Consider the following 57671-nt stretch of genomic DNA (forward strand, 5'->3'; position numbering starts at 1 on the left):
GGCGGCGCGGACGGAGAGCCGCAACGCGGAGGAGCGCGATTCCCTCCTGCGGACTCTGGGCGTGGACGCCGGTGGGAAGATCCCGCCCAGTGCCCGTTCACAGATCAAGCGGCTCGAGGACGAACAGAAGCGGCGGAGCGTGCGGGCGCGCAACGACGAACTCGATTCGATCTTCATCGAGCTGCTCTCGCTCTACCGGGATGTGCTGGCCCACCAGCTGGGCTCGCGGACGGAGTTCATCAATGTCGAGGAGACGGAGCGCATCGCCCGCCTCGCCGCGGAGAGTGACGAGACGACCACGCTCATGAGGATCGACGTGCTCCGGAAGGCGCGGGAGCGGCTCGCCACCAACATGGCTCCGGCGCTCGTGGTCGAGGCGGCCTTCATCGGACTCTCCAACCCCTGGATCGTCTGAGCGGCACCCTGACCGCAGTGCGGGACCCGGCTGAGGGCGCCCCGCCTCAGACCGCGCGGGCCGGTGCCGTGCGGTCGGCGGGGGCCGGTGCTCTCATGGGCTCCAGGGGACGTTCCAGCAGCGAGGCGATGAGCCCGGCGACCAGCTCCACCCTCCTGGGTATCCATTCGACCAGGGCGTGCTCGTCGTCCGCGTGTGAGCCTCCGCCCACCGTGCCGAGGCCGTCGAGTGTGGGAGCGCCCACGCCGGCGGCGAAGTTCGCGTCCGAGCCTCCGCCCACGCGGATGCGCCGCAGCTCCGGGTGCCCCAGCGCTGCGGCGACCTCCCGCGCGCGAGCGTAGAGCCCCGCTGCGGCGGCCTCCTCGAGCGGGGGACGGTTGATCCCGCCGTGGAGCACCAGCTCCGCTCGCGGGTCCACCGCCCGCAGCGCGCGCAGTGCGGTGTCCACGCGTTCCTGCTCCGCGGTGGTCTCCGCCCGGGAGTCGATGGCGAGCGTGCCGCGTGCCGGCACCGTGTTGGTGGTGGTGCCGGAGTGCATGACGGCCGGGACCACCGTGGTGCCGCGTTCGGCGTCGCCCAGAGCGGATGCGGCGAGCACCTGATGGGCGAGCTCCACGGTCGCGTTCACGCCCTTCTCCGGCTCGACGCCGGCGTGGGCGGCGCGGCCGAGCGCCTCGAGTTCGTAGATCGCCACGCCCTTGCGCGCGATCTTGACCTCCCCGGAACCCCCGCCGGACTCGAACACGAGCACGGCCTCGGCCCCGGCGGAGAGCTCCTCGATGAGCGTCCGCGAGGTGAGGGAGCCCAGCTCCTCGTCGCCGGTGATGAGCACGGTGACCCCGTCCAGCAGATCCTCGCCCGCGGTGGCGAGGAGCGCGGCGACGGCGTGGAGGGCGATGAGGACGCCGCCCTTCATGTCGTCGGCACCGGGGCCGCGGATGATCCCGTCCTCCACGGAGAAGGGCATGCGTGCGAGTGTGCCGCGCGGCCAGACCGTGTCGTGGTGCCCGATGAGCAGGATGCGGCGGGGGCCGGTGCCCACGTCGAACAGGATGTGCGGGTAGCCCTCGAGGGTGCGGACGCGAGGACGGATGCCGGTGATCTCCTCGCCCACCTCCGCGATGAGCGCGGCGCTGGCTGCGAGGGCACGGGGATCCGAGGACGGCGACTCGCACTCGATGAGGCGGCGGAGCTGCGCGAGGAACGTCGCAAGACTCTCCTGGGAGAACCTGATCACGTGTTCCTCACTCCTCTTCCCTCCTGCGCGGTGGTGCGCTGCCGTCCGGACGCGTTGCGGGGCCTGCGTGACCCACTCGGAAGAGACTACGTGATCCGGGACGGGTCACCGGCCCGGAGGTGCGGAAGCGGACCGGGCGCGCGCCCACGATGAGGCGGAGTTCCCGGGCGGGTGCGGAGCGCAGGTCCGGGTGCGCACCTAGAACGCGAAGGCGAGTTTGGCCGCGATCATCACCATGACGGCCGCGACGCCCAGGTCGATGGCCTTCCATGCCCGTGGGCTGCGCAGAGCTGGAGCGAGCCGGTGCGCACCCCAGCCCAGAGCGCTGAACCAGACGAGCGAGGCGACGATCGCGCCGCCGGCGAACACCCACGGAGAGGTCTGCTGGTTGGCGACGGAGCCCAGCATGACGACGGTGTCGAGGTAGACGTGGGGGTTGAGCAGCGAGAGCGAAGCCGTCATCAGGCCCACGCGGAGGGCGGTGGGGGCACCGCGCACGGCTGTGGAGGTGTTGCCGGCAGCGGTGGCCGCGGCGGAGCCGGAGACGGCCGGCGACGCCGCGGCACCGCCGGAAGCAGATGTGGCACCCGGAGCACTCGTGTCCTGAGGCTCCGCGGCCTCGAGCGCGGAGCCGGAGAACGCGGAACGCACGCTGCCTGCCGCAAACCACAGCAGATAGGCGACGCCGCCCCAGCGCAGTGCCGTGATCAGCCACGGCGCGTGTTCGAGAACCGTGCCGATCCCCGCCGTGCCCAGGGAGATGAGCACGATGTCCACGAGGGAGCAGACCGCGACCACCACCCCCACGTGCTCGCGGCGGACGCCCTGCCGCAGGACGAAGGCGTTCTGTGCGCCGATCGCGACGATGAGACCGAGGCCGGTGAGGAAGCCGGTGAGCGCGAGGAGGAGGGAATCAGGCTGCATGGGTGAGACGGTAGGGCCGGAGCTCGCATGCAGTCCACTGACATGACCTGTATCCGGTTAAGGTGGGCTTCATGGAACCGAGCCTCGCGCAGCTGGCCGCACTCGTCGCCGTCGTGGACGAGGGCGCCTTCGACTCCGCCGCGACAGCGCTGGGTGTGACGACCTCGGCGGTCTCCCAGCGCGTGCGCGGTCTGGAGCGGTCGCTGGGCAGCGTGCTCCTCACCCGCTCCTCGCCTCCGCGGGTGACGGACGCGGGGGAGAGGATTCTCGGACACGCGCGCCAGATCGTCGCACTGGCCGGGGAGATCACCGCGGCCGAGGCCCCGGCCCGGTCCGCACTCGCGGTCGCAGTGGGTGCGGATGCGCTGGGGACCTGGCTGGAACCGGTCCTCGCGGACGCCGGACGGTGGGAGGACGTGGTGCTGCGCCTGCGGGTGGCGGATCAGGATGTGGCGCACGAGGCGCTGGCCCGCGGCGAGGTGATGGGCGCACTGAGCACGCGCACACAGGCCCAGACCGGCTGCACCGCGGTGCCGCTGGGCATCCTCCGGTACTGGCCGTGCGTCTCCGCGGAGCTGTGGGAACGGCACGGCGGCCTCGCGACCTGCCCCGTGCTCGTGTTCGACGGGGACGACGACCTGCAGCATCAGGTGCTGCGCCGGCAGGACGCAGGTGCCGGAGCACCCCTGCACGTGGTGGGTTCGATGGAGGGATTCGCAGCGGCGGTGCGCGCCGGGCTCGGATGGGGCTGCCTGCCGGAGCTGCAGCTGGCGCGGATGGACGACACCGGGGACATCATGCGGATCCCGGGCGAGGGGCCGGTGGACGTGCCGCTGCACTGGCACCGCTGGGCCACTCCGCTGCCCGCGCTCGACCGCTTCACGGACTCGCTGAGAGGTGCGGCGGCAGGGTCTCTGCGAGCGGTGTGACGGCGGTGGGCGAGACGTGTGCAGCATCACGTGCGGACCGTTGCCCTCTGCTTTGACCTCCGAGGTTCGCTGGCTATAGGCTAGTCCGCGTTGCCGCCTTAGCTCAGTCGGCAGAGCGTCTCACTCGTAATGAGAAGGTCGTGGGTTCGATTCCCACAGGCGGCTCGGCAACGGCCCTCCACCAGATGATCCATCCTGTGGAGGGCTTTCGCGTTCCCACGAGCGCGCACCCTCCCGATGAGGGGAGCCGGTGTCTGTGCAGGCACTGGGAGGCCGAACGTGAACGGACGTTTCGGGGAGCTGTCACCACGATGCCTGACGAGTACGCCATCGATGCGGCGCAGTTCGCGCGGACCCTGATCGAGCAGCGCCGGACGCAGATGAAGGGTGGGCTGTACCACCTGAATCAGGTGCAGATGGCTTTCAACACCAATCGTATCGAGGGCAGTGCGCTGGATGCCGAGCAGACGAGATACATCTACGAGACGCGCACCGTCGCAGGGGACAACGTCTCTGTGGATGACGTGGTGGAGACCGTCAACAGCTTCGAGCTGTTCGACGAGATGCTCGACAGGATGGCTGAGCCGATCACCGCAGCGACCATGAAGGACTACCACCGGATCCTCAAGCGGGGAACCGCTGACGCGCGCAGACCTGCCTTCGCCGTGGGGGACTGGAAGCGTCAGGCGAACGTGGTGGGCGGCGGCGGCACGACCCCTCCGGCTGAGGTTTCGGAGGCGATCGAAGACCTCCTCACGCGGACCCCGGAGCAGATGTCGTTCGAGGACATCGTCGATTTCCACCACGCGTTCGAGGCCATCCATCCGTTCCAGGACGGCAATGGCCGTGTGGGCAGGATGCTCATGTTCCAGCAGTGCCTGCAGAACGGCATCATGCCGTTCATCGTGCTGGACGCGCAGAAGGCCTTCTACTACCGCGGGCTCCACGAGTACTGGGAGACCCCAGGGTTCCTGCGTGAGACCTTCCGTGCGATGCAGGATGCCTACTACGCCTGCTTCGAGGCATTCGTGGAGATCGCCGACTGACCTCGCGGGCAATTCCGCGCCGACTTCACTACGATCGACGGTGAGAGGCCATGAGGCCGGACCCGCTGAGGAGGCGCTGTGGAGCTGACCGGAGACGTGTTCGTCGGCATTGACGGATCCATGCAGAGCGACGAGGCCGCGGCCTGGGCGCTGAAGGAACTCCGGGGGACCGGGCACGCACTGAGGCTGGTGCACGTGATCACCCCCGCGCATCTGGAGATCGACGACGAGACGGAGCTCCGGCAGGCGGGCGAGGAGCTGCTCACCTCCCTGTCCTCCCGCCTGAGTGAGCTCGACGCCGCCCACCCGGAGGGGGCCTCGGGCACGGAGATCCGCACGGAGGTGGTGGTGGGCGACGCCGGTGAGGTGCTGAGCGATCGCGCCTACGACGCCGGGCTCCTGGTCCTGGGCCACCACGGCGCGGGCCAGGTCAACAGCCGCCGGATCGGCACCGTGAGCTTCGGACTGCCCGGCCACGCGCTCAGCGCGGTGCTCGTCCACACGGCGGGAGCCGGCCGCGAGTTCGACGATCCGGCGGCCCACCCTGTGCACCCTGCGCCGGGCGGTGGGGTCGTGGTGGGACTGGACACCTCCGAGTACGCAGGCGTCGCCGCGCTCGACGCGGCCTCGTTCGCCGTCCGCAACGGCCTGCCGCTGCGACTGCTGGTGGGCATCGACGCGCTCTCCGAGCGCACGCTCGCGGAGCGGAAGGCGCAGGGGGACCTGGCCTGGCTGCGCGAGGAGTTCCCCGGGCTCGAGGCGGAGGTCGAGTTCCTGCCCGGTGAGCCGGCCGCGCTGCTGATCCAGGCCTCGGCGACGGCGGACCTCCTCGTCATGGGTAAGCGGGGCCTGGGGCAGTTCGAGGCGATGACCTCGCAGCTGGGGCGGACCAGCTCCGCGGTCCTCTCCGCCGCCCTCTCCAGCGTTCTGCTGGTGCCCTATCGCCGGGATCCGCGTCTGAGGAAGCGCGAGCCCCGGGACTGAGCGCCGCGACGTGGGTGGGCGCACCGGTGCCGGTTCGCGCATACGCGGCCGCACCGTCCTGGTGACGGGCGGCAGCGACGGTGTGGGGCGCGAGATCGTCCGCGGGCTGGTGGCCCTCGGCGCTCATGTGCTCATGCCGGTGCGCGATCGTGCGAAGGGACTGCGCGTGCGTGCGGACCTCCTGGGCTCTCTGCCTCCCGCGGCCCTCGAGCAGTCCCGGGCACGGCGCTCGGACGTCTCTGGGGTCTCCGGGCAGCAGCCCGGAGTGACGCTCATGGACCTCGATCTGGAGAGCCTGGCCTCGGTGCGCACGCTTGCGGTCGAGCTTCTCGGCGCGGACGCACCCCTCGACGCGTTCGTGCTCAACGCCGGGATCGTGCCGATGGGCGAAGGGCCCCGCCGGCTCACCGAGGACGGGATCGAGCGCACCCTCCAGACCAACTTCCTCGGCCACTTCGCTCTCACGACTGCACTGGTCCCGCTCCTGCGGCAGAGCCGGGGACAGGTCGTCGTGCAGTGCAGCGCCGCGACGGCGAGGGGGCGCATCGACCTCGCCGACCTGCAGTCAGCGCACGCGTACCGCCCGTTCGCCGCGTACCGGACGTCCAAGCAGGCCCTGGGCGTCTTCGCGGCAGAGCTGTCGCGCCGGAGCGCGGCCGGCGGGTGGGGTGTCCGGGTCCGGGCCTGCCACCCGGGCATGGTGCTCGGCACTGCCATCGCTCCGCGCGTACGTGCGCGCCTCCCGCAGCGTCTGATCCGCCTTGCGGAGCGGCTGGGCAACACGCCCGCCGAGGCCGCCTCCACCGCCCTGGCCGCGGTGGAATCCCCGCGCCGAGGGTTCCGGATGTTCGTGCCCGGCGGACCGCTGGAGCTGCGCGGCTCGCCGCGCGAGCGTGCACCGTGGCCGTCGCTCCTGGACGCCGCTCAGGGGTGCGAACTCTGGCGGGAAGCGGAGCTGCTTGGCTATTCTCGGATCACCCGATCGAGAGGCTTGCGATGAAGCTGACGACGATGCGGCGCCGTGCCGCGGCCTCTGCTGTCCTCCTGGCCCTGGCGGGAGTGAGCGGCTGTGCAGGTGGAGGCGGACCAGATGTCAGCGCTGAAGGACAGGTGGCATATGCCTGCGCGCTCGCGGCCAGGGCCGCGGCAGGCCTGCAGAGCCCTGACGACTGGGAGGCGCCGGAGATGATCGGCGAGAGCGCAGAGCCGGCTGCCGTCGAGCTGGCGGCGGCGGGCAGTCTGGCGGGCGGCATCGCCGCGTTCGATATCCCCGGTCACGGCGGGATCTCCGCTGCCGGGAAGGACCTGGTGGGCGGGGTGTCGCAGATGAATGCCGGGGCGCTGGAGGACGCACTGGGGCGTATGAACGCCGCGTGTGACCAGGAGGTGCCCGAGCGCCCTCCGGAGGAGCACACCTCCGCGGAAGGACGAGTCGTCTACGCGTGTGCACTCGCTGAGTTCGTGCGCGAGGAGCGTGGAGATGCCGGCACCTGGGGCGGCATAGGGGAGGAGCCGGCGTTGCACGAAGCCGGCAGCGTGGGTGCACTGTTGGGCGGACTCAACGGCCATGTGATGCCGGAGGCCCCGGCTGTCTCCACGGAGGGAGCCGCGGTGGTGCGCAGTGTGACGGTCCTCGACGCGGACGGAGTGGACGCGAGCCTCGATGCCGTGATCTCTGCGTGTCAGGCGCGGTGAACGAACAGTTCTCCAAGGCTCCTGTTGCCGATTCGCGGGGTCTCTGTTGCCGATTTGCCGGAGCCTCCGGTGCGGTTCTGCGGGCCTCACGCGCCCAGCGCTGCGCGGGCGGAGCGGCGGAGCTCGCGTGCCACGGTCTCCGTGGGAAGGCTGCGGCTCAGGTGGGGTGTGGAGTTCACCATCCCGAAGACGGAGTGCACGCGCACGGCGGCCTCGTCCTCGCTGAGCTCCGGGCGTGCGGCCCGGACCGCCTCGATCCAGGCATTCACGTACTGCCGCTGCAGCCTGCGCACCTGCCGGCGGGCGGCCTCGGGCAGGGAGTCGAGGTCACGGTCCTGGATGCGGATGAGCTCCGGCTCACGCATGGCGAAGTCCACGTGGAAGTCGATGAGGCGCGCGGGCGTACCTGACGCTGCGCCCTCCGCCTCGGCGATGATCCGGAGCCCTCCCGCATGGAGGTACTCGGAGATGCCCACGAGCAGCTCCTCGAGCACTGCCTCCTTCGAGGCGAAGTGGCGGTAGACCGCGGGCCCGGACACACCCGCCCCCTTGCCGATGTCGCCCAGCCGCACCGCCCGGAACCCGTACCTCGCGAAGAGCCGCTTGGCGGCGTCGAGCAGCTGCTCGCGGCGCTCGGCCTTCGCCGCCTCGCGTCCGCTCGCGGCGCTCCGCGCGCCTTCCTCTTCCTCTGCAGCCGTCATCCTCCGCCCCTCCCGGGTTCCTCCTGTGGGCCTTGTCACCCCGGCGACCGAGCCGCTACGATAGTCTCAGTTAATCAATGTTAACTGAACCTGTCCGCAGGCGACAGGCGACGTTCACAGGCAATCCGTCTACGGGCATCGCGGCCCTCGAGGAGAACGCATGCGCACCATCGGCTCGCCGGTCGATCCGCACACCTCACCCCACTCCCAGGCTCATGCCGAGCTGCTCGCGGAGCTCCGCGAGCGCATCGCGGCCACGGCGAGAGGCGGCTCCGAATCGTCCCGGCAGCGCCATCTGAGCCGCGGCAAGCTGCTGCCGCGCGACCGTGTGGAGCGTCTGCTGGATCCGGGCAGTCCGTTCCTCGAGTTCTCGCCGCTCGCCGCCAATGGCATGTACGACGACGCCTCGCCCGGTGCCGGCATCATCACCGGCATGGGGCTGGTCTCCGGCCGGCTCTGCGTCATCGTCGCCAACGACGCCACCGTCAAGGGCGGCACCTACTACCCCGTGACGGTGAAGAAGCACCTGCGCGCGCAGGAGATCGCAGCGGACAACCACCTGCCCTGCATCTACCTCGTGGACTCCGGCGGAGCCAATCTGCCCAACCAGGACGAGGTGTTCCCGGACCGCGAGCACTTCGGCCGCATCTTCTACAACCAGGCCACGCTGTCCGCCGCAGGTATCCCGCAGCTCGCCGCGGTGCTGGGCTCCTGCACCGCCGGCGGCGCCTACGTGCCCGCCATGGCGGACGAGTCCGTCATCGTCAATGAGCAGGGCACGATCTTCCTGGGCGGACCGCCGCTGGTGAAGGCCGCCACGGGTGAAGAGGTGACTGCGGAGGAGCTGGGCGGGGGAGCGCTCCACTCCCGCACCTCGGGCGTCACCGATCACCTCGCCGCGAACGACGATCACGCGCTGGAGATCCTCCGCGACATCGCCTCGACCTTCGGCCCCCAGCTGCCGCCGGCGTGGGAGCGCGCCGAACCGCGCGAGCCCGCCCACAGCCCGGACGAGCTCACCGCCGTGGTGCCGGTGGACTCCCGTGTGCCCTACGACGTGCGCGAGGTCATCGCCCGAATCGTCGACGCCAGTGAGTTCCACGAGTTCAAGGCCGAGTACGGCACGAGCCTCGTCACCGGCTTCGCGCGGATCGACGGGCACCCCGTGGGCATCGTCGCGAACAACGGCATCCTGTTCGGCGAATCCGCGATGAAGGGCGCGCACTTCATCGAGCTCTGCGACCAGCGCTCCACGCCGCTGGTGTTCCTCCAGAACATCTCCGGCTTCATGGTGGGCCGCGACTACGAGGCCGGCGGCATCGCCAAGCACGGCGCCAAGATGGTCAATGCCGTCGCCACCGCCCGCGTGCCCAAGTTCACCGTGGTGATCGGCGGCAGCTTCGGTGCGGGCAACTACTCGATGTGCGGCCGTGCCTACTCCCCGCGCTTCCTGTGGATGTGGCCCAATGCCCGGATCTCCGTGATGGGCGGTGAGCAGGCGGCTTCCGTCCTCGCCACCGTCAAGCGCGATCAGCTGGAGGGCCGCGGTGAGGAGTGGTCCGCAGAGGACGAGGAGCGCTTCAAGGACCCCGTCCGGCAGCAGTACGAGGCGCAGGGCAACCCCTACTACTCGACGGCCCGCCTCTGGGACGACGGCATCATCGACCCCGCGGACACCCGCCAGGTCCTCGCGCTCGCGCTCGAGGCCGCACGCCACACGCCGCTGAAGCGGCCCTACGGAGCGCCCGGCTACGGCGTCTTCAGGATGTGAGCGCCATGACAGGCATGCAGACACCCGCCCACTCGGACCGGCAGGAACCCGCAATGTTCTCCAGAATCCTCATCGCCAACCGCGGAGAGATCGCCCTCCGCGTCATCCGCACCTGCCGCCGGCTCGGCATCGAGACGGTGGCCGTCTACTCGGACGCGGACGCCGATGCCGCCCACACGCGCGCGGCGGACCTCGCCCACCGCCTCGGCCCGGCCTCGGCGGCGCAGTCCTACCTCGACATCGACCGTGTGGTCGAGGCCGTCCGCGCCACCGGTGCCCAGGCCGTGCACCCCGGCTACGGCTTCCTCTCCGAGAACGCGGCCTTCGCCCGCCGGCTCGAGGAGGAGGGCATCGTCTTCCTCGGGCCCACTGCGGCGGCCATCGAGACGATGGGCGACAAGATCTCCGCCAAGCAGGCCGTCGCCGCGCGCGGAGTGCCGCTGGTGCCGGGCGTCGCCGAGGCCGGGCTCACGGACGAGCAGCTCATCGCCCGCGCGGAGGAGGTGGGCTTCCCCGTCCTCGTGAAGCCCTCCGCGGGAGGCGGCGGCAAGGGGATGCGCGAGGTGCACGAGGCCTCCGAGCTGCCGGCCGCGCTGGCCTCGGCCCGTCGCGAGGCCGCCTCGAGCTTCGGCGACGACACCCTCTTCCTTGAGCGACTGGTGCTGCGGCCCCGGCACATCGAGGTCCAGGTGCTCGCGGACTCACACGGCACCGTGGTGCACCTGGGGGAGCGCGAGTGCTCCCTGCAGCGCCGCCACCAGAAGGTCATCGAGGAGGCGCCCAGCGCGCTGCTGGACGCGGGCACGCGCGAAGCCATCGGCCAGGCCGCCGTGGACACGGCCAAGGCCGTCGACTACCGCGGTGCGGGCACCGTGGAGTTCATCGTCTCCGCGGACCGGCCGGACGAGTTCTTCTTCATGGAGATGAACACGCGCCTCCAGGTGGAGCACCCCGTCACGGAGCAGGTCACAGGCGTGGACCTCGTGGAGCAGCAGCTGCGCGTGGGGGCCGGCGAGCGCCTGAGCCTCGTGCAGGAGGACATCCGGCTGACGGGGCACTCCATCGAGGCGCGCATCTACGCCGAGGACCCCGCCCGCGGCTTCCTGCCCACCGGCGGAGTCGCCCTGGACGTGGCGTTCCCGCCCAGCACCGGCGGACCCGGCACCGGGCTGCCCGTCACAGCGGGCCAGCGCGGGGCCCACAGCCTCGGCGTGGACAGGACCGGGGTGCGGGTGGACGCCGGACTGGAACCGGGTCAGCGGATCGTGAGCGACTACGACCCCATGATCGCCAAGCTCATCGTCACCGGCGCAGACCGGGCCGAGGCCGTCGCCCGCATGCGGCGCGCACTCGCGGCCTCCGCCGTGCCGGGGATCGTCACGAACATCGGCTTCCTGCAGACGCTCATGGGCCTGCCCGAGGTGGCGGCGGGCGAGCTCGACACCGGCCTCATCGACCGGATGACCGAGGACGAGCTGGACGAGACCCTCGATCCGCCGGCGCTCCAGTTCGCCGCTGCGCATGTGGTGGGTGCCGCCGGAGCCTCTGCATGGCAGCAGGGCTCCGGTTGGAGGAGCCTCGCTCCGGCGCGCACCGTCGTGCCGTTCGTGCACCGCGGTGAGCGGCACGAAGCCGAGTTCCTGCACCCGCCCCTCGTGCGCCTCGGCGGCGGGGCTGAGGGAGGCACCGGCGGCGGAGGTGCTGCTGGGAGCAGTGCCGGCGGATCGGCCGGAACGGGGTACGTACTCACGCTGGACGGCGAGCAGCATCACGGACGGGTGTGGGCATCCGCGGACGGGCGCACGCTCTGGGTGCGGACAGCGCGGGGGATCTTTCAGCTCACCCGGCCGCTCGCGGACGCCGCGATCGGTGCGGCGGCCGGAGGTGCGGAGGTGCTGGCGCCCATGCCCGGTGCCGTCATCGAGATCCGTGTGGCCGACGGCGCACAGGTGGCCGCCGGCGACCCGGTGCTCGTGGTGGAGGCGATGAAGATGGAGCACGTGCTCACCGCGCCCGCCGCGGGAACGGTCGAGGTGAGGACGGTGCAGGGCGCCCAGGTGGCACTCGACGAGGTGCTCGCAGTTGTCGTCCCGCAGGACAGTTCGCAGGGCGCCGGCGAGCAGACCACGGCCGAGCAGACCGCGGCTGAGGCGACCGCGGCAGGACAGACCGCCGGCGCGGCCGGCACGAACGAGACGGAAGGAGAGTGACATGACTACGGCATTCGTTCCCGGCATGCTGCCGGAGGAGTACGAATCGCTGCGCCGGACGGTGGCGGCATTCACGGACGAAGAGGTCGCGCCGGTGAGCGCGGAGCTCGACGCCAGGCACGAGTTCCCCTACGAACTCGTGGCGAAGATGGGGGACATGGGGCTCTTCGGACTGCCGTTCCCGGAGGAGTACGGCGGGATGGGCGGCGACTACTTCGCCCTGTGCCTGGCCTTGGAGGAGATCGCCCGGGAGAACCAGTCCCTGGCGATCACACTGGAGGCAGGGGTCTCGCTCGGCGCGATGCCCATCCACCTCTTCGGCACGGAGGAGCAGAAGCGGGAGCTGCTGCCCACCGTCATCGACGGCCGAGGCCTCGCCGCATTCGGCCTCACGGAGCCCGAGGCCGGCTCCGATGCCGGGGGCACGAAGACCCGGGCGCGGCTGGAGGACGGGGAGTGGGTGATCGACGGGGCCAAGGCGTTCATCACGAACTCGGGCACGGACATCACCCGGTTCGTCACCGCCACGGCCGTCACGGGCACCCGCACGGGGCGCGACGGCACGCAGAAGCCGGAGATCTCCACGATCATCGTCCCCAACGGCACCCCCGGGTTCACTCCGGAGCCCGCCTACGACAAGCTGGGCTGGAACTCCTCGGACACGCATCCCCTCACCTTCGACGGCGTGAGGGTGCCCGAGGCCAATCTGCTGGGCGAGCGCGGGCGCGGCTACGCGAACTTCCTGCGGATCCTCGATGAGGGCCGTGTGGCGATCGCCGCGCTCTCCGTGGGCGCAGCGCAGGGCTGTGTGGACGCCAGCGTGAAGTACGCGAAGGAACGGAAGGCGTTCGGCAAGCCGATCGGCGACTACCAGGGTGTGAGCTTCAAGATCGCGCGGATGGAGGCGCGGGTGGCCGCTGCCCGTGCGGCCTACTATGCGGCCGCGTCCAAGATGGTCGCGGGCGAGCCGTTCAAGAAGGAGGCCTCGATCGCCAAGCTCATCGCCTCCGACGCCGCGATGGACAACGCACGGGATGCCACGCAGGTGCACGGGGGCTACGGATTCATGAACGAATACCTCGTGGCCCGGCACTACCGCGATTCGAAGATCCTGGAGATCGGGGAGGGCACCTCCGAGGTGCAGCTCATGCTCATCGCCCGCGAACTGGGGCTGTGAGCACTCGGCGCCGAGTGAAAGGACTCTGGATGCGCTGCCCTGCGTGAGTCGGCAGCGCCTCGCTCACCGCGCACACGTGCAGCGTGAGTCACCAGGAATAGTCGGTGGGAAGGCAGCGGCGGCCTCAGTGTCATGGAGTTCAGTGGTATCAAGCGGTATCATCTGTGCTATGGCGATGACACTGAGGCTGTCCGCGCAGCAGACGGAGTCGCTCAGGATGGCGGCAGAACGTGAAGGCATTTCGATGCAGGCGGCTGCTCTGCGCGCTGTCGACGAGTACACCCAGAAGCGGGCGCGCGGCCGCTCTGAGCTGCTCGCACGCATCGTCGAGGAGAACCGGGAAGTCCTCGAGCGTCTTCGTGATTCATGACGGACGAGTACGACTACCTTGACCTGGATGATCTTCTCGCCGCCTCGGCTGCGGCCCTGGGCCACGCTCCGGAGGTCCGTGACTGGGGCCTTCTCGAATCTGCGCTCGCTCGGCCGCGTGCTTCTGTGTTCGGGGAAGACGTCTACCCCGATCTGCCGACGAAGGCGGCGGCGCTCCTTGACTCGGTCGTCAACAATCCCGCGCTTGTCGACGGCAACAAACGGACCGGCTTCGTGGCGACCGCACTTTTCCTTGGGCTGAATGGGATCATCATCGGAGGGCCCGATGATGCTCGCTATCAGCTGGTGATGGATATCGCTGAGGGGGCGCTCTCCGGAGTCCCTGCAATCGCAGAGCGGCTTCGTGAACTCGTCGTTCGGAGTCCTTAGGGCTGGGAGGTCAGTGATGTGTCTGTGAGTGTGAGTCCGCTCGCCCGGGATCCGCTTCCGCTGCGCGGCCGCGCGGTGCTCATCACCGGGGTGAGCCGCCGTGCGGGGATCGGTTACGCCACGGCCTGCCGTGCGGCGGCGTACGGTGCGAGCGTCTTCTGCCACCACTTCGCACCCCATGACGCGCAGCAGCCGTGGGGCGAGGACAGCATTGAGGCGGTGATCGAAGGGGTCCGCGCCCATGCGCGGGAAGGCGCGGTGGTGGCGCACGCGCATGCGGACCTCTCCCGGGAAGGGGAGCCGGAGCGGCTGGTGCAGGCGGCCTCGGCGGCACTGGGCGGACTCGACGGGCTCGTCTGCAACCAGGCACTCTCCGGTTCCGACGGTGCGCTGGGGGAGCTCACCACTGCCATGCTGGACCGTCACTGGGCCGTGAACGCGCGCGCTTCGATCATGCTGGCACAGGAGTTCGCGCGGCTGTGGGAGGCGGCAGGTGGCTGTGCGCCTGCGGGCACGGCGGGGAGAGCGGGTCTCGAGCCCTCGCTGAGTCCGAGTGACGCCGAGGCCGCGATCGTCTTCCTCACCTCCGGCCAGGGTGAGGGCCCCATGCCGGGGGAGGTCGCCTACGCGGCGGCGAAGGCCGCGCTGGCCGGACTCACCGTGACGCTTGCGGATCAGCTCAGCGACGCGGGGATCAGGGTGAACACCGTGAACCCGGGGCCCGTGGACACCGGCTACGTGACTCAGGAGATGCGGGAGCTGACGAAGGCGCAGTTCCCAGCGGGGCGGTGGGGAGAACCGGATGACCCCGCGCGGCTCCTCACCTGGCTGCTCACGGACGAGGCGCGCTGGATCACGGGACAGGTGATCGCCTCGGAGGGCGGCTTCGCCCGCTGGCGCTGACCGCGGGCCGGGATGAAGGCCGCTGGCTGCCTACGGGGACGGGGAGGCGCTGCTCTCACGTACTCTAACATTTTTACAGTAGCGCCAGAGGGGCCGTGAGTGAGGTGAAATGCCTGGTCAGAAGGGCGAAGACCGTGCTCCGCGGCGTTCTTCCGTTCCAGCTGTCACGTCTACTCTAAAGAAGTCGTTCGAGTAGGTGTGACAGTAGATGCTGGATTCGAGTGCCCGTGCTGACCGCAGGGCGGGCCGGAGGCCGGGGGTGTCGCCTCTTTGCCCTCAGGCCAGCCGCCACGTAGCGCGTGGATCCTGCGGCGACTGCGCGTCCCTGACGATCATCCCCTCTGCTTCGAGCGCTCTGAGGCGTCGCAGCGCGGTGGGCCGGGCCACATCCAGCATCTCCACGATCTCGCCCGTGCCCAGCGGTCTGCCGGCGTGTTGCAGGACGGCGAGCGTGGCAATCGCACCCTTGGGGAGTCGCTCGACGGTTGCGCGATCCAGGAGGGAGTGCGCAGAGAGCGTGACGATCACGTGTGAGGCGCTCTGCCGGAACACGGGGGCCTCGAGGCCGGAGCGCTCCATGACGTCGACCATGCGCCGGATGCCCTCTCCGAGCTCCTGGCCGATGCGCAGGTCCGCACAGACACGGGCGATGAGCGGGTTCCTCGCGTACCGGGTGATGGAGTGCGGGTTGTCGACATCGACGATTCCCGGGAAGCGTCCCGGGCTGGTGACCTCGATCCGGGTGGGGAAGATCTCCACCCGGATGTGATCCCCGGCCATGCTGTAGGACCGGTGGACGACGGCGTTCACGAGGGCCTCCAGCCACGCATCGCGGGGGACTGTCGGCACTGCTTCGAACTTGCCGCTCGGTCCCAGTGCGCGACGACGGGGGATCTGGGCATCGATCGTCTGCGCGGCGCGGTCGATGAGTGAGGGCAGAGGGCCCTCGATGCGTGTGTCGCCGTCCTCGGCCAGACTCAGGGAGGTGCCGCTCCCTCTCTCATCGGACAGGTAGCGGAGGATGCGGACCTGTGCGTGGGGGAGTGCGATCTGCGGGTGCGGGTGGAACAGAAGCGCGGCTGCGATGGTGGGCGCACCCTGACGGTCGAGCAGGCCGCGGGACCTGAGCAGGTGGACAGCCTCCGACTCGGCACCCAGGGCGGATCTGAACTGCTCAATCGCGGTGGTGTCGAGTTCGCTGAAGGAGATGTGCCTCAGTGTGCCGCTGTCATAGGAGCTGTCGCTCCGGTCGTAGAAGAGTTCCTGCCGTTGTGCGTGACTCAGCAGTCGGGTCTCATCGCCTATCCGCAGGAAGCAGTCGCCGTTCGTCATCTCATGGAGGGACTCGCCGGGGAGGACGCGGATGAGGAGGAGTCTGCGGCGCTCGCCGTCTGCAAGGGCCCACGTCTCCTCCGTGCGGATCCGCACGGGTGGCTGCGTGAAGTCGACGGCGGCCTGCCTCAAGGCATTGGCCCGTGCATCGTCCACATGTTCAGCGCGGCCGCTGCTCAGGCCCACGACGACGGTCCCGCCTTCCGCATTGCCCATCGCGACAAGGGTCTCGGCCAGCTTCCTGGGCTGGATGCGGGCCGACTTCCTGTCATGCCATTGGCTCTCCGGCAGAGCGAGGAGAGCGTGCAGGGTTTCGTCCTCAGGCAGGCCGGCGGCATCAGTCACTTCACCGATCGTCATGGCGTGCCCTCCTCCTGCCCTGCTGCTCTCACGTACTCTAACATTTTTACAGTAGCGCCAGCGGGGCCGTGAGTGAGGCGAAATGCCTGGTCAGAAGGGCGAAGACCGTGCTCCGCGGCGTTCTTCCGTTCCAGCTGTCACGTCTACTCTAAAGAAGTCGTTCGAGTAGGTGTGACAGTGGATGCTCGATCCGAGTGCCGGCGCTGACCGCGGGCCGAGCCGGAGGCCGCTGTCTGCCCACTGGGCCGGAGGCCGGGTCGGGACGCACGCCGAGGCCACACGGATCTCCCACGTAGTCTTGGGCTGTGGACATGAGCGCATTCGACGTGACGACCTGGGGTCTGCCGCCCCTCTGGTCGACGATCCTGATCATCCTCGACTACGCGATCAAGATCGTGGCTGTGGGCGTGGTGCCGGAGAACAGGCGGCCGTCCTCCTCGAGCGCCTGGCTGCTGCTCATCCTCTTCCTCCCCATCGTGGGCATCCCGCTCTTCCTGTTCCTCGGGAGCCCCTACATCACGGGCCGGCGGAGCCGGATCCAGCAGGAGGCGAACAAGCGCCTGGTACAGGGCACGGCGGGCATCCCGGACTGGCCGGAGGCCATCGACGTGCCTCGCGACCTCGGCAGCCTCGTCACGCTCAGCCGCAACCTCACCTCCCTGCCCATGGTCACCGGCACGGACCACGGCATCCGCCACGACTACGAGGCGAACATCCGCCGGATGGCCGAGGCCGTCGATGAGGCGCAGGAGTACGTGGACGTCTGCATCTACATCATGACCGCAGATCCCACGACGGAGGTCTTCCTCTCCGCCCTGGAGCGGGCCTCGGCGCGGGGCGTCACCGTCCGGGTCCTCTTCGACCACATCGGCTCCCGCAAGTACGCGGGATTCCGCAGCCTCAAGCGGCGGCTGGACGCGGCGGGGATCCAGTGGAGCCTCATGCTCCCGTTCCTGCCGCTGCAGGGCCGGATGCGGCGTGTGGACCTGCGCAACCACCGCAAGCTCGTCGTCATCGACGGAACCCGGGCCTTCATGGGCTCCCAGAACATGATCGACTCCGCCTACGGCAAGGCCTCCAACGCGCGGTCCGGTCGCCGCTGGAACGACATCATGGTGGAACTCACCGGTCCCATCGTCGCCTCGCTGGAGGCGGTCTTCGCCACCGACTGGTTCTCGGAGACCGGTGAGGACCTCACCATCCGCGCCTACGAGTTCGGCGACCGCATGGCGGAGCGGGAGAGCGCCATCGGTGAGCGCCTCGTCCAGGGCCGTCACCGCGAGAAGGTGCGCAAGGACTCGGAGGTCAACGCGGTCCAGGTGGTCCCCTCGGGCCCGGGATTCCGCACCGAACCGAGCCTCCGGCTCTTCGTCTCCCTCGTGTACCTGGCGCGCAAGCGGCTGCGCATCGTCAGTCCCTACTTCGTGCCGGACGAGTCCATGCTCGCCGCCATCGTCACCGCCGCACACCGTGGAGTGGGCGTGGACCTGTACGTGAGCGAGCAGGCGGATCAGTTCATGGTCGACCATGCGCAGAGCTCCTACTACGAGGCGCTGCTGGAGGCCGGCGTGCGCATCTACCTGTACCCGGCGCCCGCCGTGCTGCACACCAAGTGCTTCACGGTCGACGGGCTGTGCTCGGTGATGGGGTCCTCCAACATGGACATGCGCTCGTTCGGCCTCAACTACGAGGTGAGCCTGCTGGCCTACGGGGGCGACATCACGGAGCGCCTCCACGAGATCATGGACGAGTACCGGGACATCAGCCGCGAGCTCACCCCGGAGGAATGGGCGCAGCGGTCCTGGGGCCGGCGCTGGCTGGACTCCGCGATGCGCCTGACATCCGCCCTGCAGTGAGGGCTCACCCGGCTGGTGCGCGCATGCCTCTCGCAGGCGCCGCCCTGCCGCCGGCGCCCGAGGCGCTAGCCTGGGAGCCGACCGGCCGTGGCAGAGGTCACGGGATCCCGTATCGAGAAGGAGCTCGCAGGTGAGCGACGAGAAGTCAGGGCAGACAGCACCGGAGGCGGCTGCAGGGCAGCAGGCGGCAGCGGGGCAGGGGCCGGCCTCGGGCCAGGCGGACCCCGCGGCCGAGGCCCCGGTCATCGACCAGCGCGGCCTCTGGTTCGAGGAGTTCCAGGTGGGGGCCGTCTACCGGCACGCTCCCGGCCGGACCATGACCGAGGCCGACAACACGTGGTTCACCGCCATCTCGATGAATGCGCAGGCGCTGCACCTGGACGCGCACTTCGCCTCCACGGAGCCCTTCGGCCAGCGGCTGGTGAACTCCATGTTCACGCTGGCCACGCTGGTGGGCCTCTCCGTCCAGCAGCTCACGCAGGGCACCATCGTGGGCAATCTGGGCTTCTCCGAGGTCTCCTTCCCCAAGCCCATGTTCCACGGGGACACGCTCTACGCGGAGACGAAGATCCTCGACAAGCGCCTCTCGCGCTCCCGTCCGGGCGAGGGGATCATCAGCCTCGAGCACATCGGCCGCAACCAGCACGGCGACATCGTCGCCAAGGCCGTTCGCAAGACCATGGTGTTCACGCAGGATCACGCCAAGGGCTGAGGGCGCAGCGGAGGGCCCGGGAAGTTGCTTTGCCACCCACCTGTATGTGGGTGGCAAAGCAACTTCCCGGGCCCTCGCGTGTAGCTGTGCAGCTCCGCCGCGCTCAGTAGAACAGATGCGCCGCCGCGACGATGATCGGCAGGGTCAGCAGCGTGCGGATGAGGAAGATCAGCACCAGGTGGTGGAACTTCACCGGGATCTTCGACGCGAGCAGCAGTCCGCCCACCTCGGACATGAAGATCAGCTGCGTGATGGAGAGGGCGCCGATGATGAACCGCGTCATCTCCGAGGCGATGTTCGCTCCGATGACGGTGGGCAGCAGCATGTCCGCGAAGCCCACGAGGACGGTCTCCGAGGCGGCCTTCGCCTCCGGCACCTGCATGAGCTCGAGGAGCGGCACGAAGGGCGTGCCCAGCCAGGCGAACAGCGGCGTGTGCTCCGCGATGAGCACGGCGACGGTGCCCACGGCCATGATGACGGGGACGATCCCCACCCACATCTCGAGGACGTTGGAGGCTCCGCGGCGCAGCAGGAAGCCGGTGCGCATCTCCGAGGCCTTCGTCAGCGCGCTCGCCCAGGCACGGCGCAGCGCGGAGCCGTCTCCATCTCCACCCGCAGTCCCGGGACCGGCCGGAGCGGCCTGTGCCTCGCGCGGCCGGGTCCCGTCGATGTACTCGTCCGGGATCAGGGACAGCGGCGGGATGCGCGGCATGACGACGGCGGCGATGAGGCCGGCCACCACGATGGTCCCGTAGAACGGCAGGGTCATGTGCTGCAGTCCCAGGAGCCCGATGATCACCACGGTGAACGTGAGGGAGACGACGTTGAAGGTGGTGCCCAGCACCGCTGACTCGCGCTTGGTGTAGAAGCCCTTCTCGTACTGCTGGTTCGTCATGAGGACGCCGATCGTCGCATCGCCGAACCAGGAGGCGAGCGCATCCACGGAGGAGCGGCCGGGCACCGTGAAGACCGGGCGCATGACCCTGTTCATGAGCGCACCGGCGAACTCCAGCAGACCGAAGTCCAGCAGCAGCGGCAGCAGGAAGCCCGCGAACAGGAACACCGTGAACATGAGGACGCAGAGGTCGAGGATGAGGAGTCCGGTGTCCTCACCCCACAGCCCCTCCGGTCCCAGCTGCAGCAGTGTGGCCAGGCCGAGGAGGAATCCCACCACGCGCACGGCGCACCACACCGGGGTCACGGCGAACAGGAGCTTGGGCACGCCGGTGCGCATCCAGGCCGGGCGCACCAGCAGTGCGAGCAGGGAGCCCGCTGCGGAGATCCCCATGAGCAGGACGACGAGGGGATGGATGACGGAGGCGAGAGCTGCCTCGAGGGCCGAGGCCAGGAACGCCACCGGGATGGTCGCGCCCCCCTCGCCGTCGGGCACCGGCATCACGAAGATGACGAGCCCCAGCAGGGAGGGGACGAGGAAACGCAGAGCGGCGGCTGCCCCGTGGGGAGCAGCCGCCCGCTTCCGGGTGAGGCCGGTGGAGTCAGTCAATGGGTTCTCACACCCCGCGGACGATGACGACATCGAGCGTGCGGGGGCCGTGCACGCCTTCGACGCGCTCGAGCTCGATGTCACTGGTGGCTGACGGCCCGGAGATCATGGTGATCGTGCGGGTGGAGTCGATGCGGGCCACCGCCTCCGGGATGATCTCCACGATGGAGGACTCCGGCACCAGGCACACGTGGTGGTCCGGGACCAGGGAGATGGCGCGGCGGCCGCAGTCGGACGCTCCGTCGAGGAAGATGGTACCCGTCTGTGCGCAGGACACGCGCGAGGAGGTGACCACGGCACTCGTCCGGTCCAGTTCGTCGACGCTGAGCACGGTGTCCGCGTCCTCCCGCGTCACCGCCACAGAATCGTCGAGCTCTGCGAGCACGGGCCGCTCCAGTCCCGCGAGCACGCCGCTCTCCAGCGCCGGCGGCACCACGACGGAGCGTGCGTGTGCGAGCTTCTCCGCCACGACGCCCGGCACCTCCGCGGGCTGCGCCTCGACCACGCCGGCCCTGTAGTCGACGAGCCGGTCGACCAGCTGGGCGATGACGACCTCGTGGTCGAGCGAGCCGGTGCGCAGGTAGTCCCGCGGCACCTCGGCGCTCAGGTCCACGGGCTTCCCCGTGGACGGCACGATGCCCGGGCGGGTGGTCACCCCGTCCTCACGGCCCAGCGCCTCGTGCAGGCGGGTCATGATCTCTTCTCGTGCACTCGCCATCAGCGGTCACCTTCCTTCGCAGCCGTATCGCGGTCGTGCCCCGCGCCCGAGGCCGTTCCCCGGTTCTTCCGCCACCAGGTGCGGAACGACTGGTCCGGCAGGCGCGGCACGTCGCGGCTGGAGGTCCACGTGCCCACCACGCCGGGCATGCGCCGGATCCTGCCGGAGCGGGCGCCGAGCAGGGAGGCCAGCGGCAGCGCACGCTCCGCGAGCGCGATGCGGCGGCCGTCGGCCATCGCCCAGGAGGCCGCCTTCAGGCCCGCGTTCAGCTGACCCGCGGGGCCGGCGAGATCCTTGGCCCGCTGCACGGGGCCGGCCTCGGCGGCGGCCTGCTCCTTCGCCTCGTGGTCCTCCCCGCGCAGGTGCACGAGGATCGAGGGGATGTCGATCTTCACGGGGCAGGCGGAATAGCAGGCCCCGCACAGGCTGGAGGCGTACGGCAGCGAGTCGTTCTCCTCCGCCTGCACGCCGGTGAGCAGCGGCGAGAGGATCGCCCCGATGGGGCCGGGGTAGGTGGAGCCGTACGCGTGCCCGCCCGTGCGTTCGTAGACGGGGCACACGTTCATGCAGGCGGAGCAGCGGATGCAGTGCAGTGCGGACCGGCCGTACTCGTCCGCCAGCGCACGGGAGCGGCCGTTGTCCAGCAGCACCACGTGGACGTTCTGGGGGCCGTCGCCGGGGGTGACGCCGGTCCAGAAGCTCGTGTACGGGTTCATGCGCTCACCGGTGGAGGAGCGGGGGAGGAGCTGCAGGAACACCTCGAGGTCCTCCGGGGCGGGCAGCAGCTTCTCGATGCCCATGACGGTGATGAGCGTCTCCGGCAGCGTGAGGCACATGCGGCCGTTGCCCTCGGACTCCACCACGCCCAGCGTGCCGTTCGAGGCGATGCCGAAGTTCGCGCCGGAGATCGCCACCTTGGTGGTGAGGAACTTGTGGCGCAGGTGCGTGCGGGCGGCCTCGGCGAGCTTGGCCGGCTCATCCGTGAGGGCGGGGTCCACCTCCGGCATCTCGGCGAGGAAGATGTCGCGGATCTCCGTGCGGTTCTTGTGGATTGCGGGCACCAGGATGTGGCTGGGCTTGTCGTGGCCCAGCTGGACGATGAGTTCCGCGAGGTCCGTCTCGAAGGCGTCGATGCCGCGGGGCTCCAGGTACTCGTTGAGGCCGATCTCCTGTGTGGCCATCGACTTGACCTTCACGACCTCGCGCCGGCCGTTGTCCAGGATGGGGGCGTTGGCCTCGATGAGACCCTCCACGATGTTGTTGGCCTCCGCCGCGTCACGCGCCCAGTGGACGTGCCCGCCGGCGGCCTCGAACGCCTCCGCGAACTGGTCCAGCAGCTCCGGCAGGTGCGCCATGACGGTCTGCTTCACGGCGGAGCCCGCGCTGCGCAGCTCCTCCCAGTCCGGCAGCTCGCCCACCACGTTGGCGCGCTTGGTGCGGATGGTGGAGGTGGCGTGGCCCAGATTGCGGCGGAGCTGGTCGTTGCCGAGCTCCCGCTCCGCGTAGTCCGGGAAGTCCTCGAACTCGAAGACGTTGCCCTGGGCCCCGGGGATCGAGGCGGGCACGCGTGCGTGGTCGATGTGGCGGCTGGGCGTGCCCAGCGCAGGCATGCCGAGGAACGTGGTCATCGCAGGCTCCCTCCGGAGAGAACGGGTTCGGACCGGGGCGGCAGCAGCGGTCTCTCCCGGGTGGATGCGAGGATGCGGGCGAGGTGGACGGTGCCCACGTCCCCTCCGCGCGGGTTCTTGGCACCGGTCCGGGAGAGGCCGCCGCCGATGTGCATGAGGCAGCTCGCGTCCCCGCCGGAGCACAGGCTCGCACCGGTGCTCACGATGTGGGCGGCCTTGTCCTCCAGCATGGCGGACGAGACCTGGTGGTTCTTCATGGAGAACGTGCCGCCGAACCCGCAGCACTGGTCCGCCTGCGGGAGCTCGCGGAGGTCGATGCCCTCGACGGTGCTCAGCAGACTCCGCTGCCGGTCGCCGAGGCCCAGCAGGCGCATGCCGTGACAGGACGGGTGGTACGTGACGGGGTGGGGGAAGTAGGAGCCCAGCTGTGCGGCCGCGTCCGTCACCCCGAGGACGTCCGTGAGGAGCTGGGAGAGCTCGTAGGTGCGGCCGGCGATGTCCTCGGCGCGGGAGGCGAGGTCCTCGTCACCGGCGCGGCGGGCGATCATCGGCTGCTGGTGCCCCAGCGAGGCGACGCAGGAGCCGGAGGGGGCGACGGCCACGTCCCAGCCGGGCTCCTCCTCGAAGGCCCGCACATGGCCGGCCACCACGGGGTAGGCGCCGGAGAAGTCGCCGGAGTTGATGTGCATCTGGCCGCAGCACGCCTGTCGCTCCGGGAAGACCACCTCGTGTCCCAGTCTCTCCAGCACGGTGACGGTGTCCTTGGCGACTTCCGGGTACATCGCATCCACGATGCAGGTGGCGAACAGTGCGATCCGCATGGGCGTCCTCCTTCTTCGGACCGCCTGCAGATCGGCGGCCGCCGCGATGCTCTCACTGTAGTCGTGCCCACGGACGCCGCTCAGATAAGGCGAACCTCGCCGAGGCGGGGAAGAGGGCGCGGCTCTAGGATTGTGAGGGATCTCAACTGCAGAAAGGCTGTCTCATGACCTCGACCTTCTCCCTCCGTCCGGCATGGCTGTTCGTCCCCGGCGACCGCCCGGACCGCTTCGCCAAGGCCGCGGACCGCTCCGACATCGTGATCCTGGACCTCGAGGACGCGGTGGCCGAGGGCGACAAGGACGCCGCGCGGAAGGCCGTCGCCGAGGCCGCCGGCACCCTGGACCCGGCCCGCACGGTGGTGCGGGTGAATGGGGCGGACACCCCGCACTTCGCGGCCGACCTCGAGCTCCTCGCCTCCCTGCCCTTCACGATGGTGATGCTGCCCAAGGCGGAGAGCGCGCAGAGTGCGGCGCCGCTGGCGGACTACGGCGTCATCGCCCTCATCGAGACGCCTGCGGGCGCGGTGAATGCCGCGGAGATCGCCTCCGTCCCCAACGTCCGCGGCCTCATGTGGGGCTCCGAGGACCTCATCGCCTCCCTGGGCGGCGGCTCCTCCCGCAAGGCCGACGGCACGTACCGGGAGGTCGCCCGGCACGTCCGCTCCACGACCCTGCTCGCGGCGAAGACGCACGGCAAGTGGGCGCTGGACTCCATCTGGGCCGCGATCGACGATCTCGACGGCCTCCTGGCCGAGGCGACGGACGCCGTGGAGAGCGGGTTCGACGGCAAGGTCTCCATCCACCCCAAGCACGTTCCGGTGGTGCGGCAGGCCTACGCGCCCACGCAGGAGCAGGCGGCGTGGGCCGCCGGAGTGCTCGCCGCGGCGGAGGGGGCCAAGGGCGCCTTCAGCTACGAGGGCTCCATGATCGACGCGCCGCTGCTGGCGCACGCGCGCAACATCCAGGCGCGGGCCGCTGCGGCTCAGGGGTGAGCGCGCTGTCCTCGCCCTGCATCCGCGACACCGTCCTCGGGCTCCTCGACCTGGCGCGGGACGGTGACGGTCTGCTGCCCATCGTGAAGGCCGGCGACCCGGTGCTGCGCACGGTCTGCGAGCCGGTGGACGGTCAGCTCGAGGACGCGGAGCTGCGCGAGTTCGCCGCGGCCATGCACGCCACCATGGCCGCGGCACCGGGAGTGGGCCTCGCGGCTCCGCAGGTGGGGGTGCCGCTGCGCATGTTCGTGGCGCAGGACCCGGCACCGGACGCGGACGAGCTGGCCGCCTCGGACCCTGAGGCCGCCGCCCGCCTCCGGCAGCGCGAACGGGTGCCGTTCGCACCGCGGACGGTGCTCAACCCGCGGTACGCGGCGACGACCGGTGAGACCGCCTCCTTCTACGAGGGCTGCCTCTCCGTCCCCGGCTACCAGGCCGTGGTGGACCGGCCGCGGAGCGTGGCGCTCACCTCGCAGGCGCTCGACGGCACCGCGGCGGAGGAGGAACTCACCGGCTGGCCGGCGCGCATCGTCGCGCACGAGTCCGATCACCTGGACGGCATCCTCTACCTGGACTCCGCGCAGATGCGCTCGCTCGCCTCGGACGAGGCGGTGGCCCAGTGGTGGGGCCGGGCGGACGTGCGCGAGGCCGCAGCCGCTCTGGGCTTCGAGATCCCGGCCACGACGGTGTTCTGAGCAGCTGCGCCCTGAGTTCCGCGCAGCACCGTGCTCCGTCTCACCGGGAGCGGCGGAATAAAACAGCACCGGTGCATGTCAGGACGGGTATGACGACTCTGACCCTGGGCGCAGGGTGCTTCTGGTGCCTCGACGCCGTCTATCAGCGCACTCGCGGTGTGAGCAGCGTGATCAGCGGATACACCGGCGGCCATGTTGACCACCCCACCTACGAGCAGGTGTGCACGGGCACCACCGGTCACGCCGAGGCGCTGCAGGTGACCTTCGACGAGGCCGTGGTGCCGGAATCCGTGATCCTCGGCCTCTTCTTCACCGGGCATGACCCCACCAGCCTCAACCGGCAGGGCAATGACGTGGGCACCCAGTACCGTTCGGCCATGTTCTACCGCGACGAGGCGGAGCGGGAGCGCTTCCGGCAGGCGCTCGACCAGGTGCAGGCGCAGCTGGACGCGCCGGTCGTCACCACCCTGGAGCCGCTCGGCACCTTCTGGGAGGCCGAGGCCGTCCACCAGGATTTCTACACCCAGAACCCCTACAACGGGTACTGCCACTTCATCATCGAGCCCAAGCTCGCACACGCCCGCGCGTACTTCCACGAGTGGGTGGAGTGAGCGGGCGGGCCGGCAGCGACGAGCCGGAGCGCACTGCTCGCACACCCATCCCCGCGGACATCTGGGTCCTCGTCTCCGCCGCCTTCATCGTGGCGCTGGGCTACGGTCTCATCGCGCCGATCCTCCCGCAGTTCGCCGCCAGCTTCGATCTGGGAGTGACGGCGGCGAGCGTCGTCGTGAGCTCCTTCGCGTTCTTCCGCCTCGTGTTCGCCCCGGCCGGCGGGCGGCTGGTCGACCGCCTGGGGGAGCGCCGCGTCTACGTCACCGGCCTGCTCATCGTCGCGGCTTCGACCGGCGCGGTCGCCGCCGCGCAGGACTACTGGCAGCTGCTGCTGTTCCGCGGCCTGGGCGGCATCGGCTCCACCATGTTCACCGTCTCCGCGATGGCGCTCATCGTCCGCCTCGCCCCACCTCACGCGCGCGGCCGGGCGAGCGGCCTCTACGCCTCCAGCTTCGTGTTCGGCAACATCCTGGGGCCCGTAGCGGGCGGTCTGCTCGCGGGCCTGGGCATGCGCCTGCCCTTCATCATCTACGCCGCGGGCCTCGTCGTCGCCGCGCTCGTGGTGTGGGTCCGGCTGGAGCGCCAGCCGCAGCTGGACTCCCAGCCCGTCACGGGGAACCGGCCCGGCCCGGAAGGCACCGGGGCCGAGGTCGGCTCCGGTGAGGCGGCCGCGGCCCCGGCGGAGCGGGAACGGATGCGCTTCCGCGACGCCTGGCAGGACTCCGCCTACAAGGCGGCTTTGGGTTCCGGGCTCGCAGTGGGCTGGGCGGCGATGGGTGCGCGGATCGCGATGTACCCGCTGTTCGTCGTCGCGGTGCTGGGCGCGGAACCGGCGGTCTCCGGCGTGGCGCTCACGGTGTTCTCCGTGGGCATGGCGGTCTCCGTCTCGATGGCCGGGCGGTTCACGGACACGTGGGGCCGGCGGCCGTTCCTCATCGTGGGACTGGGCGTGCTGGGTGCGGCGACGATGGCCGTGGGCCTCGTCGACTCCATCTGGGTGTTCTTCGTGCTCAGCCTGCTGGCGGGACTGGGCGGCGGTCTCATCAATCCGGCGCAGCAGGCTGCTCTGGGGGACATCATCGGGCCGGACCGCAAGGGCGGCACCGTGCTCTCCCGGTTCCAGATGGCGCAGGACCTGGGCGCGATCGCGGGGCCCATCGTCTCCGGCATGCTCGTCGACGCCTTGGGCTACGGACTGGCGTTCACCGTCACCGGTGCCGTGGCGCTGCTGGCCGCCCTCGGCTGGCTGTGCGCCCGCGAGACGCTGGGCACCCGCCCCGCTTAGGGTCCGGGAAGTGACTCAGCCGCCCACGCATATGTGGGTGGGACGGTGACTTCGCGGGGTGACATGTCCAGCAGGGCCCGGTGATGGGCTCTCCCGCCCACGTACAAACGGGCGGATCAGCAGGCGGTGCGGGGCGGCGTTCCTGCCCGGCTCATGAACGTGCACCTCCTGCCCACCGCACATGCGGGTGTGCGGTGCTGTCCGACGGTGCGATAGGGTCGACGATTCTGCATCAGGGCAACAGTGTGGGCAGCGGCCGCCGCCGGCCCCAGCGGGCGACGCGGGCCCCCAGCGGCCGCCGCCGCGATGCCGCACTTCGTGTCGAGGAGGAGAGATGGACCATCCCGCAGTCGGTGAGCCGAAGACGGCCTCGGTCGTGCCGGGCTCTTCCACCCAGAGCGCTGAGGACCAGGGTGCTCCCGCTTCGGGTGCGTTCACGCAGTACCCGCCGGTCCTCGATCCCCGTCCCCGTTACCGCCGTCGCAGGCTCGAGGCGAAGTACAGGCGCAGGCGTGTCGCAGTGGGTGGGGCGGCCCTCGCCGTGGTCATGACGGCGACGGTGGGAATCGTCGCAGCGGGGAAGCTGCAGTCCAACCTCTCCTCGGCACCCATCCGGGAGGAAGGCACGGGGATCGCATTCGGCGACGAACAGGGCACCAACCTCCTGATCCTCGGTTCCGACACCCGCGATCTGGACGGTGACTCATACGGGGACGCGGCCGGTGCGCGCAGTGACGCGATGGTGCTGGCTCATCTGTCCGCGAACGAGAGGCGGATCGATGCTGTGCAGATCCCCCGCGACACGATGATGGAGCTTCCTGCCTGCCCGGACACCGGAGCCGGTGCCTCCGAGGCGCACTACGGGGTGGTGAATGCCGCGCTGAACTTCGGTCCCAGCTGTTCGGTCGCCGCGATCGAAGCCCTCTCCGGAGTGCACATCGATCACTTCATCGAGATGAACTTCGAGGGCTTCCAGTCGATGGTTGATGCGATGGACGGCCTGCCGGTGTGTCTGCCGGAGCCGCTCGAAGACCCCAGGGCGAACCTGGACCTGCCCGCGGGAGAACAAGTCGTCAGCGGAGAGGACGCACTGGCCCTGGCGCGCACCCGCCACGCGGTGGGGGACGGCAGCGACATCGCGCGCATGGGGCACCAGCAGCAGGTGATGTCTGCGATCGTGCAGCGTGCGAAGAGCACCGATGTGCTCACTCGACCGGATCGTCTCTACGGATTCCTCGACGCGGTCACCTCGTCGATCACGGTCGATCCTGAGCTCGACTCCCTGACGGCGCTCGCCGCTCTGGCACGGACTGCGGCAGGTGTGGAGAACGAGCAGATCACCTTCTCCGTCATGCCATGGGAGGCAGAGGAGAACGATCCCAACAGGGTGGTGGCCGGGAGCGGAGCCGCGGAGGTGTTCGCGCGGATCGGGGAAGACGTGCCGATAGACGGTTCCGAGCCCGAGCCGGACAGCGATGCCGGTCTGAAGGAGACCGATGCGGAGGAGCACCTTCCGGCGCCGCCGCAGTCGCCGGTCGCGGTTGAGAACGCCTCGACCCTCGACGGCAGAGCGGGAGACCTCGCACAGGTACTGGAGGAGAAGGGGTTCGCGGTTTCCGGCACCTCCACCGCCGCCCGGTTCGCGAGGCAGACCACCGTCCGCTTCGACGGCTCGCGGCGTGCACGGGAGACCGCCGAGGCCCTGGTGGAACGACTCGACCTCGGCCTGGCTCCCGTGGAGGGCCTGCAGGACGGGGTGGTCGTGGTCCTCGGCACGGACGTGGACGACGTGCTGGGCCTGGGGGACGGCGCAGGAGCCGGCGGCGAGACAGACGACGATGAGCGGAGCGCGGACGGAAGCGCTCAGCCCTCACTCGACTCCAGCTCTGCAGACTCCGCGATGTGCGGCTGATCTCTCCCGGGCCGAGACGGGGTCGCCCCGCAGCGCGTACGGCATGTCGCGGGTCTGATACGCAGCGTTCGCCTGCCGAACGAGCGGGTGCGGCAGGATGGGTTCCATGAATGGGGCGAACCGACCGCAGCCTACGCAGCCGGATCTGCCGGGAGGGCAGGCAGCGGGGCCGCGCAGACCTATGCCGTATCCGCCTCCGGGCCAGCCTCCTCCGGGGAACGGAGCGCAGCTCCCGCCAGGGAGCGGGAAACGACACCCGCCCGGCGCGGCGCAGCACCCGCCCCACGGAGCGGCGCCATTCCCACCGCCCGGCGCGGCACCGTTCCCGCCGCCCGGCGCGGACCGCACTCCACCGCCGAAGCCGGAGAGAGTGCCACCGCCGCGGCCGCACCGCATCCCACCGCCGCGGCCGGAGCGAGTGCTGCCCCGGTCATCCCCGGACGTGCCGGGGCGGAAGCAGACGAAGCCGCGGGGACAGGACCCGGTGCCCAGCTGGGGGCGCGACCTGCGGCGGCTGCTGCTCCTGGCGCTGGTGGGTGCACTCGTCGCAACCGTGCTCCTCGGACTCGCGCGGCTGGGGCTCCTGCGGGACAACAGCCATGAACCGGTCGAAGGCGGTCCGGTCTGGGCCGGGATCTGCGCTGTGTTCCCCGCGCTCATGTTCGGGTTCCTCGTCCTCGACACGGACCGTCCCGACCTCGGCTTCCGGAGCCGAGGCCTGGCGTCGCTCATGCTGCTCGGGACGGTTGCGGCCTCTCTGATCCACACCGCACTGATGATGACGTGGCCGCTCATCCTCGGTGCCCGCGCCGTGCCCGGGACCAATGCCGCAGAGCTGAGCTCCAACTTCGCGAGCATCCTCGTGGTTCTCGTCTTCGTCCTTGCGGCGACCGCATGGTTCGCCGTCACGATCCTCATGATGCTCACCGTGACGCCGCGGGCGATCGTGGCTGGGGCATTCTGGGGCGTGATCCTGGCGGGGCTGCCGGTGCTGGCGTTCCTGGGAGAGATCTTCCTCTTCATGCTCATGGGCGTGCGCCTCTTCGAAAGCCCTCCCACCCTGACGGGGCTGGCGGTGTGGAGCGCTGCCGCGGTGGCCGGCCTCGGCGTGCTGGCCCTGGTGAGCGCCCTCCGCGGCCGCCCGGAGCGGTAGCTCCGCCGCACACGCCTGCCGCGTGTGCTACGCCGCGTAGAATGCTCTTGGCCGCCGTCCGCCCCTGTGCTCAAGGAGCCGTGTGCATTCCCTCACCGGACTCAGTCTGAAGAACCGTGCCCTCATCGCCCTGGTGACCGTGTGCGCCGCAGTGTTCGGCGTCATCGGGACGTCCAGCCTCAAGCAGGAGCTGTTCCCGGAGTTCGAGCTGCCGCAGGCCTTCATCTCCGCGCAGTACGAGGGCGCCACGCCCGAGGCCGTGGAGAGCGAGGTGACGGAGCCCCTCGAGTCTGCACTCACGGGAGTGGCGGAGGTCGAGTCCGTTCAGTCGACCTCGGCGGCGGGGTCCGCACAGCTCGTCGTCGAGACGGAGTACGGCACCAACTCCGATGACGTGGTCCGCTCCCTCCAGCGCGCCGTCTCCCAGGTGGAGGGCTCGCTGCCGGACGGGGTGGAGCCCCAGGTGCTCGCCGGCGGCCTCGCGGACTTCCCGGTCATGATGCTCACCGTCACCGGTGGCGAGGACGTCTCCGCCCTCGCCGCGGACATGCGCGACGTGGGCGTGCCGGAGCTGCAGGACGTGGACGGCGTCCGGAGCGTGGACGTCACCGGTGATCAGCCCATGCAGGTCTCCATCACCGCGCGTGAGGACGACCTCGAGGACGAGGGCGTGAGCATCGACGCGCTCTCCGGTCTGCTCCAGGCCAACGGCATCCCCTCGGCACCCGGCCAGCTGCGCACCTCGGAGGGCTCCGCGCCTGTGCAGGTGGGCAGCCGGCTGGAGTCCGTCGACCAGATCCGCGACCTCATCCTCACCGGCGCGGACGGCCCGGTGAAGGTGAGTGACGTCGCGGACGTGGAGCTCACGGAGGAGGCGGCCACCTCCGTCTCCCGCGCGGACGGCAAGGACGCGCTCAGCGTCATGATCATGAAGAAGCCGGACGGCAACACCGTCGACATCTCCCACGGCGTGAACGAGAAGCTCGACGAGATCGCCACCTCCCTGGGCTCCGACGTGCAGTTCACCACCGTCTTCGACCAGGCTCCGTTCGTGGAGCAGTCAATCGAGGACCTGCTGGTGGAGGGCCTGCTCGGCCTGGCGTTCGCGGTGCTCGTCATCCTCGTCTTCCTCCTCAGCGTCCGTGCCACGATCATCACGGCGATCTCCATCCCGGTCTCCCTGCTCATCACCATGATCGGCCTGTGGATGAGCGGGTACACCCTCAACATGCTCACCCTGGGCGCACTCACCATCAGCGTGGGCCGGGTGGTGGACGATTCGATCGTCGTCATCGAGGCGATCCGCCGCAGGCACTCCCTGGGCGGGGACAAGCTGGAGAACATCCGCGCCGCGGTCGCGGAGGTCGCCGGCGCCATCACGGCCTCCACCCTCACCACCGTGGCCGTGTTCCTGCCCATCGCCTTCGTGGGCGGGCAGGCCGGCGAGCTGTTCCGTCCGTTCGCGCTCACCGCCTCGCTCGCACTCCTGGCCTCCCTGTTCGTGGCGCTCACGATCGTGCCCGTGCTCGCCTACTGGTTCCTCTCCCGGAGGGGCAAGCTCGCCAAGCTCTCCGCGGAGCAGAAGCGCCGGTGGAAGACCGAGCGCTCCGGTCTCCTGCGCGAGTGGAAGGCGGAGCGGAAGGCCGCGCGCAGGCGCCCCGTCGACGCCGCGCACCCCTCCGGCCGCCGCGCCACCTCGGAGCTGCCGGTCGTGGGTCAGCACGCAGAGCCGGCGGAGCCCGAGGCGGCCGCACGGATCGACGAGCTCGACGCCATGCGCAGCCCGGTCACCCGCCTGCAGAAGACCTATGTGCCGGTGGTCGGCTGGACCACCCGGCATCCCGTCATCGTCCTCGCCGCCGCACTCGTGGTGTTCGTGGGCACGATGGCGATGACGCCGCTGCTGAAGACCGAGCTGTTCGGCGACACGGGCGAGGCCGTCGTCCAGATGACCCAGGAGTTCGGCCCGGAGGCGGACCTCGAGGAGGCCTCGGACGAGGCCCGCGAGGTCGAGGACCTGCTCGCGGACCAGCCCGGCGTCACCTCCAGCCTCGTCTCCATCTCCGGCGGCGGGGACATGATGAGCATGGGTGCCTCCGGCGGGCTCAGCGGCACGTACGTCGTCAACCTCGAAGAGGACGTGGACATCCCCTCGTTCGCGGCGCAGCTGCAGGACGAGGTCGACGCCCTGGACACGTCCGGCGAGATCGAGGTGCTCAGCGCGGGCACCATGCCCGGCGGCTCCACGGTGGACGTCAAGCTCACCTCCAACGACACCGGCCTGCTCGAGGAGTCCGCGGACTCCCTGGGCGCGGATCTGCGGGAGCTGGACGAGATCCAGACGGTCGCCGACGACATCTCCGCCGTGCAGCCGGTGGTGGAGGTCCGGATCGACCACGAGGCCGCTGCGGAGTACCAGCTCACGGAGGCCGGGATCGGCCAGGTCGTCTCGCGAGCGATGCGCGGTCAGCAGCTGGGCCAGGTGATCATCGACGACGTGGACCACAGCGTGCTCCTCTACGACGGCACCGTCGAGGATCTCGACGATCTGCGCAGCCTCGAGCTGCCCGGCGTCGAGACGGTCGAGGCGCCCGCACCCGAGGCCCCGGCCCCGGAGTCACCCGCGCCCGGTCCCGGCGGCCTCGGCGACGGTGGTGCCGGTGAGGGCGGCGAAGGCGCGGCGCCCGCCCCGCAGGTGCCCAGCGGGTCCGTCCAGCAGCCCACCACTGTGGAGCTGGACGAGGTCGCGGACGTCGAGGAGGTCACGACGGCTCCGACGATCACCCGCGTGGACGGCCTGCGCGCCGTCACCGTGAGCGCCACCCCGGCCGGCGACGACCTGGGCGCGGTGAGCACGGCGGTGCAGCAGGCGATCGACTCGGCGGACCTGCCGGACGGCGTGCAGGCGGAGATCGGCGGCGCCACGGCGGAGCAGGACGAGGCCTTCATGCAGATGGGCATCGCGATGCTCGCGGCGATCCTGCTGGTGTTCGTCATCATGGTCGCGACCTTCAAGTCGCTCATCCAGCCGTTCATCCTGCTGGTGTCCATCCCGTTCGCCGCGACCGGCTCGGTGGGCCTGCTGCTGCTCACGGACACCCCGCTGGGCATGACGGCGCTCATCGGCCTGCTCATGCTGATCGGCGTGGTGGTGACGAACGCGATCGTCCTCATCGACCTCATCAACCAGTTCCGCGGGCACGGGGCGGATCTGCGCACGGCGATCGTCCAGGGCGCCCGCCTGCGCTACCGGCCCATCATCATGACCGCGGCGGCGACGATCTTCGCCCTCACGCCCATGGCGCTGGGCGTCACCGGCGGCAGCGTGTTCATCTCGCAGCCGCTGGCGATCGTGGTGATCGGCGGACTCATCTCCTCGACGATCCTCACGCTCATCCTCGTGCCCGTGCTCTACCAGCTGGTGGAGGGTGCCAAGGAGCGCCGTGCGGAGAAGCGTGAGATCAAGGACTTCACGCGGGACCAGGCGGCCGCATGGCGGCCGGAACCTGCGATGGCAGGTGCTGCTGCGGGTGCTGAGAGCTCGACTGCGCCCGGGGCGCCCTCGGCGGGCGCTGAGCCGGCGCGGCCGGACGCGGCGGACTCACCGGCCGGTCCGGATCCTGCGGGAGCCGGATCGGACACCGGTGAGGTCCGGCTGGCGGACTCCGGTGCCGAAGCCGTCCCCGAGGCGGGTGCCGAGTCCGCCGGGGCCGCCGGGGCCACAGCACGGTCCTCGCTCGAAGCAGGCGGTCCGGACGCGGATGAAGAGGCTCCGGCACGACCCGCTCGGGTGGAGCGCACCTTCAGCGACGAGGCGCTGCTCGCGGACGACGCACCGGCAGAGAGCGAGTCCGGCCACGTCGGCGAGGATCCCGAGGCGGAGGGTGACTCCGGCGACGCCGAGCCGGGGAAGCACTGAGGCCGTGACGCCTGAGCCGGTGGATCCGCTGCCGGAGCGGCGCCTGCCGCTGAGCCGGCGGCAGGTGATCGCGGAATCCCTCGTGGTCGCCGGCCTGTCGCTGGGGGAGTCCGCGGTCTACGCCGTGGTCCGGCTCATCGACATGCTCTCCCGCGCCCCGCTGGCGGAACAGGAGGCGAAGCTCAACACCTCCGCCTCGGAGCGCCCCTGGTTCGACCTCGTCTACCAGCTGCTGGGCAACGGATTCGCGCTCGTCCCCGTCGCCCTCGTGCTCGTGCTGCTGGGGCGCGACCGCCTGCTGCTGCGCGGCCTGCGCGCCGCGCCATGTGCCTCACCGCTTCCGGAACCTCCGGGGGCCGGCGCGCAGATGCAGCTCCCGGGTGCGCAGTGCGCTGAGCAGGAGCCGGGAAGAGGGGCGGAGGCCGCCGAGGCCCACTCGCCTCCCGGAGTGCTCGCGCGGCTGGGGGTGACCCGGGCTCCGGGCCGGGACCTCGGGCGCGGGGTGCTGCTGTTCGTGCTGATGGGCGCGGGCACGCTGGGTGTGTACGCGGCCGGCCGGGCGCTGGGGATGACGGCGCAGATCCAGACGGACAACCTGGGCGCGCACTGGTGGACCGTGCCGGTGCTGCTGTTCGCCGCCGTGAAGAACAGCCTGCTGGAGGAGGTCCTCCTCATGGGCTACTTCCGCATCCGGCTGCACATGCTGGGGCTCTCCCCGTGGACGGTGATCGTGGTGCTCGCGGTGTTCCGCGGCAGCTACCACCTGTACCAGGGCGCGGGGCCGTTCGTGGGCAATGTGGCGATGGGCCTGGTCTTCGGCTGGTGCGCGCTGCGCTGGGAGCGCCGGCGGGGCGACACGATCATGCCCTTCGTCTGGGCACACCTTCTGCTCGACGCCGTGGGCTTCCTCGCCCCGGGAGTCCTGCACATGGTGGACGCGGGGTAGGCCCTCGACGGACGACACCCGCTTCTCGTCCTGGACGCCCGGAAACTGCCGGGTGCCCAGGACGAGAAGCGGGTGTCATGGGGCTGAACTCAAGGAGCCGTCACACGCGTGTGCCGTCTCGCACCGTTCGGGTCCGGCCCAGCTGCAGGCCGGTGTCGCGCGCCTGCGCGAAGAAGTCGTTGCCCTTGTCGTCCACGACCACGAAGGCGGGGAAGTCCTCCACCCGGATCCTCCACACCGCCTCCATCCCCAGATCCTCCATGTCGAGGACGGAGACCTCGGTGATGCAGTCCGCGGCCAGCCGTGCGGCCGGGCCTCCCACGGAGCCCAGGTAGAAGCCTCCGAACTCGCGGCACGCCTGCGTCACGGCCGCCGATCTGTTGCCCTTGGCGAGCATGACCAGGGAACCTCCGGCGGCCTGGAAGTCCCGGACGTAGGTGTCCATCCGCGCGGCGGTGGTGGGGCCGAACGACCCGCTGGGCATGCCCTCGGGGGTCTTCGCCGGTCCGGCGTAGTAGACGGGGTGGTCGCGGAAGTAGGCGGGCAGCTCCTCACCGGCCTCCAGCCGCTCCCGCAGCCGGGCATGGGCGATGTCCCGGGCGACGATCATCGTGCCGGTGAGGGACAGCCGGTCGCCGACGGCGCATGCGCTCAGACGCGCGCGGATCTCCTCCATGGGGAGGTCGAGGTCGATCGCGGTGACCTGACCTGACTCGATCTCCTCCGCCCGGCCCGCGGCGGGCAGGAAGCGGGCCGGATCGTGCTCGAGCTCCTCCAGGAAGACGCCCTCACGATCGATCCGCGCGACGATCTGGCGGTCGGCGGAGCAGCTCACCGCCAGGGCCACGGGCAGCGATCCGTTGTGCCGCGGCAGGCGGATCACGCGGACGTCGTGGCAGAAGTACTTGCCCCCGAACTGGGCGCCGAAGCCCAGATGGCGGGTGAGCTCCAGGACCTTCTCCTCGAACCGGGGATCCCGGATCCCGTGGCCGGTCTCCGCATCGCCGGTCTCCGGCAGCCCGTCGAGGTGGTGCGCACTGGCCAGCTTGGCCGTCTTGAGGGCGTGCTCCGCTGTGGTGCCGCCGATGACGACCGCCAGATGGTAGGGCGGACAGGCCGCCGTGCCCAGGGTCGCGATCTTCTCCGCCAGGAAGTCGAGCATCCGCTGCTCGTCGAGGATCGCCTTCGTCTCCTGGTACAGGAAGGACTTGTTCGCGCTGCCGCCGCCCTTCGCCATGAACAGGATCTCGTAGCCGTCCTCGGAGTCGAGCGCGATGTCGATCTGCGCGGGGAGGTTGGTGCCGGTGTTGACCTCCTCGAACACCCCCAGCGGCGCGAGCTGCGAATAGCGCAGATTCAGCTCCCGGTAGGCCGCCTCGACGCCCGTAGCAAGATGACGCGCATCCTCCCCGTCCGTGAGCACATCGACGCCGCGCTTGGCCGTGATGATCGCGGTCCCGGTGTCCTGGCACATCGGCAGCACCTCTCCCGCGGACACGCATGCGTTCTTCAGCAGGTCCAGGGCGACGAAGCGATCGTTCGCGCTCGCCTCGGGATCGTCGAGGATGCTGCGCAGGGAGGCCAGGTGGTCGGGACGCAGGAAGTGCGAGACCTCGGTGAACGCGCGCTTCGCGAGCTCGCTGAGCACCTGCGGCTCGATCTCCAGGAAGGTGCGCTCCCGTCCGGCGATCTCCGTCCGCCGCACCTGCACCCCCTCGCTGCCGAGGTGGCGCATGGGCCGGGTGCTGCGCCCCACGGGCAGCAGCTCGGCATGGTGCGCGGTGTCCTTCACAGGCTGTGTCATCTCCTCACACCGCCCCGTCCGCACGGAGCCTCTCGACGGCCGGGGCCGGGACGCCCAGCTCCGCCAGCAGGCCCTCCGTGTGCTGCCCGACCGCGGGGACCGGATCCATCCGGTAGTCGACGCCGTCCATCCCCACCGGCGGCAGGAGCATCTCGATCGGTCCCTCGGGAGTGCCCACCTCCTGCCAGCGGCCGCGAGCGACGAGCTGCGGATGTTCCGCGACCTCGGTCATGTCCCGCTGGCGGGCGTGGGCCACCTGCGCCGTACCCAGACGCCGCTCGCACTCCGCGACGTCCATCTCCGCGAAGGCCGCTTCGATGAGGGACTCCAGCTCCGGGCGGTGGGCGTAGCGATGCGCGGCACGGTCGAAACGGGGGTCCGTCGCCAGCTGCGGGTCCTCCAGCACTGTCGCGCAGAAGCGCTGCCACTCCCGTTCGTTCTGGATCGCCAGCACGACCTGCCTGCCGTCCCCGCAGGTGAAGGTGCCGTACGGGGCGATGGCGGCGTGGGAGGTGCCCGCCCGTGTGGGCCGCGTGCCACCGTAGCGGGTGTAGTACAGCGGATACCCCATCCATTCGGCGAGCGAGTCGAAGAGGTTGACGTCCAGGGTGGCGCCGCTGCCCGTGCGCTCACGGCGGAAGAGGGCCGTGAGGATCCCGGAGTAGGCGTACATGCCGGCGGAGATGTCTGCGGTGGAGATGCCGGTCTTGGCCGGGAACTCCTCCGTGCCGGTCACGGAGACCAGACCCGCCTCGGACTGCACGAGGGCGTCGTAGGCCTTGGCGTCGCGGTACGGGCCCTCGGCGCCGTACCCGGAGACGGAGACGTGGATGAGGCGCGGGTTCCTGTGCCGCAGCCGTTCCGCGCCCAGCCCCAGCCGTTCGGCGGCGCCCGGCGCGAGGTTCTGCACGAAGACGTCCGCCTCCGCCAGCAGGGCGTCCATCACGGCGGCGGCATCCGGGTGCTTGAGATCGAGGGTGAGGCTCTCCTTGTTGCGGTTGATCCAGACGAAATGGCTGGACTGACCTCTCACCGTCGTGTCGTAGCCCCGTGCGAAGTCGCCCGTCCCCGGTCGCTCGACCTTGATCACCCGTGCTCCCAGATCGGCGAGCTGACGGGTGGCGAACGGCGCCGCCACCGCCTGCTCGAGGCTCACGACCGTGATGCCGGACAGCGGGAGCGCCTCGTCCGGGGTGTGCGCATCCGCCCGTGCGGGGTGGGCGTCCGAGCGCGCAGAGTGGGCGTCGCGCGAGCCTGTCGTGGACTCCGGGACGGGCGCGTCTTCGGGCGGTGGTGTGTGGGACGAGAGCACTGGGCCTCCGTGTCTGCTGGGTGGGGATTCCCGATGAGCATTCACAGGCATTGTCTCAGAAATGATGCATGATTCAAGATCGCACCTCCTCGCGGGGCGTCCGACGATGCCCGTATCAGAGGACTGCGGGGTTCTTCGCGGTCGCTTGTATATGATGTCGGCGGATGCGGTTCTCCAGCGTGGCCTCCCAGCTGCCCCGCGGGTGAGCCGGGCGCGCGCAGGACGACGGGGGCAGGACGATGAAGCCGGTGGAGACCAAGCGGGACGTCGTGGCCTCCGGCCTGCGCCGGCGGATCCTGGCCGGGGAGCTGGAGCGCGGCTCGCGGCTGCGCCAGGACGAGGTCGCCGGATGGTTCTCCTCCTCCATCACGCCTGTGAGGGAGGCCCTGCGACTGCTGGAGGCCGAGGGGCTCGTGACCTCCGAGGCGCATCGCGGCGTCCGCGTGGCCGGAGTGGACATGGACAACCTGAAGTCCCTCTACGTCACCCGCCGGCTCACGGAGACCTTTGCGATCAGACGTGCCGCGACGCGGATATCGCGGCATGAGCTGCGTGCGGCGCGGCGTCTGCTGGAGGAGCTGGACGAGGCATCTGCGGCGGGGGACTCCGCGGCGCGCAACTCCTTCAACGAGCAGTTCCACTTCTTCTTCTACGACCGCTGCGGGCTGCCGGGCCTGCGCAATCGCATCGAGGATCTCTGGCGTGCGTTCCCGTGGGACCTTGCGCTGGACAGCGGGGCGCGCTTCGACGAGGCCCACGGCGAGCACGAGGGGATCGTCGCGGCAGTGCACGATGCCGATCCGGACAGGGCCGGCGAGCTGCTGGGCATCCACATACGCAACGGCTTCCTGCGGCTGGCGGAGGCTGCCGCGGGCGAGGCCGTGGCCGATCCGTTCGAGCTGGACGCGGACTGAGGCCCCGCCGGCCCACCGGGCCGTCACCGGACGCAGGGGCGTCTCCACCGGGGGGTCGTCTGTGACTTCGAGTGAGAGCGTCGCACGTCTGGGTCGTTTTCATACATAATCTGACGAGTCATGTCTCATATGCCCTTCCTCTGTGTATAGTGGCGCAGGCGAGGGCACAGTCGTCCTTGCCGGTCGTGCTCAGCGGTGAGCCGATCGCGAAACCCCTTTCACCCCTGGAGACAACGATGTCCAGTCCGTCGTCGATGCGGAAGAACCCCTCTCTTCCGGGGCGAAGAGCCCGGTCGTCCCGCCGCAGGCCGCTCCGTGCGGTCTGCGCCGCGGCTGCCGTCCTGCTCGTGCTCTCCGGCTGCAATCCGGCCCGCAGCGGGGAGGCGGAGAACTACACGCTCAAGTTCTCCCACGTCACCACCGCGGAGACGCCCAAGGGCAGAGCCGCCGAGTTCTTCAAGAAGGAGCTCGAGGAGAGGTCGGGCGGGCGGATCACGGTGGAGCTCTATCCGAACTCGGAGCTCTACGGGGACAAGGACGAGATGCAGGCCATCCAGTCCGGCGCCGTGCAGATGCTCGCCCCCGCCAGCGCGAAGTTCACGACGGTGGCGCCCAGCCTGCAGGTCCTGGACCTGCCCTTCCTCTTCGACACCGCCGCGGACATCCCTGAGGTCGCCAGCCCGGAGACCGAGGTGGGCAAGGCGATCTACGCCAACGAGGATCTCGAGGCCAACGGCATGAAGGTGCTGGGTCTGTGGGACTCCGGGATGAAGCAGATCCATTCGAACAACAGGACGCTGGCGCCGGCGGACATGCGGGGCAAGAAGTACCGCATCCAGCCCTCCGACGTGCTGCGCACGCAGATCGAGGCCTGGGGCGGCATCCCCACTCCGCTGGCCTTCGCCGAGGTCTACAACGGCCTCCAGCAGGGCCTGCTGGACGGCGGGGAGAACACCTACTCCAACATCCAGTCCCAGAACATGCACACGGTGCAGAAGTACATCACCGAGCTGGACCACGGCTACATCGGCTACATCCTGGTCATCAACAGCGACTGGTACGAATCCATGCCCGCCGATCTCCAGCGGGTCCTCGAAGAGGTCGCCGCCGATTCCTCCGCGTACAACCGGGAGGAGTCCCAGAAGGTCAACGAGGAGTCCAAGAGGGTCATCGAGGAGGCCGGCACGACCGAGATCGTGATCCCCACCGAGGAGGAGCGGGAGGCATTCAAGGACGTGGTCGTCCCGAGCGAGTACGAGAAGTACCGCGACGTGATCGGTCCCGAGATCATCGACGAGCTCCTGGAGAGGCAGGGGGAGTCATGAGGATCCTCAAGTCCCTGGACAGCGGCCTGTCATGGATCGAGAACATCGTGGCCGCCGGCGCCCTGGCCTTCGCCTGCGGTCTGCAGATCGTCTCCGTGATCATGCGGAACCTGGGTGTCGGCGTCATCTTCTGGGCCGAGGAGGCGACGATCTACGCGATCATCTTCTCCACCTTCTTCGGCGCGGTCGTGGTGCTGCGCCACAACGAGCACGTCAACGTCGACATCCTCGCGGTGCTGCTGCACGGTCCGGCCAAGAAGGCCATCCTCCTCCTCGGGGCGCTGTGCACCGTGGTCTATGCCTTCTTCGTCGTATGGGTCTCCTGGGAGCTGATCGGCGAGCCCTTCTCCCGCACCACCCTCACCCCGGCGCTCAAGCTCCCGCTGTGGGTCGTCGAACTGTCGATCGCGGTGGGGATGACCCTGTTCCTCATCCGCGCCGTGGAGATGGCGGTCCGGGCGATCATCACTCCGGCGGAGCGTCTCGACAGGGACGTGCTGGCCGAGGAGGCCGCCGCAGCCGGTCTCGACGCCGATCTCGTGGAGGCCGGCCAGCGGGCGATCGCCAGCGGGGACGTCACGGTGGGCGGGCTGAGGGCCGGCACAGAGGGGCGCACCGACGATGCCGTCGGAGACGCGGAGTCCGAGGGAAGGGAGAAGCGCAATGGCTGAAGCGACCCTCGTCCTCCTCGTCGTCCTGCTCCTGACGCTGCTGAGCTCGGCGCCCATCGCCATCGCCCTGGGGCTCACGAGCCTCATGTACTTCTACTACTTCACGCTGATCCCCATGTCGCAGGTCTCGGAGCGGCTGTTCAACGCCCTCAACTCCTTCCCGCTCATGGCGATCCCGTTCTTCGTGCTGGCCGCCAACATCATGTCCCGCGGCGGCATCTCGAAGCGCCTCACCGACTTCGGCGCCTCTCTCGTGGGGCACCTGCGCGGAGGGCTGGCGATCACCGCCGTCCTCGCGTGCATGTTCTTCGCCGCCGTCTCCGGCTCCTCGCCGGCCACGGTCGTCGCCGTGGGCGCGATCCTCATCCCGGCGATGATCGCCAACGGCTACCCGAAGGAGTTCTCCACCGGACTGATCGCGACCTCGGGCTCCCTGGGCATCCTCATCCCGCCGTCGATCCCGCTCATCGTCTACGGCATCGCCACGGAGCAGAACATCGGGAACCTGTTCGTCGCCGGTGTGCTCCCGGGACTGATGGCGGGCCTCATGCTCATCGTCATGGTCGTGTTCGTCGCCTGGAAGCGCGGGTACGGCAGGGCAGGCAAGGAATTCAAGGCCTCGCCGCGCGAACGCCTGCGGTTCTTCCGCGATGCGATCCTGGCGCTGCTGCTCCCGGTCATCGTGCTCGGCGGCATCTACAGCGGCTTCTTCACCCCGACCGAGGCCAGCGCCGTCGCCGTCGCATACTCCCTCGTCGTCTCCCTGCTGATCTATCGGGAGCTCAAGCTCGGCGCGCTGTGGGACGTGCTGCTGAAGTCGGCGAGGACCTCCGCGATGGTCATGTTCATCATCGCCAACGGCATCCTCTTCACCTTCGTGCTGGCCAGCGAGAGGATCCCCGGCTCCATCTCGGAGGCGATCGGCGAGTGGGGTCTGGAGCCCTGGCAGTTCCTCGTCCTCGTGAATGTCCTGCTGCTGTTCGTGGGCTGTGTGATGGAGACGTCCTCGGCGATCCTGATCCTGGCGCCCATCCTGCTGCCGATCGCCCTGGAGCTGGGGATCGATCCGATCCACTTCGGCATCATCGTGGTGATGAACCTGGAGATCGGCATGATCACCCCGCCGCTCGGCCTCAACCTGTTCGTGGCCTCCGGGATGAGCGGGATGAGCGTGCTGCAGGTGGCCAAGGCCGCGATACCCTCGGCCCTGGTGCTGCTGCTGGCGCTGGCGATCGTGACGTTCGTGCCGTTCCTGTCCACCGCGCTCATCTAGCTCGCCGGGCGCCGGCCTCACCGCAACCGTCCGGCGCGGGGATGACACCCGCTTCTCGTCCTGGACGCCCAGTAGTCTTCGCAGACTTCCGGGTGCCAGGGACGAGAGGCGGGTGTCGAGCTGCTGTGAGGCAGGGGCGTTCACTCCTCCAGCGGCGCTCCGGGGTAGGTGCCGAACGACCAGAGGTTCCCCTCCGGGTCGCGGACCGTGAACTCCCTGCTGCCGTAGTCGGTGTCCCGCAGCGGAACGACGATCTCCGCTCCGCGTGCGAGGGCGCGTGCGCAGAGCGCGTCCGCATCCTCCGTCACCAGGTACGCCCCGGCAGTGCCGGGCGTCTGGGAGTACTCGCGCCCGGGCGCGTAGGTGCCGAGCATGACTCCGCCGGGTGCCTCCGGCCAGCGCAGCTCCGCGTGCGCCACGCGGCCGTCGTCCTCGTACCGCGCGGTGAGCACGAAGCCGAAGGCCTCCGTGCAGAAGTCGATGAGCGCTCCTGCGTCCACCGCCTGCAGAGTGTGGAAGAGCCCGGGGCTCGTGCGGTCTGTCGCCTGCATGGTCGTCGTCCTCCTCGGTTCGTCGTCCCGGCGGCCGCTGCGGGCCCACCGGTGCATCTGCTCCGTCAGTCTGCCGCCGCGCCGTGTCCGCCGTCTTGAATGTTTCGGAACTCCTCCGCCGCCCAGGCCCGAGGGGACAGCCCGCTGTGGCGGAGGAACTCCCGGCTGAGATGGGACTGGTCGCTGAAGCCGGCCTGCGCGGCGGCTGCCGCGAGATCGGTCCTGCCGGTCTCCGCCACCTGCCGGGCGATGAGCCGGGTGGCCCTTTCGAAGCGGATGAGACCGGCGACGCGTTTGGGGGAGAGGCCCACCTCCTGCACGAACAGCGTGCCCAGCCGTCGCGTGCTCAGCCCGGTGTCCGAGGCCAGCTCGCGCACGGACGCGCGTCCGCCGCTGCGTTCGAGCAGGTGCCAGGCCCGGCACAGCTCGGGCCGCACCGCCGGTGCGGAATCCGCGTGCGCGGTGCGGCTCGCGAGGAGCGCCTGCGCAGTGCGCGCGAACAGGTCCGCCCACGGGGAAGGCTCAGTGCGGCCTGCCGGTCCGACCGGTCCGCTCCCGCACGCCCTGCTGCCTGCCGGGTCAGCCTCCGCTGTCCGGTCACGGGCGGTCCCGCTCCCGCCGCCGCTGTCCCAGGCCTCGGCCAGCTGCTCCTGCAGCTCCACCGCCCAGCGCCCCAGCACCTCGGCGCCGTCGTACCCGCTCACGGGCAGAGCGGCCGCCGGCACCCCGAAGAGGGTCCGTGCGGCCAGCGGATGGACCGCGAGCTGGATGCCGCACTGTGCCCGCTCGCGGCGCACGTGGCTGGCGGTGGTGTGCAGGCCCGCGAGGAGGAGCGGATTGGGGCGGGCGGAGCGGGCCTCGGTCTCGGTCGCCCCCGCTTCGACCCCCTGGTCGAGGGAGACGATGAACGTGAGCCGTGAGGACGGCAGGCCGCGATGGACCGCGGACGGGGCGGCGGGGGAGCGATAGCCCACCATCGAGCTCACACCCGGCGCCATGCCGCGGGGAGCGGGGCGGATGCCGTCCGCTGCGGGATCCTGGGCCTGACCTGCCATGCGTCAGAGACTACGCCGGTGCCTCCACCCCGTCATCGCTGCGAGCGGGCGCGCATCCCGTCACCGGTGCGCGAGTCACCGGCGCGTGTGAGCGCATGGGCCGCGAGCGCTGCGCATGCCGCGGTCCAGGCCAGCGGGGCCACGGCAGAGGGCTCCCCGGAGGCCAGCACCTTCTCCGGGAAGCTGCCCGCAGGCGTGCGGTGCGCGGCCAGCCATTCGAGCTGTCGGGCGGCGCGCGCCCGGTGCGCGGCCTCCGCCGAGGTGGCGTTCGCCAGGGCGAACACCGCGGTCTCGGGCGTCCAGGAGACCCCGTCGTCCGCCCAGCGCTCGCCCGGGGTGATGCCGCCGGCCGGCTGGAGCAGGCGGGCCTCCGTCTCCGCGAGCGCGCGGCGCGCATTCTCCGGATCGGGCCAGGAGGCGAGGTAGGGCGGCAGCATGAAGCCCACGGCGGAGTCGGCATGGCGGCCGTGGGCGTGGCGCGGGAAGCCGTGCTCCGCGAACCGCTCCCGGATGTACTCGGTGAGCGCGGCCTCGGCGACGGCGCACTTCCGGGCGAGAGGGTCGTCGGCCGCGGCGAGCACGGGCTGGAGGCGCTGGAGCCCGGCGAGCGTGGGCGCCGCGATCCCCAGCGTCACCCGCCACTCGAAGACCTCCCAGTAGTCCGAGGAGACGGGCGGGCCTCCGCTGCGCGGGTTCAGCGCGGCGAGCATGGACGTCGCCAGTGAGGAGGCGAAGGCGGCATGGCGCCGGACGAAGGAGGCGCGCTCGGTGACGTCGAGGACCGCGTTCTCGTGTATCCAGCCGAGCGCCCAGGCCGCCCAGCCGAGGCCGTCGAACTGCGGGCTGCGGTCGTCCGGTGCGCCGCCGCCGCGGATGTCGTACCGGGCCTCGAACCAGCCCGCCTCCGTGCGGGGGGCCGCCGCCAGGTGCTCCAGCAGCGCGTCCGCGCGGGGCAGATCACCGGCCGCGGCGAATGCGGCCGCGGCATGGGCGGTGTCGCGCGGCCAGATGTGGCGCCACGCGCTCGTCCATCCGGCCGCTGTTGCGGGCAGCCCCTCGGTGAGGACGAAGAGATCCAGATAGGCGTTGCGGATGAGATCGGCATGGGGACTCGTGCGCGTCCACGGTGCGAGGGAGTCCAGCCAGTCCTCCTCCCGGCGCACCAGCAGGTGCGCGTTCTCCGCGTGTGCCTGCACCCTGGTGCCGGGGATGACCTGGTCCGGGGCGGAGACCGGTCCGCGGGCGTCGGCGGAGGTGAAGGCGACCGTGAGGGAGTGGAGCGGCCGCTCCGCGAGCGTGTCCGGTGCGGTGGGCAGCAGCTTCCGGGTGGCGAGTGTGCCGCCGGCGGTGAGCCCGAGGCCCAGTGCCGCCGCGACGAGCACGGAGCGACGAGGGAGAGCACGGGCGCGTGTGAGCCCTGAGGGTGGGGAGGCCTCGGCCGTGGACGGGTGCGGAACGCCGGGCGGGAAGGCTGCGGCGGAGATGCGCAGCACAGCCTCCCCCGTGTCCGATGGGGGAGTCGCGCCGTGCCCGGGTGCGCTCGGGTTCTCGGTGAGGGGAGCGGGCCGGTCCGCGGCCTGCGCCGCGGTGTCCGGCTCCATCAGAGTGTGACGAGACCCTTGGCTGTGTGGAACGTGACCGACATGAGGCCGGGAGCCCCGTGCGGTGCCGTCCAGTCGATGCTGATCTCCGGGATCGGCTTCTTCTCGTCCGTGCCGAGCCAGTCGCGCACGCGGTCGCGGTCGCCTGCGATCGTGATCTCAGCGATGGAGACGTCGTTGTCCGGTCCCAGCTGGGAGGGGTGCTGGCTGTGCGGGGAGAGCCAGTGGATGAAGTACGGCAGCTGCGGATCCGCGATGAGGCCCTTGACGCCGATCTGCTTCCAGACGACCTCCTCTTCCCCGGCGGGGGTGCGGTTGCCGTCCACGGCCTTGCGGCCCAGGCGCTCCTCCACGGCGGCGAGGTCGTCCACGCGGATCACCCAGCCCATCCAGCCGCCGCCCAGCTCCGTGCGCGCGCGGACGGCCTGGCCGAAGGGGGTGGACAGCGTGGCGGGATGCTCCAGGGGCTCGACCACCTCGAGGTAGTGCCCCTGCGCCAGCGGAAAGATCAGGTTGCGGGTGCCGAACCGCGGGTGGACACCACCGTCGTAGGGCTCGATGCCGAGGGCGTCTGCGAGCCTGCCGGCGGTGGCCGCGAGTCCGTCGGGTTCGCTTGCGAAGGAGACGTGGTCGAGATGCATATGTGCAGAGTGTCACATTCGGCGGCGACGGGGCAGTGAGGCGAGCCTAAGTGTGAAGTGCGGGGGCGTGACGGAGCGGTGCGACGGTCGGCCTCCGGAGCGCGGCACCGCGTGCGCAACCGCGGAATGCGGGGCGCGCTCCGCAGGGCACCTTGACCTTCGTGTCAATGCACTGCGCCTCCGTTTCGCACCGCTGCAGCGGTGCGAAACGGAGGCGCAGTGGTGTCTGCTGCGGAGGTGCCGCCCGCTCAGTGGCCCTCGGCCTTGAAGCGCTCGATCGACTCCGTGACGATCCGCTCGGCGTCCTCACGGCCGGCCCACTCGGAGCCCTTGACGAACTTGCCCTTCTCCAGGTCCTTGTAGCGGGTGAAGAAGTGCTCGATGGAGTCGAGCAGGTGCTGCTCCACATCGTTGACGTCCTGGATGTGGTCGAAGCGCGAGTCGCCGCCCAGCACCGCGAGGATCTTGTCGTCACCGCCGGCCTCGTCCTCCATCTTGAAGACGCCGATGGGACGGGCGTCCACGAGGCAGCCGGGGAACACGGACTCGTGGAGGAGCACGAGCACGTCCAGCGGATCGCCGTCCTCGCCCAGGGTGTCCTCGAAGAAGCCGTAGTCCGTGGGGTACTGCATCGAGGTGAAGAGGTACCGGTCGAGCTTCACGCGGCCGGTCTCGTGGTCGACCTCGTACTTGTTCCGCGAGCCTGCCGGGATCTCGATCGTGGCGAGAAGTTCCATGGATTCTCCTTGGGATGCTGGGTGCGCACGCGCGAGTCGCCGCGCGGGGCATGGTGTTACGAGCCTCCCCTAGCATAATGACGAGAGCAGGGTGGGGACACCGCAGACCGTTGTGAGGGAGGCCGAGTGTCGGAGGCCACAGGCGAGGATCCGGACAACTCCCCGGAGAAGGAAGAGGCGAGCGCTACGCGGGCGCACGAGGACTCCTCGGGGGGTGCGGCTGACGCGGGGGAGTGCGCTGAACCCCTGGAGGACGGCGGCCCCGAGGACGCTGCGCAGGATGAGCCGGACGATTCCGGCCTCTCGGCCCAGAGCATGGCTGTCTCCGAAGGCGAGGAGGCTCCGCAGGTGACGGGGCAGGATCGTCAGGAGGACGAAGGGAATCCCGAGGCGGGCGGCCCGGGGGAGGACCATGACGAGGTGGGCGACGAGGACGTCCCTGCGGAGGGCCACGAGGACGTTTCCGGGCGGAATCCTGCGAGGGAGGGCGCTTCCGAGGCCGTGGGAGAGGCCGCCCCCGAGGCCGAGGCGGAGGGCATCCCCGAGGCGGAGGCGGGGGACATCCCCGAGGCGGGGGCGGACCTCGCTGAGCCCGGCTCCCAGGGCTCTCCCACCGATCCCGAGGAGGTTCCGGAGTCTCCGGAGGGCCGGTCTGAGGCCGTGACCGGCGCCGTGGCAGACCTCGAAGCAGTCGGCACCGACGAAGCCGCGTCCGATGCGACAGGATCCGAACGGGACGACACGGCCGCGTCCGAGTCGAGCGATGCGACTGCGTCCGAGCCGGACCTCTCGGAAGCCGAGGTGCGGGCGCATGACGCCGCTGTCCCTGCGCCCGACACGGGGCCGGAGGAGGAATCCGCTCCTGATCCCGCCCCCGATCCGGAGGGCGAACCCGTGGCCGGAACGCTGTCCGAGCAGGCCGCTGAGACAGAGCCGGATCAGTCACCTGAGCCGGCGGCCGTGCTGGAAGTCGCGTCCGAGCCTGAGTCGCAGGCCGAACGCGAAGCTGAGCCGGAGCGTGAGCCCGAGACTGAGACAGAGCCCGAGGCTGAGGATGAAGCCGCGTCTGCGGCCGGCAGTGAGACGGACGAGGAGGACACGGCGCTCCACGAGTCCGATGCGGTGCCCGTGCCCGCCCCCGGCCTTGAGACGAGCGAGGAGGTTGCCGCTGAGGGCTCATCCGAGTCCGAGGTCACCCCTGAGTCCGCCACCGAGGCGGCCACGGAGACTGCCTCTGAGTCGGAACCTGAGCCTGACCTGGAGCCTGCGCCTGACCCGGAATCTGAGCCTGACCCGGAATCTGAGCCTGACCTGGAGCCGGAGTCTGAGCTGGCTTCCGAGCCCGAGCCGGCACCCGAGCCCGAGTCCGAGGCCGGCAGGGAACCGGCGGCAGCGTCATCCTCCGAAGGCTCACCCGCGCCTGAAACAGCGCCTGAGCCCGAGGATGAGAGTGAGCCCGAGAGGGTGGTCGCGGACGCCGAATCCGCTGCCCCGGAACCCGCTGCCGCCTCCTCCGATGAGGGAGACCGCGAGGGAGCCCCCGTGCCGACAGCCCCTGCCGGTTCCCGCCGGAAGCGTCTGAGGTGGGGCGCGGCGGTGCTGGCAGCGGTGCTCGCCGGCTATGCGGCACTGGACGCCTATGACTACGTGCCCGGAGTGCTCACCACGGAACCGCAGCTCGAGGTGCAGTCGCTTCCTCACCCCCAGCCCTCTGCCTCGGAGGCCTCCGTCGCATCACCGCTGGCGGAGTCCGCCCCCATCCCGCAGCGGCTGGACGAACGTCTCGCCGCGGCCTTCGAGGATGCGGAGATCACCGGACGGTACAGCTATGACGTGCGCGACATGCTCACCGGCGAGGTGCTCGCCGACAGGGACGCCGACACGGCCCACACCCCCGCCTCGGTGACGAAGGTGCTGACGGGGGCCGCCGCGCTGGGGTCGATCGGCGCCAACGCGCACTTCACGACCCGCGCGGTCCTCTCGCCCTCCGGCGATGCTGACAGTGCTGCGGGTACCGCCGCCGGCGGTGCGGAGGTACCCGTCGGCATCCACCTCGTTGGCGGAGGCGATGTGCTCCTGGGCACCGGTGAGTCCGACTCGGACGCGGTCATGGGGCACGCCGGCCTGGCCACGCTGGCACAGGAGACGGCCGCCTCCCTCGCAGAGCGGGGGATCACCGCGGTGACGGTGGCCGCGGACCTGTCCCGCTACTCGGGCGACGGGTGGCACGACGGCTGGGAGCGCGCTGACGTGGGCAGCGGATTCATCACCCCCATCGCACCGCTCATGCAGGAGTCCGCCTTCGAATCCCCGGACCAGCGCTACTCGCCGCGCCAGGAGGACGCTCCGGCGGTCGCGCTCGCCACCTTCGCGGAGGCGCTCCGAGTGGCCGGCGAGGACGCCGGGCTCACGGTGGAGACCGCGGAACCCTCGGTCGCTCCGGACGGTGCGGAGGAGCTGGGCAGCGTCGACTCCGCGCCGGTCTCCGCCGTCGTGGACTTCATGCTCGGCCACAGCGACAACGTCGTGGCGGAGGTGCTGGGCCGGGAGGTGGCGGTGGCGCTGGGCCGTGAGGCGACCGCGGAGTCCGCGCCGCAGGCCGTCATCGAGGCGCTCGGCGCGCAGGGCATCCCCACAGGGTCCATCAGCCTCGCGGACACCTCGGGCCTCGACTACGCCAACCGCATCTCCGCGCACGATCTTACCGCGATCATCGAGAAGGCCGCCACCTCCGACGGCGACCTCTCCCTCCTGGTGCCGGCCATGCCCGTGGGCGGGTGGTCCGGCACCCTGGCCGAACGCTTCCGGGACGACTCCTCCCGGGCCGGTGCGGGGGTGGTCGTCGCGAAGACCGGCACGCTCTCCACCGTCTCCTCCCTCGCGGGCACCGTGCTCACGGCCGACGGCCGGCTCCTCGTCTTCTCGCTCATGGCCGACGAGATGGACCAGGGCACGGCCGGTGCCGCCCGGCAGAGCTTCGACGCGGCGTTGGCGAGCGTCGCCGGGTGCGGGTGCCCATGAGCGGCTTCGTGGACATCCGGCTGCTCGCGCGTACGGCGGCGGAGCTGGCCCCGGCCGGTCCGGCGCTGTCGCCGGACGCGATCGCCGAGGTGGTGGTACAGCTCCGCACCGCCGCCGAGACCTCCGTGGACCTCGTCCTCGACGTCATGCGCCTCGAACAGGGCCGTGCGGACGCCGCGCGTGCCCGGGCGGCCGCGGACCAGGTGCTCGTGGTGGACCGCTCGACCTGGGCCAAGGCGACGGCGCAGTCGATGGACGCGATGCTGGACCCCGTGGTGAGCCCACGCGTGCGGGAGGCTCTCGCCGGTGCACGGGTGGCCTCGAGCCTGGAGCTGGGAGGTGTGCTCGCGGTGCTGTCCACGCGGGTGCTGGGGCAGTTCGATCCCTTCGGGGGAGACGCGGGTGAGCCCGCGCGCGCCTCTGCCGGGGCAGCCGCTGCGCACGGGGGCGGTCCCGAGGCCGGACGCCTGCTTCTCGTCGCGCCCACCGTGGCGCAGACGGAGGTCTCGCTCCGCGTGCCTCCGCGCGACTTCCGGCTCTGGGTGGCCCTGCACGAATCGACCCACCGCATGCAGTTCGCGGCGGCACCGTGGCTGCGCGGTCATCTGCAGCAGCGGGCCGCGGATCTGCTCGATGCGGAGGCGGCCGAGGCCGGCTCCGGGGGTCTGCTCCCGATCCTCAGGCGCCTGCCGTCCGTGGTGCGCGGGGAGGCGGAGCTCATGGACCTTCTCACCGGGCCGGCGCAGAGGGCGGCGCTCGACGAGGTGGTCTCGGTGATGAGTCTGCTCGAGGGCCACGCGGACGTCGTCATGGACGCGGTGGGCACCGCGGTCCTCCCCTCGCTGCCGACGATCCGGCGCCGCTTCGAGGCCCGCCGCGATGCGGGGATCGGGCTGGCCGGTGTGCTCGGCCGCCTCGTGGGCGCCGACTCGAAGCTGCGGCAGTACCGGGAGGGCGCGACGTTCGTCCGCGGCGTCGTCCGGAGGGTGGGACATGCCGGGCTCGCCGCTGCCTTCGACTCCCCGCAGAACCTGCCCACGGGCGCGGAGCTCGCATCACCGCGCCTCTGGATCCGGCGGGTGCACGGGGAATGACGGAGGCACCGGGCGCGGGCGGTGCGGCGGGGATGCACGGGCGGTCCGAGGGCAGCGAGGCCGCCGCGGCCCAGGGGACCGGCCCTCGGCCCCGGCTGGATGCGGCCTCGGCGGCGATCCGCACCGCCCTGAGAGAAGCGCTGCGCGAGCTGGGACGAGGCCCCGGTCCGCACGGTGGACGGAGTGCCGCGGAGGAGAGGCGGGGCGCTGTGCGCGCGCGGACTGCCGAGGGGAGTCCGGCCCCCCTGCTGCTCGGGGTCTCCGGCGGGGCCGATTCGCTCGCGCTGGCCTCGGCGGCGGCCTTCCTCCACCGCAGGGGAGAGGCGGCCTTCCTCGCCTGCACGGTGGACCACGGGCTGCAGGAGGGCTCCGCAGCGGTCGCACGTGCGACGGTGGGAATCCTCGAGGAGATGGGCCTGCCCGCAGTGAGCGTGCGGATCGACGAGGGTGATGCAGACCGCGGAGCGGCCGCAGACCCCGTGGCGGAAGGACCTGCGGTGGGAGGCTCCGCGGCGGGAGGCACCGAGGTGGGCGGCACTGCTGACAGGCGCGGCCCTGGAACAGGAGGTGTCGAAGCGGCAGGCACCGCAGCCAGCGGCGGCGAGCTGCACGGCGGAACCGGGGGTGTCGAAGCACGGGCGCGTCGCGGACGGTACGCGGCGCTCGCCCGCATCGCACGCGCGCACGGCTGCCTGCGCGCGGACGGCCTTCCGCTCGTCCTCACCGCACACACGGAGGACGACCAGGCGGAGACCGTGCTGTTGGGGCTGATGCGGGGATCGGGACCGCGGTCGCTGGCGGGGATGGCCGCGGCCGCGGATCTCGCCACCTCAGCCGGTGCGGTGCGGATCCTGCGGCCGCTGCTGGGCATCACCCGTGCACAGACGCGTGCCAGCTGTGCCGCACAGAGGTTGCCGTTCTGGGACGACCCGATGAACGAGGACCCCGGCTTCGCCCGCGTGCGCGCCCGGCAGCTGCTCCGGAGGTTCGAGGACGAACTGGGGCAGGGCCTGCGGCCCAACCTCGCGCGCACTGCCCGGCTGCTGCGCGATGACGCCGACTGCCTCGACGCGCAGGCGGCCGAGGCGTACGAACGGCTCCGGGAACCGGGCGCCCCGGGTCTTCCCGTCCCCGCGCTGGCGGAGCTGCCCGCCGCCGTGCGGAGCCGGGTGCTGCGCCTGTGGCTGCTGGACGCGGGGGCGAGCGCGCAGGAGCTCACCGCCGAGCACGTGCGCCGGGTGGACGCGCTCGTGGGGGCCAGCGGCGGGCCTCGGCGAAGGATCTCCGTCCCGGGTGCGCTCGCGGCGGTGGTGCGTGGCGGGCGGCTTGTCGTGGAGGCCGCAGCGGTTCCGCCCCGTGGATGACTCCCGCTTCTCCTCCCGGAAGCCCGCAACTCACACGAGATTCGCGGGTGTCCAGGCGAGAAGCGGGTGTGAACCGAGGAGCCGGCGCGGGCTCAGCGGCTCAGCTGCGAGGCGCGTGTGATGCGGTGGGACACGAAGAGGGTGAGGACCACGAAGAGCGCCCCCACCGCCATGAAGATCACGGGCCCGGAGATCTCACCGCCGGTGTACGGCCCGCCGCCCGGTTGCCACGGCCACAGGGCGCGCAGCGATCCGGCCATGAGTCCGGCCATGACGGCCACCGCGATGTGCGGGGCCTTCTCCAGTGCGGCCATGAGGAGCTGAACCACGCTGGCGAGGCCCACCACCGCGCCCAGGCCGAACACGCCGATGTACGCGAGGTCCCTCTCGCTCACCGCCTGCAGGGTGGGAGCGTAGAGGCCCATCGCCAGGAGCAGGAACGAGCCGGAGACGCCCGGCACCACGAGCGCGCAGATGGCCACGGCGGCGGCGAGGAAGACGACCACGTAGGACGGGTCCTCCTGATCGCCGTCGGTGGCGAGTCCGGTGAGGAAGAAGGCCGCCGCGGCGCCGGCGAGGAAGAGTACCACGTGGATGGCGCGCAGCCTTCCCTTCCAGCTCACCAGCTGCAGCGGGGCGCCGATTCCCAGCAGGACGATGCCGAAGAACAGGCCCAGTGCGCTGAGCGGATGCGCCTCCACGAGGTCATGGATGGGACCCGCGAGCAGCAGCACAGCAGCACCCATGCCCAGGACCAGCGGGATCGCCAGCCGCCAGTCGGCCTTCCCCAGTTCTTCGCGGAACACCCCGCCGCGGCCTCGTGCGAGGGCCTTCGCCGCACGCACCACATGGTTGGCCGAGGCGATGAGCGGGGTGTAGACGCGCACGATCATGGCGATGGTCGAGCCGGACACCCCGGGCACCAGTTCGGTGATGCCGATGAGGAAGCCGCGGAGCACGTCCAGGGGGAGCAGCGCCCATCGTCGCGGAGCTACGCGCGGGTGCGGCTCAGCTGCTGGATCGGCCGGGAGATGTGTGGAGTGCGCGGAGTGGCTCACAGGGTTCCTCGGATGGTATGCGGGGTGGTGGCGATGCAGGAGAACATTATTCCCTCTTCCGGAGGCCTGGGCATCCGGGGCACACTCACGGTCTCCGAGCCAGCAGCCACGGTCTACGTGTACATTCATCATCGCCTGCTCAGATATGGCACTCGTCATACTCATGGCTCGTTATACGTAAACTACGGGAACAGGATATGAAGAGTGACGGGCACCCCAGGTGGGAGCAGTGGCGACCTCCACGGGCGGTGGCTGCCCGGTTGCCCCGAAAAGCAGGAGAGTCGGAGAATGACACAGGCAACGTCCACGGACCAACCCACGGGCACGGTGCTCTCACGGGCCATGCGCCCGCTGAACACCGTCATCGAGCGGATCATTCCCTCGGCGCTGACCTTCGCGATCGTCCTGACTCTCGTGGTGATGGTGCTTGCATGGGTACTGACCGGAACCCCCTTGATCTCGTTTGCTGATCGCGATACGACTATCGCGGCGGTTGTGAGCGGCGAGGTGCTGCCGCCAGACATCATCACCGCGTGGGGGCAGGGTCTGTCCGGTCTGCTCGCCTTCATCACCCAGATCGCACTGGTGCTGCTGCTGGGCCATGCTCTGGCCCACACTCGACCAGCAGCCCGGTTCTTCAAGTGGGTCTCGAGCCTGCCCAAGACCCCGATGGCGGCCTATCTGCTGGTCTTCGGTGTGGCCGCGGTTGCGAACCTGTTCTCCTGGGGGCTGGGCCTCGTCGTCGGCGCACTACTGGCTGTACAGGTAGCCAAGTATGGGCGCCGTAACGGGCTCCGTCTGCATTTCCCCATGCTCGTCGCAGCGGGATTCTCCGCCAATGTGTTGTGGCACATGGGCTACTCCGGCTCTGCACCGCTGTCCATGACTGATCCGAACAACCCGGTGGCTGCCGGGTTCGGTGGCACGATCCCGCTGAGTGAGACCACCTATGCGGGATGGAACCTCGTCGCAGTGGTGCTCGTGGCAGCCGCGGTGACGCTCGCGATCGTGCTCGTGGCACCGCGGGAGAAGGATCTGATTGCACAGATGCCGGACACCGGTGAGGACGCTGCCGAGGAAGCCGACGAGGTGCTCACCCCGGCTGATCGGATCGATGCCAGCCGAATCCTCACTACCGTGCTCGGCGTGCTGGTGATCGTGTTCATCATCGTGTACTTCGTGCGTGGTGGGGCGATGGACATCAACATGGTTAACTGGACGTTCCTGGCACTGCTGCTGCTGCTCGTCAAAGGGCCCTTCGAGCTGTCCCGGCTGGTACGGAATGCGGCGGCGAACGTGGGGGAGATCCTGCTGCAGTTCCCGCTCTATGCAGGGATCATGGGCATCATGTCCGGAACTGGGCTCATCCAGATCCTCTCTGATGCGATAGTCTCCGTAGCCTCGCCGGCAACCTTCGGACTGCTTGCGGTGCTCAGCGCGGGAATCGTGAACGTTTTCGTGCCTTCCGGCGGCGGGCAGTTCGCAGTCCAGGGGCCTGTTCTGCTTGACGCTGCCGGACAGCTCGGGGTTGACCCTGCGATTCCAGTGATGGCGATTGCCTACGGCGATGCCTGGACAAACATGATCCAGCCCTTCTGGGCAATCCCTGTCCTGGCGATCGCAGGTTTGAAGATCCGTGACATCCTCGGGTACACGACCGTCACACTGTTTGCCTCCGGTGCGGTATTCCTCGGCGTCATGCTGTATCTGGGCCTCACGGCCTGAGACCACCAGTCTGGAGTCCACTAGAGTTGGGGAGGATCTGAGCAGATACACGCAGACACGGGCACGAGCCACGCGCTGAGACGGCTGGCGAAGGTGAGACGTGTGTGCAGCTTCGCATGAGGAGTAACAGGTGGACGAGAAGGACCTTGGCGACGACATCACGACCATCCACGCGACGGAGGCGCAGATCAAGCACCGCCTGGCGGAGATGGCCGCGGACATCGACCGTGACTACCGGGGTAAGGACGTCCTCCTTGTGGGCGTGCTCAAGGGCGCGGTCATGGTGATGGCGGACCTCGCCCGCGCTCTGCACCTGCCGGTGCGCATGGACTGGATGGCGGTGTCCTCCTACGGCTCCGGCACCAAGTCCTCCGGGGTGGTGCGCATCCTCAAGGACCTGGACACGGACCTCAAGGACCAGCACGTCCTCATCGTCGAGGACATCATCGACTCCGGCCTCACGCTCTCCTGGCTGCTGGCCAACCTCAAGTCCCGCGGCGCGGCCTCGGTGGAGATCTGCACCATGCTCCGCAAGCCCGAGGCTGCGAAGGTGGAGATCGACGTGAAGTACGTCGGCTTCGACGTGCCCAACGAGTTCGTGATCGGCTACGGACTGGACTTCGCGGAGCGGTACCGGAACGTCCCCTTCGTCGCCACGCTCGCCCCGCACGTCTACAGCTGAGCGCGCGCAGCCGTCCCACATCTGCACCGGCTAGGCTTGCCGGGCTTCCCACACCCTCATGCCCCAGAGAGGACACATGGCTGAAACCGCTGACCGCAAGCCCGACCTGAAGAAGGCCTCACGGGGGCCCTTCTCCTGGGTGCTGCTTGCGCTGCTGATCATCGCGGTCGGCTTCATGTTCACCAGTGGCGGCGGCTTCCAGCGCATCGACACGGAACAGGGCCTCCAGCTCCTGGAGGACGGCAAGGTCGAGCAGGCGAAGATCGTCGACCGCGACCAGCGTGTGGACCTCATCCTCACCGAGGACTACGAGTTCGAGAAGAAGGACTACGGCAAGCGCGTCCAGTTCTTCTACGTCGAGCAGCGCGGTGAGCAGATCGTCGAGGCCGTCGACTCGGCCGCGCCGGAGCTGGGCTACACGGACGACGTGCCGCAGCAGTCGTGGTTCACCTCGCTGCTCATCAACCTCATTCCCTTCCTGCTCATCTTCGGCGTCCTCTGGTTCCTCCTCTCCCGCATGAGCGCCGGTGGCGGCGGCATCATGAATGTGGGCAAGTCCCGCGCCAAGCTGGTGAACAAGGAGAATCCGGACGTCACCTTCAAGGACGTCGCCGGCGTGGACGAGGCGCTGGAGGAGCTCGAGGAGATCAAGGAGTTCCTCGCGGAGCCGGACAAGTTCCAGGCGGTGGGGGCCAAGATCCCCAAGGGAGTGCTCCTGTACGGCCCTCCGGGCACCGGCAAGACCCTGCTGGCCCGTGCGGTCGCCGGCGAGGCCGGAGTGCCGTTCTACTCGATCTCCGGTTCGGACTTCGTGGAGATGTACGTGGGCGTGGGCGCCTCCCGCGTGCGCGACCTCTTCAAGCAGGCCAAGGACAACTCACCCTGCATCATCTTCATCGACGAGATCGACGCGGTGGGCCGGCAGCGCGGCGCCGGCATGGGCGGCGGACACGATGAGCGCGAGCAGACCCTCAACCAGATGCTCGTGGAGATGGACGGCTTCGACTCGTCCACCAACGTCATCCTCATCGCCGCGACCAACCGCCCGGACGTACTGGACCCGGCGCTGCTGCGCCCCGGCCGGTTCGATCGGCAGATCCAGGTCGAGGCCCCGGACATGAAGGGCCGCAAGCACATCCTCGAGGTCCATGCCGAGGGCAAGCCCCTGGCCCCCGAGGTCGACCTCGCCCAGGTGGCGAAGCGCACCCCCGGCTTCTCCGGCGCGGATCTCGCCAACGTCCTCAACGAGGCGGCGCTGCTGACCGCGCGCGCCGGCAAGTCGATCATCGACAACGCGATCGTGGACGAGGCGATCGACCGCGTCATCGCGGGACCGCAGAAGCGCACGCGCCTCATGAACGACAAGGAGCGCCTCGTCACCGCCTATCACGAGGGCGGCCACGCCCTCGTCGCGGCGGCGATGAACCAGACGGATCCCGTCACCAAGGTGACGATCCTGCCGCGCGGGCGCGCGCTCGGCTACACCATGGTGCTGCCGAGTGAGGACAAGTACTCGACCACCCGCAATGAGCTGCTGGACCAGATGGCCTATGCGATGGGCGGCCGCGTGGCGGAGGAGCTCGTGTTCCACGATCCCACCACGGGCGCGGCCAACGACATCGAGAAGGCCACGGACATCGCGCGCAA

General features: G+C 70.2%; 48 protein-coding genes and 1 tRNA gene (2 of these 49 only partly in view). 33 read left to right on the top strand and 16 right to left on the bottom strand.

The features are described 5' to 3' along the window. Positions 1 to 415, top strand: partial view of a DNA polymerase III subunit delta' gene (locus ABD240_RS10430; RefSeq protein WP_344337422.1) — the 3' portion only. It extends 725 nt beyond the left edge of the window; 415 of the gene's 1140 nt are visible here — the last part of the coding sequence; its start codon lies beyond the left edge, outside the window; the stop codon is at positions 413 to 415. Positions 416 to 461: 46 nt separating this feature from the next. Here the strand turns inward: ABD240_RS10430 and ABD240_RS10435 are convergent, their stop codons facing one another. Both ABD240_RS10435 and ABD240_RS10440 read right to left on the bottom strand, forming a co-directional pair. Further along, positions 462 to 1652, bottom strand: coding sequence for a M20/M25/M40 family metallo-hydrolase (locus tag ABD240_RS10435; protein ID WP_344337098.1), 1191 nt, complete (start codon positions 1650 to 1652; stop codon positions 462 to 464). Positions 1653 to 1850: 198 nt separating this feature from the next. Further along, positions 1851 to 2576, bottom strand: coding sequence for a LysE/ArgO family amino acid transporter (locus ABD240_RS10440; RefSeq protein ID WP_291797381.1), 726 nt, complete (start codon positions 2574 to 2576; stop codon positions 1851 to 1853). A 71-nt stretch (positions 2577 to 2647) separates the two neighbouring features. Here ABD240_RS10440 and ABD240_RS10445 point away from each other — a divergent pair, with 71 nt between their 5' ends. The 6 genes from ABD240_RS10445 to ABD240_RS10470 all read left to right on the top strand — a co-directional run bounded on the left by ABD240_RS10445 (position 2648) and on the right by ABD240_RS10470 (position 7230). Continuing rightward, positions 2648 to 3505, top strand: a complete 858-nt coding sequence (locus ABD240_RS10445; RefSeq protein WP_291797384.1) for an ArgP/LysG family DNA-binding transcriptional regulator — start codon at positions 2648 to 2650, stop codon at positions 3503 to 3505. A 92-nt stretch (positions 3506 to 3597) separates the two neighbouring features. Next, positions 3598 to 3670: transfer RNA gene (locus ABD240_RS10450), tRNA-Thr, on the top strand. Between the two features lie 146 nt (positions 3671 to 3816). Next, positions 3817 to 4551 carry a Fic family protein gene (locus ABD240_RS10455; protein ID WP_344337099.1) on the top strand — a complete coding sequence of 245 codons (735 nt, stop codon included), beginning with the start codon at positions 3817 to 3819 and terminating at the stop codon, positions 4549 to 4551. A 78-nt stretch (positions 4552 to 4629) separates the two neighbouring features. Continuing rightward, entirely contained in the window at positions 4630 to 5535 is a 906-nt protein-coding gene (locus tag ABD240_RS10460; protein ID WP_344337100.1) for a universal stress protein, read from the top strand. Positions 5536 to 5545: 10 nt separating this feature from the next. Then, entirely contained in the window at positions 5546 to 6535 is a 990-nt protein-coding gene (locus tag ABD240_RS10465) for an SDR family NAD(P)-dependent oxidoreductase (protein WP_344337102.1), read from the top strand. Beyond that, a complete protein-coding gene (locus ABD240_RS10470) occupies positions 6532 to 7230 on the top strand; it encodes a hypothetical protein (protein ID WP_291797397.1) in 699 nt (232 codons plus the stop codon). The genes ABD240_RS10465 and ABD240_RS10470 overlap by 4 nt, the downstream gene beginning before the upstream one ends. Positions 7231 to 7316: 86 nt before the next feature. Here ABD240_RS10470 and ABD240_RS10475 read toward each other — a convergent pair whose 3' ends face one another. Next, entirely contained in the window at positions 7317 to 7931 is a 615-nt protein-coding gene (locus tag ABD240_RS10475) for a TetR/AcrR family transcriptional regulator (protein WP_291797400.1), read from the bottom strand. Between the two features lie 160 nt (positions 7932 to 8091). On the opposite strand from ABD240_RS10475, the gene ABD240_RS10480 reads away from it, so the two are divergent. The 6 genes from ABD240_RS10480 to ABD240_RS10505 all read left to right on the top strand — a co-directional run bounded on the left by ABD240_RS10480 (position 8092) and on the right by ABD240_RS10505 (position 14751). Then, entirely contained in the window at positions 8092 to 9702 is a 1611-nt protein-coding gene (locus tag ABD240_RS10480; protein ID WP_291797403.1) for a carboxyl transferase domain-containing protein, read from the top strand. Between the two features lie 53 nt (positions 9703 to 9755). Beyond that, the gene (locus ABD240_RS10485) at positions 9756 to 11912 is read left to right on the top strand and encodes an acetyl/propionyl/methylcrotonyl-CoA carboxylase subunit alpha (RefSeq protein ID WP_344337105.1); all 2157 of its coding nucleotides are present in this window, start codon (positions 9756 to 9758) and stop codon (positions 11910 to 11912) included. A gap of 1 nt (position 11913) precedes the next feature. Further along, complete coding sequence (locus tag ABD240_RS10490) at positions 11914 to 13089, top strand: acyl-CoA dehydrogenase family protein (RefSeq protein WP_291797409.1); 1176 nt, start codon at positions 11914 to 11916, stop codon at positions 13087 to 13089. Positions 13090 to 13258: 169 nt separating this feature from the next. Further along, on the top strand, positions 13259 to 13459 hold the full coding sequence (locus tag ABD240_RS10495; protein WP_291797411.1) for a hypothetical protein: 201 nt from the start codon (positions 13259 to 13261) through the stop codon (positions 13457 to 13459). Beyond that, on the top strand, positions 13456 to 13848 hold the full coding sequence (locus ABD240_RS10500; protein ID WP_344337108.1) for a type II toxin-antitoxin system death-on-curing family toxin: 393 nt from the start codon (positions 13456 to 13458) through the stop codon (positions 13846 to 13848). The genes ABD240_RS10495 and ABD240_RS10500 overlap by 4 nt, the downstream gene beginning before the upstream one ends. Before the next feature lie 30 nt (positions 13849 to 13878). Then, positions 13879 to 14751 (top strand): SDR family oxidoreductase, encoded by an 873-nt coding sequence (locus ABD240_RS10505; RefSeq protein WP_291797417.1) that lies wholly within the window; start codon positions 13879 to 13881, stop codon positions 14749 to 14751. Positions 14752 to 15027: 276 nt separating this feature from the next. On the opposite strand, the gene ABD240_RS10510 is transcribed toward ABD240_RS10505, so the two are convergent. Continuing rightward, a complete protein-coding gene (locus tag ABD240_RS10510; protein WP_291797420.1) occupies positions 15028 to 16443 on the bottom strand; it encodes an ATP-binding protein in 1416 nt (471 codons plus the stop codon). Between the two features lie 311 nt (positions 16444 to 16754). On the opposite strand from ABD240_RS10510, the gene ABD240_RS10515 reads away from it, so the two are divergent. Both ABD240_RS10515 and ABD240_RS10520 read left to right on the top strand, forming a co-directional pair. Further along, positions 16755 to 18299: a phospholipase D-like domain-containing protein gene (locus tag ABD240_RS10515; protein WP_291797423.1), complete on the top strand. Its 1545-nt coding sequence runs from the start codon at positions 16755 to 16757 to the stop codon at positions 18297 to 18299. 130 nt (positions 18300 to 18429) lie between these two features. After that, positions 18430 to 19011, top strand: coding sequence for a MaoC family dehydratase (locus tag ABD240_RS10520; protein ID WP_425547011.1), 582 nt, complete (start codon positions 18430 to 18432; stop codon positions 19009 to 19011). A 103-nt stretch (positions 19012 to 19114) separates the two neighbouring features. Here ABD240_RS10520 and ABD240_RS10525 read toward each other — a convergent pair whose 3' ends face one another. The 4 genes from ABD240_RS10525 to ABD240_RS10540 are packed head-to-tail and all read right to left on the bottom strand — an operon-like array spanning position 19115 to position 23682. Further along, positions 19115 to 20515, bottom strand: a complete 1401-nt coding sequence (locus ABD240_RS10525) for a YjiH family protein (RefSeq protein WP_291797426.1) — start codon at positions 20513 to 20515, stop codon at positions 19115 to 19117. Positions 20516 to 20522: 7 nt separating this feature from the next. Next, positions 20523 to 21209, bottom strand: a complete 687-nt coding sequence (locus ABD240_RS10530) for a LutC/YkgG family protein (RefSeq protein ID WP_344337112.1) — start codon at positions 21207 to 21209, stop codon at positions 20523 to 20525. A 23-nt stretch (positions 21210 to 21232) separates the two neighbouring features. Next, the gene (locus ABD240_RS10535) at positions 21233 to 22861 is read right to left on the bottom strand and encodes a lactate utilization protein B (protein WP_291797436.1); all 1629 of its coding nucleotides are present in this window, start codon (positions 22859 to 22861) and stop codon (positions 21233 to 21235) included. Further along, a complete protein-coding gene (locus ABD240_RS10540; protein ID WP_291797439.1) occupies positions 22858 to 23682 on the bottom strand; it encodes a (Fe-S)-binding protein in 825 nt (274 codons plus the stop codon). Before ABD240_RS10540 ends, ABD240_RS10535 begins: the two co-directional genes overlap by 4 nt. Positions 23683 to 23846: 164 nt before the next feature. On the opposite strand from ABD240_RS10540, the gene ABD240_RS10545 reads away from it, so the two are divergent. From ABD240_RS10545 to ABD240_RS10580, 8 genes are all read left to right on the top strand, one after another. Continuing rightward, positions 23847 to 24674: an HpcH/HpaI aldolase/citrate lyase family protein gene (locus ABD240_RS10545; protein ID WP_291797442.1), complete on the top strand. Its 828-nt coding sequence runs from the start codon at positions 23847 to 23849 to the stop codon at positions 24672 to 24674. Continuing rightward, on the top strand, positions 24671 to 25369 hold the full coding sequence (locus tag ABD240_RS10550; protein ID WP_291797445.1) for a peptide deformylase: 699 nt from the start codon (positions 24671 to 24673) through the stop codon (positions 25367 to 25369). Before ABD240_RS10545 ends, ABD240_RS10550 begins: the two co-directional genes overlap by 4 nt. Before the next feature lie 89 nt (positions 25370 to 25458). Beyond that, complete coding sequence (msrA, locus tag ABD240_RS10555) at positions 25459 to 25980, top strand: peptide-methionine (S)-S-oxide reductase MsrA (RefSeq protein ID WP_291797448.1); 522 nt, start codon at positions 25459 to 25461, stop codon at positions 25978 to 25980. Next, a complete protein-coding gene (locus ABD240_RS10560) occupies positions 25977 to 27266 on the top strand; it encodes an MFS transporter (RefSeq protein WP_344337116.1) in 1290 nt (429 codons plus the stop codon). Before msrA ends, ABD240_RS10560 begins: the two co-directional genes overlap by 4 nt. A 334-nt stretch (positions 27267 to 27600) precedes the next feature. After that, entirely contained in the window at positions 27601 to 29178 is a 1578-nt protein-coding gene (locus ABD240_RS10565; protein WP_291797456.1) for an LCP family protein, read from the top strand. 418 nt (positions 29179 to 29596) lie between these two features. Next, the gene (locus ABD240_RS10570) at positions 29597 to 30331 is read left to right on the top strand and encodes a hypothetical protein (protein ID WP_344337119.1); all 735 of its coding nucleotides are present in this window, start codon (positions 29597 to 29599) and stop codon (positions 30329 to 30331) included. A gap of 82 nt (positions 30332 to 30413) precedes the next feature. Continuing rightward, the gene (locus ABD240_RS10575; RefSeq protein WP_344337121.1) at positions 30414 to 34250 is read left to right on the top strand and encodes an efflux RND transporter permease subunit; all 3837 of its coding nucleotides are present in this window, start codon (positions 30414 to 30416) and stop codon (positions 34248 to 34250) included. Positions 34251 to 34254: 4 nt separating this feature from the next. Then, positions 34255 to 35196 carry a CPBP family intramembrane glutamic endopeptidase gene (locus tag ABD240_RS10580; protein ID WP_425547012.1) on the top strand — a complete coding sequence of 314 codons (942 nt, stop codon included), beginning with the start codon at positions 34255 to 34257 and terminating at the stop codon, positions 35194 to 35196. Between the two features lie 100 nt (positions 35197 to 35296). Here ABD240_RS10580 and ABD240_RS10585 read toward each other — a convergent pair whose 3' ends face one another. Both ABD240_RS10585 and ABD240_RS10590 read right to left on the bottom strand, forming a co-directional pair. Then, positions 35297 to 37000, bottom strand: coding sequence for a FumA C-terminus/TtdB family hydratase beta subunit (locus tag ABD240_RS10585; RefSeq protein WP_291797465.1), 1704 nt, complete (start codon positions 36998 to 37000; stop codon positions 35297 to 35299). Positions 37001 to 37004: 4 nt separating this feature from the next. After that, positions 37005 to 38312 carry a CaiB/BaiF CoA transferase family protein gene (locus ABD240_RS10590; RefSeq protein WP_291797468.1) on the bottom strand — a complete coding sequence of 436 codons (1308 nt, stop codon included), beginning with the start codon at positions 38310 to 38312 and terminating at the stop codon, positions 37005 to 37007. A 248-nt stretch (positions 38313 to 38560) separates the two neighbouring features. On the opposite strand from ABD240_RS10590, the gene ABD240_RS10595 reads away from it, so the two are divergent. The 4 genes from ABD240_RS10595 to ABD240_RS10610 all read left to right on the top strand — a co-directional run bounded on the left by ABD240_RS10595 (position 38561) and on the right by ABD240_RS10610 (position 42495). Continuing rightward, entirely contained in the window at positions 38561 to 39226 is a 666-nt protein-coding gene (locus ABD240_RS10595) for a GntR family transcriptional regulator (RefSeq protein WP_344337124.1), read from the top strand. A gap of 236 nt (positions 39227 to 39462) precedes the next feature. Further along, positions 39463 to 40551, top strand: coding sequence for a DctP family TRAP transporter solute-binding subunit (locus ABD240_RS10600; RefSeq protein WP_344337126.1), 1089 nt, complete (start codon positions 39463 to 39465; stop codon positions 40549 to 40551). Further along, positions 40548 to 41222, top strand: a complete 675-nt coding sequence (locus tag ABD240_RS10605) for a TRAP transporter small permease (protein WP_344337128.1) — start codon at positions 40548 to 40550, stop codon at positions 41220 to 41222. The genes ABD240_RS10600 and ABD240_RS10605 overlap by 4 nt, the downstream gene beginning before the upstream one ends. Beyond that, positions 41215 to 42495 carry a TRAP transporter large permease gene (locus ABD240_RS10610; RefSeq protein WP_291797479.1) on the top strand — a complete coding sequence of 427 codons (1281 nt, stop codon included), beginning with the start codon at positions 41215 to 41217 and terminating at the stop codon, positions 42493 to 42495. Before ABD240_RS10605 ends, ABD240_RS10610 begins: the two co-directional genes overlap by 8 nt. Positions 42496 to 42635: 140 nt before the next feature. Here ABD240_RS10610 and ABD240_RS10615 read toward each other — a convergent pair whose 3' ends face one another. The 5 genes from ABD240_RS10615 to ABD240_RS10635 form a co-directional block, all read right to left on the bottom strand. Further along, positions 42636 to 43046, bottom strand: a complete 411-nt coding sequence (locus ABD240_RS10615) for a VOC family protein (protein WP_344337131.1) — start codon at positions 43044 to 43046, stop codon at positions 42636 to 42638. A 65-nt stretch (positions 43047 to 43111) separates the two neighbouring features. Next, a complete protein-coding gene (locus tag ABD240_RS10620; protein WP_291797486.1) occupies positions 43112 to 44101 on the bottom strand; it encodes a helix-turn-helix domain-containing protein in 990 nt (329 codons plus the stop codon). Positions 44102 to 44133: 32 nt separating this feature from the next. Then, positions 44134 to 45702 (bottom strand): hypothetical protein, encoded by a 1569-nt coding sequence (locus ABD240_RS10625; RefSeq protein WP_344337134.1) that lies wholly within the window; start codon positions 45700 to 45702, stop codon positions 44134 to 44136. Next, on the bottom strand, positions 45702 to 46343 hold the full coding sequence (locus ABD240_RS10630) for a VOC family protein (protein WP_291797491.1): 642 nt from the start codon (positions 46341 to 46343) through the stop codon (positions 45702 to 45704). Before ABD240_RS10630 ends, ABD240_RS10625 begins: the two co-directional genes overlap by 1 nt. A 248-nt stretch (positions 46344 to 46591) precedes the next feature. Next, positions 46592 to 47080, bottom strand: a complete 489-nt coding sequence (locus ABD240_RS10635) for an inorganic diphosphatase (protein ID WP_344337136.1) — start codon at positions 47078 to 47080, stop codon at positions 46592 to 46594. A 126-nt stretch (positions 47081 to 47206) separates the two neighbouring features. Here ABD240_RS10635 and dacB point away from each other — a divergent pair, with 126 nt between their 5' ends. The 3 genes from dacB to ABD240_RS10650 are packed head-to-tail and all read left to right on the top strand — an operon-like array spanning position 47207 to position 52559. Beyond that, the gene (gene dacB, locus ABD240_RS10640; RefSeq protein ID WP_344337138.1) at positions 47207 to 50101 is read left to right on the top strand and encodes a D-alanyl-D-alanine carboxypeptidase/D-alanyl-D-alanine endopeptidase; all 2895 of its coding nucleotides are present in this window, start codon (positions 47207 to 47209) and stop codon (positions 50099 to 50101) included. Then, on the top strand, positions 50098 to 51195 hold the full coding sequence (locus ABD240_RS10645; protein ID WP_291797499.1) for a zinc-dependent metalloprotease: 1098 nt from the start codon (positions 50098 to 50100) through the stop codon (positions 51193 to 51195). Before dacB ends, ABD240_RS10645 begins: the two co-directional genes overlap by 4 nt. Beyond that, the gene (locus ABD240_RS10650; protein WP_344337141.1) at positions 51192 to 52559 is read left to right on the top strand and encodes a tRNA lysidine(34) synthetase; all 1368 of its coding nucleotides are present in this window, start codon (positions 51192 to 51194) and stop codon (positions 52557 to 52559) included. The genes ABD240_RS10645 and ABD240_RS10650 overlap by 4 nt, the downstream gene beginning before the upstream one ends. A gap of 92 nt (positions 52560 to 52651) precedes the next feature. On the opposite strand, the gene ABD240_RS10655 is transcribed toward ABD240_RS10650, so the two are convergent. Beyond that, entirely contained in the window at positions 52652 to 53617 is a 966-nt protein-coding gene (locus tag ABD240_RS10655; RefSeq protein ID WP_291797505.1) for a DUF368 domain-containing protein, read from the bottom strand. 288 nt (positions 53618 to 53905) lie between these two features. Between ABD240_RS10655 and ABD240_RS10660 the strand changes: the two genes are divergently transcribed. The 3 genes from ABD240_RS10660 to ftsH all read left to right on the top strand — a co-directional run. Then, the gene (locus ABD240_RS10660; protein ID WP_291797508.1) at positions 53906 to 55342 is read left to right on the top strand and encodes a short-chain fatty acid transporter; all 1437 of its coding nucleotides are present in this window, start codon (positions 53906 to 53908) and stop codon (positions 55340 to 55342) included. A 130-nt stretch (positions 55343 to 55472) separates the two neighbouring features. After that, a complete protein-coding gene (gene hpt, locus ABD240_RS10665; protein WP_291797511.1) occupies positions 55473 to 56024 on the top strand; it encodes a hypoxanthine phosphoribosyltransferase in 552 nt (183 codons plus the stop codon). Positions 56025 to 56100: 76 nt separating this feature from the next. Further along, positions 56101 to 57671: the 5' portion of an ATP-dependent zinc metalloprotease FtsH gene (gene ftsH / locus ABD240_RS10670; protein ID WP_291797515.1), read on the top strand. It continues 718 nt past the right edge of the window; only the first 1571 of its 2289 coding nucleotides appear in the window; the start codon lies at positions 56101 to 56103; the stop codon falls past the right edge of the window.

Origin of the sequence: Brevibacterium salitolerans, assembly GCF_039531405.1 — a bacterium.
Lineage (GTDB): Bacteria > Actinomycetota > Actinomycetes > Actinomycetales > Brevibacteriaceae > Brevibacterium > Brevibacterium salitolerans.

What these genes read in the sequence shown, in the direction of transcription:
- ABD240_RS10440 (WP_291797381.1), bottom strand. Translation starts at nt 2,576, where the DNA reads ATGCAGCCTGATTCCCTCCTCCTCGCGCTCACCGGCTTCCTCACCGGC.
- ABD240_RS10445 (WP_291797384.1), top strand. Translation starts at nt 2,648, where the DNA reads ATGGAACCGAGCCTCGCGCAGCTGGCCGCACTCGTCGCCGTCGTGGAC.
- ABD240_RS10455 (WP_344337099.1), top strand. Translation starts at nt 3,817, where the DNA reads ATGCCTGACGAGTACGCCATCGATGCGGCGCAGTTCGCGCGGACCCTG.
- ABD240_RS10470 (WP_291797397.1), top strand. Translation starts at nt 6,532, where the DNA reads ATGAAGCTGACGACGATGCGGCGCCGTGCCGCGGCCTCTGCTGTCCTC.
- ABD240_RS10475 (WP_291797400.1), bottom strand. Translation starts at nt 7,931, where the DNA reads ATGACGGCTGCAGAGGAAGAGGAAGGCGCGCGGAGCGCCGCGAGCGGA.
- ABD240_RS10480 (WP_291797403.1), top strand. Translation starts at nt 8,092, where the DNA reads ATGCGCACCATCGGCTCGCCGGTCGATCCGCACACCTCACCCCACTCC.
- ABD240_RS10485 (WP_344337105.1), top strand. Translation starts at nt 9,756, where the DNA reads ATGTTCTCCAGAATCCTCATCGCCAACCGCGGAGAGATCGCCCTCCGC.
- ABD240_RS10490 (WP_291797409.1), top strand. Translation starts at nt 11,914, where the DNA reads ATGACTACGGCATTCGTTCCCGGCATGCTGCCGGAGGAGTACGAATCG.
- ABD240_RS10495 (WP_291797411.1), top strand. Translation starts at nt 13,259, where the DNA reads ATGGCGATGACACTGAGGCTGTCCGCGCAGCAGACGGAGTCGCTCAGG.
- ABD240_RS10500 (WP_344337108.1), top strand. Translation starts at nt 13,456, where the DNA reads ATGACGGACGAGTACGACTACCTTGACCTGGATGATCTTCTCGCCGCC.
- ABD240_RS10510 (WP_291797420.1), bottom strand. Translation starts at nt 16,443, where the DNA reads ATGACGATCGGTGAAGTGACTGATGCCGCCGGCCTGCCTGAGGACGAA.
- ABD240_RS10515 (WP_291797423.1), top strand. Translation starts at nt 16,755, where the DNA reads ATGAGCGCATTCGACGTGACGACCTGGGGTCTGCCGCCCCTCTGGTCG.
- ABD240_RS10530 (WP_344337112.1), bottom strand. Translation starts at nt 21,209, where the DNA reads ATGACCCGCCTGCACGAGGCGCTGGGCCGTGAGGACGGGGTGACCACC.
- ABD240_RS10535 (WP_291797436.1), bottom strand. Translation starts at nt 22,861, where the DNA reads ATGACCACGTTCCTCGGCATGCCTGCGCTGGGCACGCCCAGCCGCCAC.
- ABD240_RS10540 (WP_291797439.1), bottom strand. Translation starts at nt 23,682, where the DNA reads ATGCGGATCGCACTGTTCGCCACCTGCATCGTGGATGCGATGTACCCG.
- ABD240_RS10545 (WP_291797442.1), top strand. Translation starts at nt 23,847, where the DNA reads ATGACCTCGACCTTCTCCCTCCGTCCGGCATGGCTGTTCGTCCCCGGC.
- msrA (WP_291797448.1), top strand. Translation starts at nt 25,459, where the DNA reads ATGACGACTCTGACCCTGGGCGCAGGGTGCTTCTGGTGCCTCGACGCC.
- ABD240_RS10565 (WP_291797456.1), top strand. Translation starts at nt 27,601, where the DNA reads ATGGACCATCCCGCAGTCGGTGAGCCGAAGACGGCCTCGGTCGTGCCG.
- ABD240_RS10585 (WP_291797465.1), bottom strand. Translation starts at nt 37,000, where the DNA reads ATGACACAGCCTGTGAAGGACACCGCGCACCATGCCGAGCTGCTGCCC.
- ABD240_RS10600 (WP_344337126.1), top strand. Translation starts at nt 39,463, where the DNA reads ATGTCCAGTCCGTCGTCGATGCGGAAGAACCCCTCTCTTCCGGGGCGA.
- ABD240_RS10605 (WP_344337128.1), top strand. Translation starts at nt 40,548, where the DNA reads ATGAGGATCCTCAAGTCCCTGGACAGCGGCCTGTCATGGATCGAGAAC.
- ABD240_RS10610 (WP_291797479.1), top strand. Translation starts at nt 41,215, where the DNA reads ATGGCTGAAGCGACCCTCGTCCTCCTCGTCGTCCTGCTCCTGACGCTG.
- ABD240_RS10615 (WP_344337131.1), bottom strand. Translation starts at nt 43,046, where the DNA reads ATGCAGGCGACAGACCGCACGAGCCCCGGGCTCTTCCACACTCTGCAG.
- ABD240_RS10620 (WP_291797486.1), bottom strand. Translation starts at nt 44,101, where the DNA reads ATGGCAGGTCAGGCCCAGGATCCCGCAGCGGACGGCATCCGCCCCGCT.
- ABD240_RS10625 (WP_344337134.1), bottom strand. Translation starts at nt 45,702, where the DNA reads ATGGAGCCGGACACCGCGGCGCAGGCCGCGGACCGGCCCGCTCCCCTC.
- ABD240_RS10630 (WP_291797491.1), bottom strand. Translation starts at nt 46,343, where the DNA reads ATGCATCTCGACCACGTCTCCTTCGCAAGCGAACCCGACGGACTCGCG.
- ABD240_RS10635 (WP_344337136.1), bottom strand. Translation starts at nt 47,080, where the DNA reads ATGGAACTTCTCGCCACGATCGAGATCCCGGCAGGCTCGCGGAACAAG.
- ABD240_RS10645 (WP_291797499.1), top strand. Translation starts at nt 50,098, where the DNA reads ATGAGCGGCTTCGTGGACATCCGGCTGCTCGCGCGTACGGCGGCGGAG.
- ABD240_RS10650 (WP_344337141.1), top strand. Translation starts at nt 51,192, where the DNA reads ATGACGGAGGCACCGGGCGCGGGCGGTGCGGCGGGGATGCACGGGCGG.
- ABD240_RS10660 (WP_291797508.1), top strand. Translation starts at nt 53,906, where the DNA reads ATGACACAGGCAACGTCCACGGACCAACCCACGGGCACGGTGCTCTCA.